Source organism: Streptomyces sp. NPDC006487 (genome assembly GCF_042870555.1).
Lineage (GTDB): Bacteria > Actinomycetota > Actinomycetes > Streptomycetales > Streptomycetaceae > Streptomyces.
The window spans coordinates 1-57,075 of record NZ_JBIAHN010000023.1 but is presented as its reverse complement, the minus strand read 5'-3'; the positions used below and the strand labels follow the sequence as shown (position 1 = coordinate 57,075).

The following is a 57,075-nucleotide window of genomic DNA, read 5'->3' as shown; positions in this document are numbered from 1 at the left end:
CACCAGGTCCGCCCCGAAGCGGCGGCGCAGTTCGTGCGCCCTGGATCCGAGATCCGGGTCCAGGGGGTTCTCCAGCTTTACGCGCATCAACTCCGCGTTGTTGTCGCCCTGGTAGTTCGTGTTGTACGTGCCCAGGACGTCGACGCTGGCGGGGACGTTGCTGTCGGCGAGGGCCTCGTTCATCTTCCGCTCGGCCCAGTAGATCCTGTTGATGACCTGCTGCTGGCCGCCTGCCGCGATGACGGCCTTCGGGGTGTAGCCGGCGATGACGTCGATGACCACCGGCTTGTCCGCCGTGGCCTCGGTCCCGCCCTGGAGGGACCTTCGCATGGCCGACGCGGCGGCCGGGTCGATGCCCGGCCTGTCGGGCGCCCTCAGCGGGCGGAGGAAGGGGTCCTCCTCGGTGACGTGCAGCTGGGTCGGCCGGCCCGTGACGGTTCGCGCGTGGTAGACGCGCTCGCCGAGGTCCGCGTGGACCTCAACGACGACGGGGCCCTGTGACGTGCGGTCGGCCCCGGTCTTGCACAGGCCGCGCAGGGCGACGACGACGCTGGTGTCGGGCTGGTCCTTGACGTGCCCGCTCCAGACGACCGTTCCGTGGTCGTCGTCGATCCCGTCCTCGACCGCGGTGACGCGCACGTCCTCGAAGAACTCGAAGGTGTGCTCGCGCGGCACGCCGACCGGACCCGGGGTGCACAAGGCGCGGAACAGTTCCGCGTCGAGGGGGAAGGTGCGCTCGCGCACCACCGCTCTGTCCTCGCCGGACGGGGAGGGGGCGCGGGCGGCCAGGGGGGCAGCGGAGACACCGGCGGCCGCAGCCAACGGCAGGGCGGTGAGAGCGGCGACACACACCGCCAGCAGACGGGCACGCCGAGGACGGCGAAGTGAGGTCATGCTGCACAGAAAACTAGAGCCCCTGTCGTACAGACGCGCGACATGCGTTGCCCTCGGATAGATCACCCGCCCGCCACAGCACGGCCACCCCTATGCCGCACACGCGAGATGGCCCCGAACCTCAGCCGTCACAGCCGGGTGATCGTTGTCCGGGTGGGTGGCGAACACAAGCATTCACAGGTCGCGTTGCAGGTCCGTCCAGCGAGGGGGGAATCCCCAGTGGGCCAACTGCTCCCGATGGATGCCGACCTCGGCGGGCAGCGGTGACAGCCGCCCGGCGGCGAGCCGGGGGTGGCGTCTCCGTGTTGCCCAGGCAGGCCGACCGTGCCGACACGGCCGGCGACCTGCGTGCGTTGCAGCGGATCTCCGACGCCGGGTCTACCGGCCTGAGCGCTAGCCGCCGATGTCCCGGCTGCGGAAGTCCTCCAGCGTCTCGCGGCGGACGAGGAGGCGGGCCGTCCCCTCGTGGACCGCGACGACCGCCGGGCGGCCGACGAGGTTGTAGCCGGAGGCCATGGACAGCTGGTAGGCGCCTGCCACCGGTACGGCGAGCAGATCGCCGGGGTGGATGTCGCCGGGCAGTTCCACGGCTTCCGCGAGGATGTCCCCGGCCTCGCAGTGCCGGCCGACGACGGTCGTCGTCCGCGGGTCGGCCGTCGAGTGCCGGCCGATGAGGCGGGGCGCGTAGCGCACCCCGTACAGGGCGGGGCGCGGGTTGTCGCTCATGCCTCCGTCGACGGCCACGAAGACCTTCTCGCCGGTGTGCTTCACGGCGAGCACCCGGTACAGGGCGACCCCGGCCGGCCCGACGACGGCCCGCCCGGGCTCGATGAGCAGCCGGGGCACCGTCAGGTTGGCGGCGGCGCAGCCTTCGGCGAGCTCCGCACGCAGCCGCCTGGCCAGCGCCGTGAGGTCGAGGGCGGCTTCGCCGGGCCGGTAGGCGATGCCGTGGCCGCCGCCCATGTCCAGCTCCGGCAGTTCGGTGCCGTGCACGTCACGGACGCGGGCCATCAGCCCGACCATGCGGCGCAGGGCCACCAGGTAGGGCTTCACCTCGGTGATCTGCGAGCCGATGTGGCAGTGCAGGCCGGTCAGTTCGAGCTGCGGCTGGCCCAGGACCCGCGCAATGGCGTGCTGCGCGCCCCCATCGGTGAGGGAGAGGCCGAACTTCTGGCCGTCCGTGCCGGTGCGGATCTTGTCGTGGCCGCCGGCCGAGACGCCCGGCACCACTCGCACCATGACCTTCTGGCGGCCTTCAAGCCCCACGGCGGCCGCGATCCGGGCGATCTCGGAGGGGCTGTCGATGACGATCCGCCCCACACCGAGCCGCAGCGCGGCCTCGATGTCCCGGGGCGACTTGGCGTTGCCGTGCAGCACGATGCGCTCGGGAGGGAACCCGGCGGTGACGGCGAGCTCCAACTCGCCCGCCGAGCAGACGTCGAGCCCGAGGCCCTCCTCGGCGACCCAGCGCACCATGGCACGCGACAGGAAGGCCTTGGCCGCGTACAGCACACCGGACTCGGGGAAGGCGTCCCGGTAGGTCCGGCACCGTCCGCGGACCTCGCCCTCGTCCAGGACGTAGGCCGGGGTCTCGAAGCGCTCGGCGATCTCGGCGAGGGACACTCCGCCGACGGCCAGGCCGCCGTGCGGGAGGGGGACCGTGGACGCGGGCCAGATGGACAGTTCGCCGGTGCCGGCCGGTATGGCGGGGAGAACGGTGATGGTCATGCGGGGCTCCCCTTCACACGGTCCGGGCGGTGGTCTCGGGCGCCTGCGGGAGCGGTGGCCCGACCGGGCAGGTGGCGGCTTTCGCAGCCACCGGGGGTGCGGTGAGGGTCGGGTCGACGGTCAGCAAGGAGACTCCGAGGGGCTCGGCCATCGCGCGGAGCGCGGCCTCGGAGAGCCGGATCCAGGGCTGCTCCGCCCCCAGCGTGGCGGCCAGCCGGTCCCGGCTGGTGAAGCCGACAGCCGTGCGCGCTCCCAGCGGGGTGCGGAACAGCCGCACCACCCGGTGCGCTCCTCCCGGCCGGGCGGGCACGTACAGGGGCCCGGCCGGGATCCGTTCTTCAGGCTCGGCGTCATCGGCGTACTGGAACAAACACATGGGGCCCTCCCTGAGGAACCACGAGTGGCAGGTGGCGCCCCGGTCGCGGGGAAGCAGTCCGGGGACGCGTCATCGAACGTATCCCCGCACCCGCGCACCTGTGATCACCCCGTAACGGGTCCCATACGGCGCCCGGCCGACTCCTTACGGATCGTTGACGGGGGAACCGGGCTTCCGGGCATGCGACCGACGCGCTCGGCCTGGGTGCTCCCCATGGACCGGCGCCACGTCCGAAGCCCCGCATCTGCGGCTTGGGCCAACTGGCGGGTGGTCGTCGGGAAGGCCCCGCCACGCACTCGGTCGGTGAGTGCGTGGTGCCAGGCGGCGAACCCCTGCCGAAGGCGCAAAGGGCGCGCTCCGGCAGCGCCGGACAAACGAACGTCATGGCACTGGGCAGCCCTTCGGAACGCCTTGATGATGGGTCTTCGGTAGAGCGCGAGTGACGGGGGCGGCTCATGGAATCCGTTGTGGTGGGCGGCGTACGCATCGCCTACGAGCAGGTCGGCTCAGGACGGCCGGTGGTTCTTTCCGGAGGCACGGGGATGCCGCCGGTGGCCTGGGAACTGTGCGGACTGCGGGATGCGCTGGTGACCCGCGGGCACCAGGTGGTGACGTATGCGGCACGTGGGGTCGCGCCGTCGGACGCGCCGCCCGCCCCGTACACGATGGCCGGCCTGGCGGGTGATCTGGCAGGACTGATGGACCACTTGGGTATCCGGGGCGCGGCGGTGGTCGGCTATTCGCTCGGCAGCTTCACGGCGGAGCTTCTCGCGCGTAGGCGTCCCGACCTGGTCGGTGCACTGGTGCTGATGGCGGGGGCCGGCCCCCTGACGGGCGTGGTGGACGCGGTGATCGACGCGGAGGCGGAGCTGGTCGGCCTGTTGGGGCACCTACCGCCCGCGTTCGCGACGCTGCAGACGTTGCTGAGCACGCTGCCGCCGCTGGTGCTGCGCGACGACGCCGGGGAGGTCGCCGCCTGGCGGGAGCTGCTGGGCGGGCAGGAAGCGGTGTGGACGTCGCCGGCCGGAGAAGCAGGGCAGGCCGCGGCTTCCCACGCCTGGCTCCGCGACGCGGAGCGCATGGCTGCCCTTACGGGGATCCGAGCCCGCACGCTGGCGGTGGCGTTCGAGCACGACCTGTACTTCCCGCCCTGGACGGGCGCCGAAGCCGTCCGGCTGCTGCCGCGCGGGGAACTGGCGGTCGTCGAGGGGGCGGCGCACGGCGGCGTGCTGACTCACTCGGGGGCGACCGCCGAGGTCCTACTGCAGTTCCTGGAGAGGGCCTGATACCTGGGGCCCGCCGGCCGGGGCAGTTGCCTCGACGCTTCTCCGACTGCTCAACAGCGCCTTCTCCGATGACCTGTTCACTGCACGTTCGGCTCCGCTTCAGCTCCTGCCGGTAGCCGCCGGCTCGACGGATGCCGCATCACATGGGCATCGGACGATGACTCCACCACCGCGGCGGCCGCCTCACCTTCCGGGGTGCCTCCAGCGCCCGGGGCACACCGCAGGCAGGGGCCGATCAGTGCACCATTGTCACTACCTCCGACGCCTATGTCCCGTTCGACTCGCGTGAGCGGCGGTGCGGATGCCAAGCTGCCGGCGGTCAGCCCGCTCGTGCGTTTCCGCAGGTCAGAAATGGCTTCAAGTGTTCCGATTGCCACCCCTGTGGATCAGTGCCGTACTGGAAGTGACCAGGACACTCGCAGGAGAGGCGTCATGGGATAGCCGCCCCCTCGCCGAGGGCGCGAGCCATCGACACAGCGTCTCGGCTCGGCGTCCACCGTGCGCGGGTCGTCGGAGCCTAGCCGTTCGGGGGCGGAGGTGCCGCGGGCGGCCGGGTGGTGTCCGCTTCCGGTTCGCCGGACGGGCCGATGCGGATTTCGAAGTCGCCGCCGTACTCCTCGTGGCCGGCGGCCACGGCGACGGCCACGGCTTCCTCGCCCTGTTCGCCCTGGATGATGAGCGGGTCCTGGCGCAAGTCCCGTACGAGTGCCACGCACATCCCGATCATGACCAGGGTGAACGGCGCCGCCACGAGGATCGTCAGGTTCTGCAGTCCGGCGAGCGCATCGCCCTTGCCGTTGCCGATGAGCAGCATGACGGCCGCGACGGCGCCGGTGACCACGCCCCAGAAGACGACCACCAGCCGGGCCGGTTCCAGGACGCCCCTCTGCGAGAGCGTGCCCATCACGATGGAGGCGGCGTCCGCGCCGGAGACGAAGAAGATGGCCACCAGGACCATGACCAGCAGGCTCATGGCGGTGGCGATGGGGAACTGCTGGAGCAGCCCGAAGAGCTCTCCTTCGGGGGTGCTCTCCTTGCCGAGGGCGCCGCTCTCCCGGAGCTTCATGGCCGTGCCGCCGAAGACGGCGAACCAGAGCAGGCTGACCGTGCTCGGGACGAGGATGACGCCGCCGATGAACTGCCGGATGGTGCGTCCGCGGCTGATCCGGGCGATGAACATGCCGACGAACGGGGTCCAGGAGATCCACCAGGCCCAGTAGAAGACCGTCCAGCTGCCCAGCCATTCGGCCACCTCGCCGGCGCCGGTGGCCTCGGTGCGACCGATGAGCTGGGGGAGGTCGCCGAGGTAGGCGCCGAGGGAGGTGGGCAGGAGGTCGAGCACGATGATGGTGGGCCCGGCGATGAACACGAACACGACGAGCAGGAGGGCGAGCACCATGTTGATGTTCGACAGCCACTGAATGCCGCGTTCCACGCCCGAGACCGCCGAGGCGACGAAGGCGACGGTCAGGACGGCGATGACGGCGACGAGGAGCGCGGTGCTGACCGAATCCATCCAGCCCAGCTCACGGAAGCCGCTGCCGATCTGGAGGGCGCCGAGGCCCAGCGAGGCCGCGGAACCGAAGAGGGTGGCGAAGATCGCCACGATGTCGATGACACGGCCGATACCGCCGTGCGCGTGCCGGGCGCCGATCAGCGGCTCGAACACCGCACTGATCGTCTGGCGGCGGTCGCGACGGAACGTGCTGTAGGCGATGGCGAGGCCGACGACCGCGTAGATCGCCCAGGGGTGGAGCGTCCAGTGGAACAGGGTGGTGGCCATCGAGGTCTGCATGCGCTCGGCGGAGTCGGCGGGGTGGGTGCCGGGCGGCGGCTTCTCGTAGTGCGCCAGGGGTTCGCTCACGCCGTAGAACATGAGCCCGATGCCCATGCCGGCACTGAACATCATGGCGACCCAGGAGACGGTGCGGAACTCCGGCGGCTCGTCCGCGCGGCCCAGGGGGATACGCCCGTAGCGGCTGATCGCCAACCAGAGGGCGAAGACGACGAAGGCGCTGGCCGCGAGCATGAAGGCCCAGCCGCCGTTGTGGATGAGCCCTTCGAGCAGGCTGCTCGACACGCTCTCCAGCGAGTCCGTCGCCACTGCGCCCCACAGAACGAAGGCGAGCGTCAGGGCCGCGGTGACCCCGAAGACCACCCTGTCCGTGCGGGAACGTCGGTCGGCCGGCAACGAAGTATCCCTTCGCCAAAGGAACAGGACCACATGTCGTGATGGAACGTCACATAGGTTCTATTTAAGCCCATATCGGACCACGATGCCCGTAGGGCGCCCGCGCGCGGCTCACTGGGTACGACGGCCGCCACGTCAGGGGGGGGCGCTGGGCGTGAGGCCGGTGGGGAAGACCCCTCACAAGGACATCGTGCCCAGCTCGCGGGCGATGGCGACGAACGACCGGACCATCGGGTTGTCGTTGTCCGAGCGCCAGACCAGGCCCCAGCGCATCATGGGGGCGTCGTGGAGGTGCAGGTAGGTGATGTCGGGGCGGACGTGGAAGCGGGTGACCTGGGCGGCGAAGGAGTGAATGGCTTCACCCGAGGAAATGATCATGAATAGCGAGTCGAGCTCGGCGGCGAAGCAGCTGATCCGCTCGATCGCCCGGCCACTGGGGGCGTGGAAGGGCATGAACGCGTCCTCCCAGTAGTCGGGCTGCAGCGACTCCCCGCCGATCACGCCGTGGTCGGCGAACACCTCCAGCGACACCGACGGCCGGACCGCCAGTCGGTGGTCGGAGGCCACGGCTGCGACCCGGGGTTCCTCGAACAGCACCGGGCCCACGGTGAGATCCGGTTCCTCGACGGGGAGCCAGGCGAGCAGCAGGTCCGCTTCGCCCCTGCGCAGCGGCCCGAACGGATCGACGTAGCCGTTGTAGCGGAATCGGAGCCCGCACGTCGGATTCCGGGAGCGGAAGGCGTCCCAGAAGGGCCGCAGTTCGTGCGCGTTGGAGACCAGCAGGTTGATTCGCAGGACGTCCGTCTTGCCCTGGGCCGTGAGTCGCGCCCGGTCCATGCTCGCCTTCAACCCCTGGTAGACGGGGCGCAGGTCATCGCGGAGCTGCTCGCCCACCGGCGTGAGCCGTACCTGGCGGCTGGTCCGCTCGAAGAGCTCCGCCCCGATCGACCGTTCCTGCTTCTTGATCGCCTGACTGATCCGAGCCGCCGACACGTGCAGCCGCTCGGCCGTCCTGCCGAAGTGCAGCTCTTCCGACAACGTCAGGAAGATCTCGATGTCACGCAGCTCCACGCGCCCCCACGCCCCCGCACGTTCGTTAACTCCAGGCTTAACCGACGTTGCATGATCAATCGTTGATGATCAGCTTGTCCACACCGGATGCTCAGTGCATGAACGTCGTCACTGTCAAGGTCTCGTTGACGGTGGAGGACATGGGCGCCTCCAGCCGCTTCTTCACCACCCATCTGGACTTTCGCGAGGTCGAGTCCGCCGAGGGTTACGTCTGCCTCCGCCGGGACGACACCGCCGCCGAGATCGCGCTGTCCGAGCGCGACCTCGAGCTTCCGCCGCGGGCCTGGCGGGGCCAGGGGCTGGCCGATCTGGCCGTGACCCTGACCGTCACGGATGTGGCGGCCGCGTACGAACGGCTGCGCCGCGAGGGAGTCGTCGTCAACGGCGGGATCCGGCGAGAGCCGTGGGGTGAGCGGGTGATCCAGCTCGCCGATCCGAACGGTGTCGTGGTCCGACTCACCGAATGGGTGCCGCCGGCCGGAGCCCACTGACCGCTGCGCCTCCCGGCCGCCACTGGCCGGAGCCATGACCGTTCACCTTCATCCCATTGCAACGATGGGATATCTGTCGTTGCGTTAACTTTGAAGGTCGTTGCAATGATTTTTCGGCCACGGCCTGCACTGATGGTGATTTGCGGCGGCGGCAGTGTTGATGGATATGTGAACGCAACGTAGTTTTTCCCGCATCGGAAACAACGACCCGGAGGAATGAACCATGCAGAAGTTCGACACCACCGCGCCGATCGCCGCCGTCCTCGACATCCCCGCGGGACGCATCCGGTTCATCGCCGCCGAGCGCGCCGACACCACCGTCGAGGTCCTGCCCGCGGACGCCGCGAAGCGCCGCGACGTGCAGGCGGCGCAGGGGATCACGGTCGAGTACGGCGACGGCGTTCTGCGGATCGCGGCCCCGGAGGCGAAGAACCAGACCCTCGGCAACTCCGGATCCGTAGAGGTGACCGTCCGGCTCCCTGCGGGGTCCGGCATTGAGGCGAGGACGGCCGCCGCCGAGTTCCAGGGCCTCGGACGGCTCGGGGATGTCGTCTTCGAGGGCGCGCAGGGCACGGTCGAGCTCGACGAGGCCGCGAGCGCCCGCCTGACCCTCCAGGCCGGCGACGTCTCGGTCGGCCGCCTGGGTGGCCCCGCCCGGATCAGCACGCGGAAGGGTGACATCCGCATCACCGAAGCCATGACCGGCACGGTCACCCTGAGCACCGAGCACGGCGCGATCTCCGTCGGCGCCGCCCGCGGGGCCTTCGCCTCCCTGGACGCCGGCACCGGTTACGGCCGGATCCACAACTCGCTCACCAACGCCGACGGTGCCGCCGCCGTCCTGAACATCCACGCGACCACCGCCTACGGCGACATCACTGCCCGCAGCCTCTGACGTCCGCAGCTCCGAACGGGCCCCCATGGGAGGGCGCTCTCGATTCGGACCCCCCCCAGGCCACATCACCCCCGCCGTCATGGCGCCGCCGTGGCATCGCGATGCCCGGACCGACACCGAAGAAGGACACGAAGAATGAGCACCACTCAGAACTACCAGGCCGCCGAGCAGCTCCTGCGCCGGCCCGCCCGCCCCGGCGAGCTCGTCGTCGGCGACAAGGTCAGGCCGCAGTGGATCGACGCGGGCGCCCGCTTCTGGTACGCGGTGAGCAACGGTTCCGGCAGGCGGTTCGTACTGGCCGACCCGGCGGCCGGAACCCGTGAGCCGGCCTTCGACCACGCCCGGCTCGCCGCCGCGCTGGCCGCCGTCTCCGGGCAACAGGTCGACCCCGAGTTCCTGCCTGCCTCTGCGATCGACCTGGGCCCGAACACCGTCGAGTTCGATGCGTTCGGGGAGTACTGGCGCTGCCGACTGGACGACTACACCTGCGAGCGCGCCGAGTTCACGCCGCCGGGTCATCCCCTCGAAGTGCCGTCACCCGACGGGAAGACCGTGGTGTCCCGGCGCGGGCACGACCTGTGGGCGCGCTCGCTGTCCGACGGCCGCGAGTGGGCGCTGACCACCGACGGCGCGCCCGGCCACCAGTACGGCACCGTCCCGGAGTGCACGGCGAACAGCACCCTGCTGCGCAAGATCGGCCTGCCGCACCTGCCGCCCGCGGTGGCCTGGTCACCCGACTCGACGAAGGTGCTGGCACACCGGACCGACGAGCGCGAGGTCCGGCGGACCCACCTGCTGGAGGCCGGGCCCGCCGACGGCGGCGCCCCGGCGCTGCACACCCAGCGGTTCGCCTACCCCGGGGACGAACGCGTACCGATGGCCGAGCTGGTCGTACTGGACGTCGCCGAGGGCGCGGTGGTCCGCGCGCGGTCCGAGCCGCTGCTCATGCCGACACTGTCGCCGATCACGATCAAGTGGGCCTGGTGGGCCCCGGACAGCTCGGCGGTGTACTACCTCGGCCGGCCCCGCGACCTGCGCACGCTCACCCTGTACCGGCTGGACGCGGCCACCGGCGAGGTCACCGCCGTCCTCGGCGAGACCGGGGCCACCCGCGTGGAGCCCAACCAGTTCGCGTACGAGCCGCCGATCGTGCGGGTGCTGGCCGACGAGGTGCTCTGGTACTCCCAGCGGGACGGCTGGGGCCACCTGTACCGGTACGACCTGCACACCGGCGAGCTGCTCGGGCAGGTCACCTCCGGACCGTGGGCGGTGCGGCAGATCCTGCGCGTCGACGAGGCCGAGCGGGTGGTGTACTTCACCGCCTCCGGGCTGGTCGACGAGGACCCGTACCGCCGCTCGGTCTGCCGGGTCGGCCTGGACGGCTCCGGCTTCGCGAGACTCACGGACGACGACCAGGATCACACCGTCACCACCCCCGACCACCCGGACTACTTCATAGACTCCGCGTCCACGGTCGACACCCCGCCGGTGACGACGGTCCGCGACTGGTCCGGGCGGGTGCTGATGGAACTGGAGCGCGCGGACATCGGCAAGCTCGCCGCCACCGGCTGGACGGCGCCGGAACGGTTCCGGGTCAAGGCGGCCGACGGCGCTACGGACATCTACGGAGTGCTGTACAGGCCGCGGGAGTTCGACCCCGCCCGCTCCTACCCGGTGGTCGACAACGTCTACCCCGGCCCGCAGGTCAGCCGCGTCACCCCGTGCTTCGACCCCGGCGGCATGGGCCTCGACGCGGAACCCCTCGCAGCACTGGGCTTCGTGGTGGTGGCGCTGGACGGACGCGGCACCCCGGGCCGGGACAAGTCCTTCCACGACGCCTCCTACGGCCACTTGGCCGACGCGGGCAACCTGGCCGACCACGTCGCGGCCCTGCGTCAACTGGCGCAGACCCGGCCGTGGATGGACCTGGACCGGGTGGGCGTGTACGGCCACTCCGGCGGCGGGTTCGCCGCGGCCCGCGCGATGCTGGACTTCCCCGAGACGTACAAGGCGGGAGCCGCACTCTCCGGCTCGCACGACGCCCGCCATTTCAACGCCGGCTTCGTGGAGGCCTACGACGGCGCGGACAACCCCGAGGCCTGGGGCCGCACTTCCAACATCGACCTTGCCGACCGCCTGGCGGGAAAGCTGCTCCTGATCCACGGCGAGATGGACGACCAGGTCCACCCGGACCAGACGCTCCGCCTGGCCGACCGGCTCATCGCCGCGGGCAAGGACTTCGAGCTGCTCATCGTGCCCGGCGCCGAGCACACGTTCATCGACCACCTGGCCTATGTCCGCACACGCTGCTGGGACTTCCTGGTCCGCGAGCTGCTGGGCACTCAGCCCCCTGCCTACCGCCCCGCTCCCATCGCCGTCGGCCCCGAGCTGCTCGCCGAGCTGTTCGCCTGAGCCTGTGTGACGTACGGGTCCTCCGGCGGATGGGTCAGTAGCCGATGGTGAAGCGGCGTTGGACGAAGCGCGGCAGCTCCGCCTCGTCGACGAGGGCGACGGCGGCGTCCTCCATGGAGATGTGGCTGCGCCCGTCCGCGTCGAGGACCGGCTGGTCGCCGCCGATCCGGAACCGGCCCGTACGTTCGCCGGGCGCGATGTCCTCGGCGGGGCTGAAGTAGGTCCAGAGCCGGTTGGAGGTGCGCAGGACGTTCAGGGCGTCGCGGTGGCCGCGCACCGCGGCGGAGTACTCCCTCGGCAGGCCGATCGCGTCGAGTGTCTCGTGCAGGAGTTCGTCGGAGTCGGCCCGCGTGACTCCGGGCGCGATCTCCAGGCTGCCGGCGCCGCCGATGACGATGAGCCGGATCCGCGGATGACTCTCCAGCGCCTTCAGGAGTGCCCGCGCGGCCGTCGCGTACACCGTGGGGTCGGCGATCGAGCGGGCCACGGTGTCCGCGATGTCCCTGGCGGCGTTCCCGGGCTGGAATCCGCTGATCAGTACGTCGAGGCCGGGTATGACGGCGGCGATGCCCTCGGCGTCGAGGACGTCGACGCTCTTCCAGGCGACGTTCTTCCGGTTCTCGTCGATCCGTGCGGCATCGCGGCTGAACGCCGTGACGTGATGCCCCCGGTCGATGGCTTCGGCGACGACGCGACTGCCGATGCCGCCCGTGGCCCCGATGACTCCGATGTGCATGCCTCTCCCTGGGTAGTCGTGTGCACCGCCACCGCTCTTCACGGCATGTGGAGACTATACGCCGTGCAGTTTGGATATGAGGCTCAGTATTGTGACGCTGTAGAGTCGGTGGCCATGGGAACCGTGGGAAACACCAAGGGGCGCCGTGAGCGGCTGAGGGCCGAGACGACCGCCGAGATCAAGAAGGTCGCACTGGGGCTGATGGCCTCGGGGGGGCCGGACGCGATCACGCTGCGGGCCATCGCGCGCGAGATGGGCATGACGGCCAATGCCATCTACGGCTACTTCGCCACGCGCGACGACCTGGTCACCACCCTGATCGGCAATGTCTACACCTCACTGGCCGATACCGTGGACGCCGCCTGGGACGCCGCCCCTGCCCAGGACCCGGCCGCCCGGATCCAGGCATGGGCCTGCGCCTTCAGGAACTGGGCGCTGGCCAACCCCGAGGGTTTCCGCCTCGTCTACGGCGACCCCGTCCCCGGCTACCTGCCCCCCGAGGGGGGCGCCGCCCCGGAAGCCGCCCGCCGAGTCTGCACCGGCATCACCGCACTCGCCGCCGCGGCCTGGCCGCACGCCGGGCTCCTTTACCCGGACAGTGACTTCGAGTGGTCCGACTTCGACCCCGGTCTGCTGGACAAAGTCCGCCCGGCCTTCCCTGACCTGCCCCCGGCCGGCGTGGCCCTTGCCCTGCGTATCTGGAGCCACCTGCACGGCCTGGTGTCACTGGAGACTTACGGCCATTTGCAGAGTCAGACCCTTCGTCCGGAAAAACTCTTCCGTGAAGAACTCGCCCAGCTCATCCGGTCCTTGGGCATCACGCCGTAGACCTGACGGAAGAGACCTGGGCTATGCGCAGGGCCAGCTGGAGTTCGAGGGCCCGGTCGGGACGTTGCCAGTCGCGGCCGAGGAGTTGTCCGACGCGTTCGAGGCGCTGCACCACGGTGTTGACGTGGACGTGGAGGGCTTCGCGGGTCCTGGTCTGGTTCATGCCGGCGGCGAAGTAGGTCTGGAGGGTGTGTCTGAGGTCGGTTCCGCGCTTGGCGTCGTACTCGAGGACGGGGCCCAGGGTGCGGAGTACGTATCCGTGCAGGTCCGTCCGGTCTCCGAGGAGCACGCCGACGAACCCCAGGTCGGCCAGTGCCGCCCCCTTCCCGTCGAGCCCGAGTGCGCGGAGGGCGGCCAGGCAGCGCCGGGCTTCCAGGTAGGCGTCCGCGAAGCGCCCGGGGCCGGTCGCGGGCCCTGCGGCTCCGACGGTGACGGGCGAGGCGACGGCGTGGCTCAGCTCGTCGGCGATTTCCGAGGCGCAGGAAGAGGGGGTGCCGGAGGGGCACACCAGGACGACTTCTTCGCGGTGCAGTCCGGCCAGTCCATGGCGTGTTCGTGCGCTGCGGGTGGCGGCTGCCAGCAGGCGTTGCCGGGTGGCGCCGCGGGCGTGGAGGACGAATACGGTGTGGGGGTCGTTCAGGTTCACCTTGAGGCGGCGGGCCCTGGCGGCAAGGGTGCCGAGGTCGGCGGCCCGGCTGAGGAGATCGCCCAGCAGTTCGCCGCGGATGCGGTCTTCGGTTTCCGCGACGGAGCGGCGAAGCAGGAGCAGGAGGGCTGTGACGACGCTGGCGCGCTCGAAGAGACGGCGGTCCGCTTCGCCGAGGTCGGGGCGGCCGGTGAGGGCGATGCTGCCGAGGAGTTCGTGTCCGGCGAGGACGGCGCAGACCCAGGTTCCGTCGACGGGTACGGCGCGGCCGCCTGTCCGGGAGGCTGTCACGGCCTGTGCGGCCGGGGGCTGGGCGTCGGCCCCCACGCGTGCGAGTTCGCCGCCGTCCGCGTCGTGGATGAGGGTGCCGCCGTTGAGAATGGCGCCTATGGCGGTGGCGACGTCGGTGATGTCACCACCGCGGAGCACGAGATCGGTGAGTCTGTCGTGTGCTTCCTCGGCCCGGCGCACGGCGTCGCTGTGCGCCTCGATGGTCTGTGAGGCTTGGTTGAGGTCGACGAGGGCCGTGCGGGTCTCGTCCATGAGGCGGGCGCTGTCGATGGCGATCGCGGCGTGGTCGGCGAGGGACGACAGGAGTGCGACTTCGTCGGGGCTGAAGGCGCGGGCCGAGCGGTCGGCGGCGTAGAGGACGCCGATCACCCGGGTACCCAGGCGCAGCGGGACACCGAGGATGGCGCACAGGCCCTCTTCGGTGACGGCGCCGTCGATGGTGGCGGTGTGCTTGAAGCGCGGGTCGTCGCGGTAGTCGCCGGTGGTGTAGGGGCGAGCGGATTCGGCGACCAGTCCGCCCAGGCCCTCTCCCATGCCCAGTCGCACCTGTTGGAAGGCGGCGGAGACGCAGCCGTCGGTGACCCGCATGTAGGTGTCGCCGGCTTCTTCGTCGTTGAGGGAGAGGTAGGTGACGTCGGTGCCGAGGAGGAGCTTGGCCCGGCGGGTGATCGCTCGCAGGACGGCGTCGAGGTCTCTGAGCGCGGCGAGGTCTCCGGCGGTGTCGAAGAGGGCGGCGAGTTCGGCCTCGCGGCGGCGGTGCTGGCTGAGCGTGTCCCGGATGCGCAGTGCCACCCGGGTGGCGTCCGTGATCGCCGCGAGTTCGGACTCGGGGGCGTTCGCCTTCTTCGCCGCCTCCGCGGGCTGCGTGAAGTGTTCGAGCGGCGCGCCCTCGGCCAGGAGATCCAGCAGGTGCCTTTGGGCGGCCTCGGGCAGCCCGGTGCCGGGGTTCTTCACTGGGTCGGGCATGACGGTCTCCGTGGTTGTGCGCGCGGCTGTGGAATTGCACCGGAAGCCCCTCGGGTGGGGCCGGGGCCACGTGGCGCCCGCCGCGTCCCGCTGTGGTGTGCGGGCCGCGGCGGGCGGCGGGGTCAGCCGTCGGCGTTGACCGCGTGCTCGGGCTCGCGGGGGGCGGGAACCGTGCCGGTGGCGGCAGTGCGGTCGTGGGCCAGGCTGCGCCCGCGGGTTTCCTTGGCCACCAGGACGGTCAGGGTCGTTATCAGCACGGCGGTGGCGAGGTACAGGGAAATCGGCAGGGACGACCCGTAGTCCTTGAGCAGTTCGACGGCGATGATCGGGGCGAGGGCGCCGCCGACGATGGAGGCCAGCTGTGAGCCCATGGAGGCGCCGGAGTAGCGGACCTTGGTGTCGAACATCTCGGAGATGAAGGCGGCCTGGGGGCCGTACATCGCTCCGTGGAAGAGGAGTCCGATGGTGACGGCCCCGGCGATCGCGGGGAAGGACTTGGTGTCGAGCATCGCGAAGAAGGCGAACGCCCAGCCGGTCATGCCGAGCGAGCCGATCAGGGTGACCGGGCGGCGGCCGATCCGGTCGGACAGAGCGCCCCAGGCCGGGATCGTCACGAAGTGGACCGCGGAGCCGATCAGGACGGCGTTGAGGCCGTTGCTCTTGGACAGGCCCAGGTGGGTGGTGACGTAGACGAGGAGGAACGCGGTGAGGATGTAGTAGGAGATGTTCTCGCCGAGGCGGGTGCCGATGGCGGTGAGGACTCCGCGCCAGTTGGTACGGAACACTTCGGCGACGGGGAGCTCTTCCTTGATGCCTGCGTCGGCCCGCTCGGCGGCCTTGGCCTGGGCTTCGAGGAAGACGGGGGACTCCGAGACGGACACCCGGATCCACAGGCCGATGACGACCAGCAATCCGGAGAGCAGGAACGGGATCCGCCACCCCCAGGCAAGGAAGGCTTCATCGGACTGGACGGCGGCCAGGAGGGCGAGGACGCCGGTGGCCAGGAGGTTGCCGCCGGGCGCGCCGGCCTGGGGCCAGGAGGCCCAGAAGCCGCGGTTCTTGTCGTCGCCGTGTTCGGAGACGAGCAGAACCGCTCCGCCCCATTCGCCGCCGAGGGCGAAGCCCTGGATCAGGCGGAGCACGGTGAGCAGGACGGGCGCTCCGACGCCGATGCTGGCGTGGGTGGGCAGCAGGCCCATGGCGAAGGTGGCGCCGCCCATCATCAGGAGGCTGAGGACCAGGAGCTTCTTGCGGCCGATCCTGTCGCCGTAGTGGCCGAAGACCATGCCGCCCAGCGGCCGGGCGGCGAATCCGATGGCGTAGGTGAGGAAGGCGAGGAGGGTGCCGACCAGCGGTTCGCTGCTGGGGAAGAACAGCTTGTTGAAGACGAGGGCGGCGGCGGAGCCGTAGAGGAAGAAGTCGTACCACTCGATGGTGGTGCCGATGAGGCTGGCGCTGATGATGCGGCCGATGCCGGCTCTGGACTGCTGGGTTGCCATGGGCGGGTACCACTTTTCGGCTGGGGACGGTCTGCGGGGGCTGTGCGAACGGTGAGATGACGGTCAGGCGGCGCTCCAGCCTCCGTCGACGGGAAGGGAGGCGCCGGTGATGTATCCGGTGTGCGGGCCGCAGAGCCATACGGCGATGGCGGCGACCTCCTGCGGTTCGATCAGTCGCTTGATGGCGGAGCGATTGAGCAGCACCTCGTCTATCACCTGGTCGGGGCCGATGCCGTGGGCGGCGGCCTGCGCGGCGATCTGCTGTTCGACCAACGGGGTGCGCACGTAGCCGGGGTTGACGCAGTTGCTGGTGATGCCGTGCGGGGCGCCTTCGAGAGCCGCGACCTTGCTCAGGCCCTCGAGGGCGTGTTTGGCGGTGACGTATCCGGCCTTGAAGGCGCTGGCGCGCAGGCCGTGCACGCTGGAAATGTTGACGATGCGGCCCCAGCCCCGTGCGGACATGTGCGGCAGGACTTGGCGCAGGAGGAGGAACGGGGCGTGGACCATGACCTTCTGGAGGAGTTCGAACCGCTCCGGGGGAAACGCGGTCAAGGGGGCCACGTGCTGGAGGCCGGCGTTGTTGACGAGGATGTCGATGTCGGCCGGAAGGCCTTCGATGAGTTCGCTCCGGGACAGGTCCACGACGTGCGGGTGACCACCGATCTCCTCGGCCACGGATTTGGCGGCTTCGGCGTCGAGGTCGACCACGTGGACCTGTGCGCCCGCGGAGGCGAGTGCCTGGGCGCAGGCCCGTCCGATGCCGCTGCCCGCGCCGGTCACCATGGCGGTCCGGCCCGCCAGATCGATGCCGGCGGTTCCGTCGGACTGGGGTGTGATTCCGCTTGTCATGGCGGGAATCATGCGGGACATCGGGGTGCCGCTCCCATGGGGCTGCCCTCCATAGTCGTGACCGGCGATGTGGTGGGGACCACCATCACCAGGCCCTCAGGTGGTCAGGGGGCACTTCGTCAGCAGGTCTTCGGGGGTGGCGGCGGCCGGGCGGGGCACGGTGTGGCCGGGCGGCGGCTGTACTCCGCGGCCGATCCATTCCTCCAGCCTCGTGAAGGCCGCACGGTGGCACGGGAGGAGCGGGCGGAGCCTGTCGGGGAACACGTCGAACAGCGAGTCGACGTGGGTGCCTCCTTCGACCCGGAAATAGCGGAAGAGGCGGCCTCGGCCGGCGTCGGACACCATGCGGGCGTAGACGTCGGAGTCCCGGCTGATGGGAAGGAGCACGTCGAGGGTTCCGTGCACCGTGATCAGAGGTTTGCCGATCCGGCCGGTCAGGGCGATCTTCGACACCGCGTCGCGGACGCCCTGGGGCCGGGCGCCGTACTCGTAGTCGCTGTCGCACGAGGGTGTCCCCGGAGCACAGAACGGGGTTCCCGCTTCCTGCGGGCCGTCGTAGTCCGGGTCGAGCTCCTCGCGGTAGATGCGCTGGGTGAGGTCCCAGTAGTACTGGTGGTGGAACGCCCACAGGAATTCGGATCCGGCCGGGAAGCCGGCGGCCGTCAGCTGCCGGTGGGCCTCCTCGGAGCCCTCGCCGCCCTTCGCGTAGACCGGGTACGCGGCGAGTGCCGGAGGCAGGAACGTGAGCAGGTTCGGACCTTCCTCGCGCCAAAGGGTGCCTTCCCAGTCGACTCCGCCGTCGTAGAGCTCCGGATGGTTCTCCAGTTGCCAGCGCACGAGGTAGCCGCCGTTGGACATGCCGGTGGCCAGGGTGCGGGCCGGGGGTCGCAGGTAGCGTTGCACGATGACGGCGCGGGCGGCGCGGGTGAGTTGGGTGACGCGCGTGTTCCATTCGGCGATCGCGTCGCCCGGGGCGTGTCCGCCACGGTGGAAGCCCGCCCCGGTGTTGCCCTTGTCTGTCGCGGCGAAGGCGTAGCCGCGGGCCAGTACCCAGTCTCCGATGGCCCGGTCGTTGGCGTACTGCTCGCGCACTCCCGGCGAGCCCGCGACGACCAGCCCGCCGTTCCAGCGGTCAGGAAGGCGGATGACGAACTGGGCGTCGTGATTCCAGCCGTGGTTGGTGTTGGTGGACGAGGTGTCCGGGAAGTATCCGTCGATCTGGATGCCCGGTACGCCGCTCGGCACGGCGAGGGCGGCCGGGGTCAGGCCCGCCCAGTCGGCCGTGTCGGTGTGGCCGGAGGCGACCGTCCCGGCGGTGGTGAGCTCGCCCAGGCAGGCGGTGTCCTGGCGTTCGGCACCCGGCACCTTCAGCCTGGACATCGCCGCGCAGTGGGCGGTGATCCCTTCGCCGTTCTTCCCCCGGTCGTCGGCGGCCGCGGGGACCGCGGCCAGGGTCACGAGCGCCGCTGCCACCGCCACCGCCCGTCGCAGGACGGTGACGCGCGAACGCGGACCTCGCGGCGGTGATGCTGATCTGAGCAGGGGGAACACGGCTACCTCCGGTGAGTGGCCTCTGCGGGCAAGCGGGACGCTATGGCGCATCACGGCGCCCGGGGCAGGGGCACGGCCCCCACAGCTCGGGCGGGAAGAGTGGGGATGTCCGCCACGCCCGCGGGAGGAGAGCCGCCGCTCCCGCCCCGCGGCCGGATCCTCGTCGAAGGGGTCAGGGGCAGTTACCGTCGGCGATCACGTAGTAGCCGGCCGGGGCCTCCTTGAGGGTGTGGGTGGCGAAGGTGTTGTAGAGGCCCATGTTCTGGTTCGAGCCCTTGGCGTAGGCGTGGCTGCCGTCGGTGGTGGCTCGCCCGGCAAGAACCTGCTGGTAGTTGTTCGCGGTCCAGCACTTCGGTGCCGCACCGGTGGTGGTGGCGCCGACGTCCGCCGAGCGCAGGCCCTCGGCGCCGGCGCCGTCCAGGGCGGCCACGGCATAGGTGTGGCTGCTGCCCGGGCTCAGGCCCGTGTCCGTGAAGGGGGGTCCGGCCGGGGTGGCGATCCGGCTGCCGTCCCGGTACACGGCGTAGGAGGCGGCCCCGCTCACGCCGTTCCAGTTCAGGGTGATCGCGGTGTCGGTCGCGTTGCCCGCGGCCAGGCCTGTCGGGGCGGGCAGCCCGCCGGGCTGCGGGGCGGAGCCGTCCAGGCCGAAGAATGCGGTGATCCAGTAGCTGGAGCAGATCGAGCGGATGAAGTTGCCCGTCCCGGTGGCACCGCACTGCTGGGCTCCGGTGCCCGGGTCCACGGGGGTTCCGTGGGCGAGGGAAGGCACCCGGTCCACCTCGACCGCGACACTTCCGTCACCGGCCAGGTACTGCTCCCTGCGCGTGTTGTCGGGCCCGATCGTGGAGGTGCGGTCCGCGCTCTGGTCCAGGCGGTGGACGGCCGTCCACTGGTCCCGCAGCTCATCCGCGTTCTTGGGCACGACCTTGGTGTCGCTGTCCCCGTGCCAGATGGCCACCCGCGGCCACGGGCCGCTGTAGCCGGGGTTGGCGTCACGGACGCTCTGTGCCCAGGCCGACGGAGTGCGGTCCACTCCGGGACTCATGCACGAGTAGGCGGTGACCACCGAGTTCGCGCAGGCGTAGGGGATCCCGGCGATGACCGCACCCGCCCGGAACACCTCCGGGTAGGTGGACAGCATCACGGATGTCATCGCACCGCCGGCCGACAGTCCCGTGACGTGAACGCGCTCGGAGTCGGTGTCGTAGGCGGAGGCTGCGTAGGCGACCATCTGGCGGATGGAGGCCGCTTCGCCCTGACCGCGCCGGTTGTCGCCGGGCTCGAAGAAGTTGAAGCACTGGCTGGCGTTGTTCGCGGACGTCGTTTCCGCGAAGACCACCAGGAAACCGTACCGGTCGGCGAATTTCGTCAGGCCGGAGTTGTCGGCGTAGATCTGGGCGCTCTGCGTGCAGCCGTGCAGGGCGACGACCACGGCCGGGCCGGAGGGTAGGCCGGCAGGCCGGTGGACGTACATGTTCAGAGCGCCCGGGTTCGCGCCGAAGCTGCTGATCTTCTGCAGCGGGACCGCCGCCTCGGCGGCCTGTACGGGGGCGGGCGGGAGCAGCGCCGCCCCCACCACCAGGGCCACCACCGCGGTCATCCGCCCGAGGGCACGGCGCCATTGCCCCTTCCGCTCCCCAGGGCGGCGCGGACGGGCGGACAGCAGTGGGGTGGGACGTGTTTCACACGACGGCATGGCGGCTCCCTGTCCGGGCGGCACGCGATCGACTCGATCACGCGACCCAGTCCGGCCGTCTCGTCCGGATGGCCGGATGGCCGGATGGCCGGATACTGAGGTGCCGGCAACCGTAAGGTCCGGGACGGCCGGGTCAGAACGGTTCCGCACCCCACAACCGGCTGAAAACCGTGTGGACTGCACCCCGTTGCCCGATCGGCGTCGCCCTGCTATCCCGTGCGGATCCAGGTCACCGACCGACCACGAGGTCGCCCGAGACGGCCAGTTCCGCTCCGGTGGCAGCGCGCACATCGTCCACACTCACACCGGAAGCGACCTCGCGCAGCAGGAGACCCGAAGCGGAAACGTCCATCACCGCCAGGTCGGTGATGATTTTGTTCACCACACCCCGGCCGGTCAGCGGCAGCGTGCACTCCTCGACCAGCTTGTGCGAGCCGTCCCGGGCCGTGTGCTCCATGAGCACGATCACCCTCCGGGCTCCGTGGACCAGGTCCATGGCTCCCCCCATGCCTTTGACCATCTTCCCCGGGATCATCCAGTTCGCCAGGTCCCCGAAGGCGGAGACCTGCATGGCCCCCAGCACGGCGACATCGATGTGGCCGCCGCGGATCATCCCGAAGGAGAGCGCGGAATCGAAGGAGGAGGCGCCCGCAACGGCGCTCACCGTCTCCTTTCCCGCGTTGATCAGATCAGGGTGGACGTCCTCCTCGTACGGGTAGGGGCCGACACCGAGGATGCCGTTCTCCGAGTGGAGGACCACCTCGATGCCGTCGGGCAGGTGGTTGGGTATCAGCGTGGGGAGCCCGATGCCCAGGTTGACGTACGAGCCGTCCGTCAGTTCCCGGGCGGCTCTGGCCGCCAACTGCTCGCGTGTCAGGGCCATATCAGGCACTCTCCTCGTGGCGCGGATCGTGGCGCGGATCGTGGCGCGGACGCGTCGTGCGCCGCTCGATGCGCTTGGCCGCCGCAGGATCGTCCGCCGCGACGCCGACCACCCGCTGGACGAAGATGCCGGGCAGATGGACCTGGTCCGGGGAAATCTCGCCCGGCTCGACGAGCTCCTCCACCTCGGCCACGGTGATACGGCCGGCCATGGCCACGAGCGGGTTGAAGTTGCGGGCGGAAGCGTGGAAGACGAGGTTGCCGTGCCGGTCACCGACGGCTGCCCGGACCAGGGCGAAGTCGGTGGTGATGCCCTCTTCGAGAAGGTACTCGCGGTCCTTGAAGGTCTTCGTCTCCTTCGGCGGCGAGGCCACGGCGACGGTCCCGTCCTGGCGGTAGCGCCACGGCAGACCGCCGTCGGCGATCTGCGTGCCCACGCCGGCAGGGGTGTAGAAACCGGGTATGCCGGCCCCGCCGGCCCGCAGCCGTTCGGCCAGGGTCCCCTGCGGCACCAGTTCCACCTCCAGTTCACCACTGAGGTACTGGCGGGCGAACTCCTTGTTCTCGCCGACGTACGAGCTCGTCATGCGGGCGATCAGGCCTTCGCGCAACAGCAGCCCGAGCCCCCAGTCGTCGACACCGCAATTGTTCGACACCACCCGCAGGCCGCCCGCGCCACGTTCTCGCAACGCCTCGATGAGCACTCCGGGGATGCCGCACAGTCCGAAGCCGCCGACCGCGACGGACGCTCCCTCGCCCACATCCGCGACCGCTTCCGAGGAGTCGGCGACCACCTTGTCCAACCCCGTCCGCAACCCCGTCCGCAATCCCATCCGCGATCCCTTCGCCGGTGTACGCCTCGCCTGCCCGGTCGGCAGCCGAGGCTCATCACCCGCCCGAGCCTAGGAACGCGTCGTGCGCCGCACGATGGTGACAGCACCCACAACCAGGCGCGGCGCCATGGGGAAGAGTCCCGGTGTGCCCGCGCTGATCGCCGCGTGCGGGCACCACCTCGCCGTGCCGCGGCCGCCGGAGGCGCAAGGAGACGACCTAGTCGGCCCGTCGGGCCGTGACCAGGAGGTACTCCCAGTCCATTGCTCCGTCGACGAGGTGCCGCGCGACCAGGTCGTCGAGGGCCGCGTCGAGGGCGGACACCCGCTCGGGGTCCTCGGACACGAAGCGGTACGTGGCGATGGTCGGCCCGTAGCAGGCCTTGAAGTACTCCCGGAACTCCTCGGGCCGCGCGAACCGGTCCACGCGCAGCGGCTGCCGCCGGGCGTCGAAGCCGGTCACCCGGTCCCCGAGCAGGGTGCGCACGTGCTCCGGGTCGCCCCACAGGGGCGGCGGCTGGACACCCGGCGGCGGCGGTGGGGCGTAGGGACGCATCGTGGCGAACATCTGCCCGATGAATCCCTCCGGGGTCCAGTTGATCAGCCCGATGGTGCCGCCCGGCCGGCAGACCCGGACCAGTTCGTCGGCCGTCTCCTGGTGGTGCGGGGCGAACATGACGCCGACGCAGGACATCACCGTGTCGAACTCGCCGTCCGCGAAGGGCAGGGCTTCCGCGTCCGCTTCCCGCCAGTCCAGCCGTGCGCCGTGCGTCTGCGCGAGCAAACGGCCGGCCTCGAGGAGCTCGGGCGTGAGATCGGAGGCGATGACCTCGGCGCCGAGGAGGGCCGCGGGGATGGACGCGTTCCCGGAGCCCGCCGCGACATCGAGGACGCGGTCACCCCGCCTGATGCCGCACGCCCGCACCAGCTCGCCGCCCAGCTCGTTGACGACGTTCGACGCCACGGCGGGGTAATCACCCAGCGCCCACATCGCACGGTGCTTCGCCTTCAGGGCATCGGGGGGTGCGTTCTCATCGCTCATGTCCCCATGACTAGCGTCTGCACGGGTTCAGGACAGGACGACGCCGCGGACAAGTACCCCGCATGGGCGCTCTGTCGGCGCACGACTGGACGGGTACACAATCAAAAAATATGCTTCGGGCAGATCCTTCAGAGCAGATGTCTGAGCGGCCCGGGGGAGGGACGTCGGGTCGCTCGACGACAACAGCGCGGAGCGGTGGCGCCGTTCCGGCGGGAGGGGTCCCTGATGCTCACCGGTCGGTCGCACAGACGCCTGTGGCGGAGGGTTCGCGCCCTCTCGGAAGGGCTGGAACTGCCGGACCCCTTCGACGCCGAGACCTTCCTGGGTCTCCTGGCCGAACGGCGTGGCCGCCCGATCGAGGTCCTGCCGGTCGCGGTGGACGCGGCGGTCCCGTGCGGTCTGCTGGTGACGACCGACCACGCCGACTACATCCTGTGCACCCCGGGGACCAGCGCACTGCACCGGCAGCACATCCTCGTACACGAGGCGGCCCACCTGCTCTGCGGGCACGATCGGTTACCCACCCCCGAGACACCGGGCTTACGCGCGCTGCTGCCCGGACTCTCCCCCGACCTGGTGCGCAGGGTCCTGGGCCGCACCGTGTACGCCGAGCCCGCCGAGCAGGAAGCGGAACTGCTCGCCTCTCTCATCCTGCACCGCGTGCTCAGGGAAGGTCCCGTGCCGGAAGGGGACCACGGTCGGGCCGGGACCCTCGTAGGGGCCCCCTCCCGCCGCCCCGAGCGGCCACGTGTCTGACCTGCTCGCGTACCTCCCGGCCGTCGCCGCGCTGTGGCTGGGCTGCTACGAACTGCGCCTGCTTCGGGGCGGAAGCGACTCGCCCTTCGCGGTCCGCCACCTGTGCCGCTTCGGCTTCTGCATGGCCGCGGCGATGGCCCTGCTGGCCGCTCCGACGATGTACCTGGAGCGGCTGTGGCCGTGGCTCCCGCAGTCGACCCACCTCCTGGGCCGCGAGATGGAGATGGCCGGCCTCGCTTTCCTCCCGCTGACCGTGATCGAGATCGGCCTGCCCCGGTCCCGGCTGCCGACCGTACGGCTGCACATCGGTGTCACCCTCTCGGCCGTCGTGCTGTGCGCGGCGCTGTTCCTCTGCTCCGGCGTACGCACCCGGCACGGCTCGCTTCTCGCGGAGGGGACCGGAGCGGTGCTCCTCGCCTCCAGCGACGCGGTCTTCACCGGCTACAGCCTGTGGTGCCTGGCCGTGTTCCTGGTCCCGGTGCACCGGTTCGCCCGGGGGCGGGGTCCGGGCGCGCTGCGCACGGGCCTGCGGCTGATCACGGCCAGTGTCACGGTGGGCCTCGTCTGGGCCCTGTGGGGCGTGTCGTCGATCGTCACCGTGGCCGTGGACAACCGGCAGAGCGCCGGGCTGGACCCGGTGGGCCGGACGCTCGGTCTGTGCTGTCTGGTGCTGGGCGTCCTGGGCGGCACCGCCGGGGCCTGGATCCGCGTCGCCACCGCGGTCCGGCGGTGGGTACGGACCTACCGCACCTACCGTGCCCTGGAGCCGCTGTGGTCGGCGTTACGGGCCGTCTCGCCCGGGGCGGCCCTGGAGCTGGGTTGGCCGTCGGCGCGGCTGTTCTCCCTGCGCCGGTCCGAGTTCGCCCTCTACCGCCGGGTGATCGAAATCCGGGACGGCTACCTGGAACTGCGTGCGTTCGTTCCCCCCGACGCCCGTGCACTGGCGGACTCGGCGCTGGCCCGGTTCCCCGTGCCCCCCGCGGGCCGCGCGGCGATGGCCGAGGCCGCGGTCATCGCCGCGGCGCTGGAGTCCGCCAGGATCGGCCCCGGCGTCTGCGGGGACCGCGGCGTCGCGCTCGCCTACCCGGTCGATTGTTCGGTGGCGGAGGAGGCGGCGTGGCTGGTCCAGGTGGCCGAGGCGTTCAGCGTGGCCGGGCTCGTGGAGCACATGCGCCACCGGGTGGGGTGCTCGGCGGGCGACCGCTCCGCGATCACCGACGGAGCACTAGGACGGGATGAGCGTCGGTCCGGACAGGGCGGGGGCCGACGGAGGAAAGGCCGTGCGGACGAACAGGGGCGGTTCCGGTGACGGGCGCAGGCCGGAGCGGTGCATCCAGCTCGCTATCTCCACTCGGGAGGAACAGCCCAGCTTCTTCATCGTGTCCCGGATGTGGTTGACCACGGTCCACTCCGAGATGGCGAGCCGGTGGGCGATCTGCCGGTTGCTCAGACCGGCCGCCACCAGACGCGAAACCTCGGTCTGGCGCGGCGTCAGTGGCTCGATCCGGGTTCGGGTGTCCGGGGGTAAGGGATCCGCGGGCGCGGCGGCGGGAGGGGCGGGGGCCGGGACCAGGGAGGCCAGAAGGTCCGGGAGCGACACCTTGGAACCCTCGACCAGCGCGCGGGAGAAGGCGGCCTCGCCCAACAGCTCGCGCACCGGCTCCTCCAGCCGGGCCATGGCGAAGTCGGGCGTGCCCGCCTCCTCCGGGAAGGCGCCGCGCCAGGTGTGGAAGGCGCCCAGGCCGCGGGCGGTGCCGATGGCGCGCTCGACGACGTCGGGCAGGGCGGGACTGCCCAGGGTGGTGGCTATGGCGCCCAGGACGGCCGGCGGCCCCAGGGCGCGCAAGGACGACAGGGCCCGCTCGCAGTAGTGCGCCGTGGCCTGCGCGCGTCCCTCCGCGGCAGCGAAGACGGCCAGGTGGAGCAGGGCGGTACCGGCGGCGAGCGTGTCGCGCCCCTGCTGGGCCGCGGCCAGCACCTCCAGTGCGGTGGCCGCCGCGGCCGCCGTGTCGCCGAGACGGAATCCCGCGAGTGCGGCCTCCAGCGATACGTAGCGGGCCTCGTGGCGGTCGCCGTCGGACCGGTGCCGGTCGGCCGCCTCGCCGAGCAGGGCGGCGCCGCGGTACGGGTCGGCGTCCAGGACGCACAGGGCCCGCAGTCGTGTCACCCGCGCGGACAGCCCCGCGGCGTGGGCGGCGTCCGCCGTGATCCGGTCCAGCAGGTCAGTGGCGGCCTCGGGCTGGCCCGCCAGGATGCCCGCCTCGCCGAGCAGCAGGTCGACGCGGATCCGGTCACGGTGGCCGGTCGCGGTCCACGACTGGTCGGGGCGGGGGCGGCCTTCGGCCCAGGTGCTCCAGCCGCCCGTCGCCCGCCAGTGGACGCGGATGCCGTCGACGAGGTCGAGCGCCTCGCCGGTCAGGCCGTGGCGGAGCAGCGTCTCCAGTGCCGTACGGAGGTTGCGTTCCTCGCTCCAGAAGGCGATCAGGCCCGAGCGTTGCTGCCCCGAGATGATCCGGTCGGCGGCGGCGCGGGCCAGGGCCGCGTAGTAGCGGGCGTGCGCCAGCCGGGCCGCGGTGTCCTCGGGCGGCGGGAGCCGGCGCGCGGGCCCGTCCGGGGGCAGCCGCAGCCGGAACCGGGCCGTCCCGTCCAGGCGGCCGGACGGCAGGGTGGAGGCGGTGAGCAGATGGCCGCGCAGCAGGGTCTCCAGCGCCGAGGAGAACTCCTCCGGCGCGACGGCCGTGATGTGGCGCAGCGCCTCGGGACCGAAGCCGCCGCTGAACACCTGGCAGTGGGCCAGCAGCCGGACCGGCGTCCCGCCGGAGGCCCGGGGAGCGGCGCCGCGCGGATCGCCGCCCGGCGCCGCGGCGGGGTCGCGGCCCTCGGCGTGGAACGGGTACGGGACGGTCCGGTCGCCGAGCGAGGCCCACGCCACCTCGGGGCTCTCCAGTGCGGCGACCCGCGCGGTGCGGCAGAGCGCGCCGGGGTTGCCGCCCACCTCGACGCAGGTGCGGGCGATGACCTGCTGATTGTGCAGTTGGAGGGAGAACGCGGGGTTGATCGTGCGCAGGCAGGCGAGGTACACCTGCACGGAGGGAACGCGCGCCAGTGCGGCGAGATCCAGCGCCGAGCAGTCGAGCGGCACGGGCAGCGGGTCCACCGGGAAGGGGACGAGGCCGTGGGCCGCGGGGGGCTGTCGGGCCGTGCCGAGAACCACGACGGACGCGACCGCGCAGGCCCGCAGCAGCCGGTGGTGGTCCGAGCGGTCGAGGTCGTCGACGAGCAGGAGGGGCCGGGCCCCTCCCGGGTCCCGGCCGGCGATGAGGCCGGCGAGAAGGTCGAGCGCGCTGTCCGTGCCGTCCGTGGATGGCTCGGCCGCGGTCTCCACGTACACGGTGGTGGCGCCGGTCGACGCGCGGTACGCGGCCGCCGCCTCGGCCGCGAGCCGCGTCTTGCCCGCGCCCGGGACACCGGTCAGGAGCACTCCGGGGGTCGACGGATCCGTCAGCAGCGCCGACAGCGCGGAGATCTCGGCGTCCCGTCCGACCATGTCGGCGGGGAACGCGGTGGGTGGGCATGCGGCGGCCGGGCGGGCGTTCTTCACAGATGAGGGCGCGGGGATCGTCAAGGACGGCTCCGGGAGGTGGACCCAGGCGGACGGGGACAGCCAGGCGGTTTCATCTGAGATGAACAACCATTTCGCAGTTTTCATATCCGTATACCACTTCAGCATGGCTGCCGACTTCGGGGGTGTCAACTACAGTGAAAATCAACGTAGTTGCATTCGCCTGAGCGGGTAGGCGTACTGGAGGCCGCGGCAGAAGGGGGCAGGCAGTGGCCGAAACGGAACCCACGCCTTCGTCACTGAGTCGGAAGATCGACGGACTTTTCCGGCTCGCCCGCAGGCCCGACGGCCTGCCGTTCAGCAATGAGGAGGTCGCCACCGCGTGCCGGGAGGCCACCGGGGTGTCCTTCTCGACCACGTACCTGTGGCAGTTGCGCACCGGGCGCAGGAACAACCCCACCAAGCGCCATCTGGAGGCCCTGGCCGACCACTTCGAGGTCCCGGTCGCCTACTTCTTCGACGACGAGCACGGTGCGAAGATCGCCGCGGAGATCGAACTCCTCGGCGCCCTGCGGGACGCCGGGGTGCGCAGTGTGGCACTGCGCGCGGTGGGGCTCTCCTCCGAGGCGCTCGGCACCGTCAGCGACCTCATCGACGTGATCGCAGTCCGTGAGGCGGCCCGCCGGCGTGCCCGGGGCGCGGGGGAGGCCCCGCCCGCGGCGGAACCCGGCGACGACCGGGTCTGAGGGCCGACCGCACCGTGCGAAGAGGCCCGTCCAGGCGGCGGGCGGGTGCCGGGGCGGCCCCGGTCACTGCGGCCGATCGGCGGGTCGGCGCAGGAAGAAGCCCGCCACGGAGCCCCGTACCCGGTCTCCGGCGTGCGGCTCCACCTTCTTGATCATGTGCGGTACGCCCGACCGCAGGACGACCAGGCGGTTGGGGTGCGGGGCGACGTAGTGTCCGACCCGGGAGGTGAGATGGGCGTTCTGGTCGGCGGACCGCGCCCCGGGCGTTCCGCTGGAGACGAGCAGTTCGGCGCCCCAGGAGGCCTGCCACTCGGGGTGCACGTAGAGCACGAACGAGGCGGCCCGGTCGCCGGAGTCGTCGTGCCAGGCCAGTCCGGAGCCCTGCGGGTAGAGGAAGGGGCGGCAGGTGAAGGCGTGCCAGTCCGTTCCGAACCGCCCGGTCCACGGCTCGATGCGGGGTGCCTCCTCGGCCAGTTGCTTCACCACGGCGTCGGTCGCCCCGCCCGACGGGTGCGGAGCGTGGTCGGCGAAGAGTCCCGTGAAGTGGCCTTCCGGGTCGTTCAGCGTGCCTGGCCCGCTGAGGGGGCTGCCGTCCAGCAGCCCGTAGACCTTGTTCCACGCCCCGTCCCGGCGTCCGTGTACGAAGTGGTAGTCCTCGGTGCGCAGTTGCTCCCACAGCGTGGCCGCGGCCTCTGGGGCGAGGAAGTCGTCGAAGACGGCGAAGTCATCCGTGCTCCAGGTCAGTTCCATGGGTGTCCTCCGTAGACGGGGAAGGCGGTACGGCAGGGGAGGGGGAGGTGTGCGCAGGCGGGGCGGGCGCGGTCAGGCGCCGGCGGTCTGGAGGCCCCCGGCGCCCACCGGGACGGGTGGCCGTGCGGCCGCCTCCCGGAGCAGTCGCTGCGTCATGCCCGCCGCCCGCGCGTCGCCCGAGCCCAGCACCAGCCGCAGCATCTCGGCCGCGGGCCGCGAACGCCCGTGCGCGAGGTGCACGGTGGCCACGTTGAGGGGGCGCAGCCAGTCCGGCTGCCGGGCCTCCTTCACCGGCCCCTCGTCGATGAAGGTCACTCCGGGGCAGTCGGACAGCCGGTCGGACAGGTGGGCCGCCAGCTCCCGGGGCGGCATCGGCTCGCAGTACACCAGCGGTGTCAGCAGGTCGGCCGCGGAGACGGTACGGGGGCCGGCGCCACCGGTCGGGGAGAGCGGCCCCCGCGCCCGGTACAGGTGCCGGGGGTCGAGAGGGGTGCGGGCCAGCGGGGTGTGCGGGTAGACCCGGAGCCCGCAGGAGTAGCCCACCGACACGCCCCGGTCGGCCAGCCGGCGGATGTGGCGGATCGCGTTCTCCAGGGTGGCGGCCGTCTCGCCGGGCTGGCCGAACAGCACCCCGATCTGAACGTCCATCCACTCCGGCCGACGCCGCAGCAACAGACCGAAGGTGTCCTCGACGTCGGACATCCGGTAGTTCTTGTGGTGCCCGCGCAGCATCCGGTCGTCGAAGGCGTCCACCGAGAAGCTCGGACGCACGCAGCGGGACCGGACCAAGGCGTCCATCAGCCGCTCGGAGAACGGCTTGACGTTGAAGTAGCCGTGCCAGCTGATCACTTCGCCGTGGCGGCTTCCGGCCAGTGCCTCGCACACCTCGGTCAGCGCACCTTCGTAGGGGAGATTGACCTCGGGGGCGGCCAGATGGAAATGGGTCAGCCCGTACTGCTCGACGTAGTGCTCCGCCTCGGCGGCGACGGCGTGGGCGGGGCGTGCGTCCACCCTGCCGACGTTCAGCGGATCGACGCAGTACGAGCAGCGCAGCGGGCAGCCCGCGTGGCTGCGCAGCGCGGTGGGGATGCCCCGGGCCTTGGCGAAGAGCACGTACTCCGGTGCGATCCGAGGCAGCGCGGTGGTGGGCCGGGACACCACGTCGGGCCGCGACCGCGGGCCGGGCCCCAGGGCTCCGTCGGCGGTGCGCACCAGCCCGCCGGGGAGCGTGGACAGCGTCTCGGCGACCACCTGCCGCACGCCCCGTGTGGCGCCGTCGGCGACCACGCGCGCCAGCAGGGCGGTGAACGCGGTCTCACCGGGACCGGTGAGACCGAAGTCCAGTCCGAGCCGGTCCATCACCTCCACCGGGCAGGAGGTGAACGCCGCGCCGCCCGCCACCACCGGCAGTCCGGGGTCCCAGGCGCGCAGCGTCGCGGTCAGCTCGGCGATGGGCGCCAGGTAGTCCACCACGTCGATCCACCGCCCGTCCGGGCCGGCCGCCGTGTCGCAGGCGACCACGGCGTTGTCGATGTTGCGGATGGACAGTGCGACGAGGTCGGGCCGGGCCCGGTCGAGCACCTCGGTCAACAGCCCGGTGTGGTCGAGCGATTCGAGGAACGGGTTGCACACGGACACCTCGACCGGCAGTCCGCTTTCGGTGATCGCGGCCCGCAGGATCTCCAGTCCGTACGGGCCGACCGGCAGGACCTGGTGGGGGTTGGCGTAGAGCAGGAGGACGCGCACGGGCGGCTGCTTTCTCGGAGTTCCCCCGGAGGGGACGGGTCGTGCGGTGGGGCGGTGCGTACCGCTATGCCTGCGGGGCGCGCACGCCCAGGTCCTGTTTGGCGTCGATGGCCCGCTGGAGCGCGGTCAGCGCACGCCCGGCCACCGGGAGGCCGGTACGGCGGGCGAGGACGGCGCTGAAGAGCAGCGGTGTGATCACCGCGCCGCTGCCGCGCACCTTGCCCAGGTGGCGGACCACGGCGTCCAGGTGCGTCGCGGCCGGCTCCGGGTCGCCGGCCCGCAACGCCCGTACGGCGCGGGCCTGCAGGGCGACGGTGTACTCGGCCCAGGCCTCGGGGGGTGGAACGGTCACCTCGTCGAGCCCGGGCCCGCCCCGCGCACTGCCGGACCGCCCTTCACCCGAGGCCTCCCGGGCCAGCTCGGCCTGGAGGCGGGACAGCGACGCCTGGCGGACCATGCCGAGGGCGGCGCAGCGATCGCCCTGTGCGGTCCACCAGCCGGCCGCGGTACCCCAGTCGCCGGACCGGGCCGCCAGGACGGCACGCCAGCCCGCGATGGTCGCGGCCCCGGTGCCCTGGCCCAGATCGCGCAGCACCTCCTCGGCCTCGTCCATCGTGGAGTCGGCCGCGGCACGGTCGCCGGACATGTGGTGCACCAGCGACAGCGCGACGCCGGTGGCCGAGCTGAGCAGCCGGGAACCGGCGACCTCCTGATGCAGTCGCTCGCAGTCGGCGAGTGCGGCGGGGACCGGGGTGTCGCCGTTGACCAGGGCCATCGCCAGGTTGGCGTATACCTCGGTCAGGCCCAGGCAGGTCCCGGCGCCGTCGGCCGAACGCAGTGCGGAGCGCAGCGCCCGCTCGGCGGCGGGGTGGTCGCCTGCCCGCAGCGACTGGAGCCCGGCGTACAGGTGTGCCCCGACCCGGGCCTCCGGCTCCGGGGAGGCGACCGCGGCGAGGTAGTGCGGATCGTCCGGTACGGCGGGCGCGTCGCCGGTCAGGTAGGTGCGGGAGTACAGCGAGTTGAGGCGGGCGTGGATCCGGGCGGCCGGTGCGGCCCGGTCCGGGTCCGACAGCACGCGCTCGACGCGTTCGAGGGCGGCCTGCGGCATTCCCTGGGTGCCGAGGGCATACGCCTCCAGGACATCCAGGTCGTGGCCCTGCGCGCGGTCCGCCTCTGCCAGTGCGCGGGCGCGTCCGGTGAGCGTCAGCACCAGTTCGGGGCGCCCACGGGAGAGGGCGAAGCGGGCGGCGACGCCGAACGCGGTCACGGCGGACTCCGCGGCCCGGGCCGTCCGGTCGGAGCCGGGCTCCACCCCGCGCAGCGCGGTGTGCGCCGCCTCCCAGTGCCGGGCCAGCAACTCGGCGACAGCGGGGCGCCGTTCGGCCAACGGTTCCAGGGAGCTCGCGAGCCTGGCGTGCACGTCGGCGGTCTCGGAGAGCGTCAGTCGCCGCAGTGCCACCTCGGCGACGACCGGAAAGGCCGGGGCCAGACGGCCCTTGTGGGCGTCGGCGGACTCCACCAGCCCGGCCTCGAGGAGGCAGGCGGCGGCCGCGGCGACCCTGTCGGGGTCCATCAGGGCGCCCAGGTCTTCCAGGGACAGGTCCCGGCCGGCGGCGGCGAGCAGCACCAGGAGTTCCCGTGAGTCGGTGTCCAGCTGGTCCAGCAGGGCACCGAGCGCGGCGTGCGCGCTGGGTGGCGCCCAGTCGTCGCCGGGCTGGGCGAAGCGGCTCAGGACGACCATCTGTTCGATGTACCGGGGGATGCCGCCGGCCCGGGAGGCGATCTCCTCCGCGGCGGAGCCGGCGGTGAGGAGGGCGGCGGCGGCCGGGTCGTGTCCGGGGGCCCCGGTGCCGGTGGACCGGGCGCGGTCGGCGGCGGCCGGGTCGTGCTGCGCGGTGAGCAGCCGGTGGGCGAGGCGCCGCGCGTCGGGCCGTCCGAGTGGTGGCACGGTGAGCCGGTGGTCCTCCCGGCCGGCGAGCGCCTCGGGGGCCGAGACTCCGACCAGCAGCACCACGACCGGCCGCCCCGGCGCGGAGGTCAGCTCGTCGAGCAGATCGGCCAGTGCCCCGGGGGTCCACTCGCTGTGCTCGACCACCAGAAGCAGGGGCCGCGCGCCCCGCAGGCGGTCCAATGCCGCGGTGAGCGCACGGCCCAGCTCGCCGCGGTCCTGGGCCGGGGCCTGCTCGGCGCGGGTGGAGGCGCCGGTCAGCTGCACCGTCACGTCCACCCTGTCGTGTCCCTGACGGGCGGCGTTCTCGATCTCCTCCAGGAACAGGCAGCAGGCCAGCAGGCCGAGTCCGGTCCCGGCGGGCGGGCAGCGCAGGACGGCTGTGGCCAGGCCGGTGCAGTGGTCGAGGGCCTCGGTGACCAGCCGGGACTTGCCCACCCCGGAAGGGCCCCCGACCAGGATCAGGGTCGGGCCGGTGGCAGTGGCGGCCGCGTCGATGCGGGCGGCCAGCTCGCCGACCAGGCCGGTCCTTCCGACGGTGCCCGGGCCGGGGGCCTGGGTGTCGGCCGGACCGACGATCCAGGCCGGGACGGACCGGGCGAAGCCCTTGGCCGCCACCGGTTCGATCGCCCGCAGCGGGAAGTGGTCCTGCAGTTGGAGCCGGGTGGCCAGGTCCACGATCACCCCGTCGTCGGGGGCGTACTGCTGGAGTCGGGCGGCCCGGTTGAGCACCGAGCCGATGACGAAGCTCGACGTCCGGCCGCTGACCGCGACATGGCCGGAAGCGACCGCGGACCGCACCGGGAAGTCGCCCAGCAGCAGCTCGCCCAGGCCCCGTGCGTACTCGCCGGTGCGGTGCCCGATGGCGGTGGCGGCGGAGACGGCGGCGGCGGCGGCCGACTCGCCGTGCCCCTCGACGCCGAACACGGCGACGACCGCGTCGCCGATGAACTTCTCCACCTTGCCGCCGTAACCCTCCACCAGCGAGCCGACCAGGGAGAAGTAGCCGTCCAGGACGGCCGCCCACCGGTCTGGTTCGAGGGAGGTGGCCAGCCCGGTGGAGCCGACCACGTCGCAGAAGACGACGGAGACGAAGCGCAGGCCGCTGGCGGGAGTGGCGGGCTGGCCGATCTCCGTCCCGCAGGCCATGCAGAAACGGGCCGCCGACGGGTTGTCCACACCACAGCCGGCGCACTGGCTCGCGGTGGATACGATGGGACCGGTGGGCTTGGTCATGCTGTCCTCCCCGTTCACTGAGCGACCACCGGGTGGTTCACGACGCTTGCCTCGTCGTGAACCACCCGGTCTGTGCTACGGCCCAGACGTCACCGGTCCGGGGCCGATCCCCTGACGAGGGTCGGCACTACCAGAGGTAGCCACCGCTGGGGTCGGAGACCGAGTGGCCCTCGACGTCCGAACCCGCGGCCTCGACCCGGGACTTGACGCTCAGCAGGACGTCGATCTCGTCCTCGGTGAGGGACTTGAGCACCGCCTGCTGGGCGTCGTTGGCGTCGGTCATGGAGAATCCGGCTTCGGCCAGCTTGTCGATCTTGTCTGCCATGGTGATCTCCTCGGTTGGCGAACCCGCGCGTTTCACGTGCGGGGCTCTGGTTTCCCGGTGCGGTGCACCGGAGTTCAGGGGGGCCGGGCGGGGCGTCGGCCCATCGGCCCGGCCGGCGCCGTCGTCCGCGCCGGACTTCTGAGCGCCGGACGTCGGAGCGGTGGGCGGCGGAGCGGTCGCCGGTGGAGCGGTGGGCGGTACGCGGCCGAGGCGGACGGCGACCACGGCGGCGGTGAGCAGCAGGGCGGCACCCGCCAGCAGCAGCAGGCTTCCGAGCCCGATCCACACGACCAGGGCCGCCGCCAGCATGGGGGCCAGCACGTTCAGTACGGCCGGCACGGAATTCATGAGCGCCCATACCCGGCCGGTCAGTTCCACCGGCGTCTCGGAATGTACGACGCTGGGAAAAGTGACGAGGATTCCGGCGCTTGCTATTCCCAGAAGGAAAATAACACACAGCCATATGGTGGAGTCAATGCGTAGTTCGTGGAAAATGGCGAATCCGATGACGACGATGATGCAGCCGATCACCAGGATCGACCCCGCCATGGTGAGGAAAGGCCGAAGGCGTGCTGCGAAACGGCCCATGAGCAGCGAACCCGCGACCCCGCCCAATCCGACGGCGGACACCATGTAGCCGATGTAGGACGTGCCCATTCCCAGGGCCGGCACGATCAGGGCGGCCATGGAGTCATAAAGGAAGACGACGAACATCAGGCTGCACATGACGAACAGAAGGGAACGCAGCAGGCGTGATCCGAAAACGTGCTGGAATCCTTCCCCCAGTTCTTTGAAATAGTGCAGATCCGTACTCCGGGAAGGTGACGACGTGGTGCGCAGGGCGCGGGCGGCGATCACCCCGACGAGAAACGTGCACGCGTTGGCAGCGAACACCGCCCGCGGCGACATGAAGGCGACCAGCAGGCCACCGAGCGCCGGCCCGAGGATCTTGACCGATTGCATCGCCGTCTGGAGCAGCACGGTGGCGGCCTGGACGCCCTCGGGCGGCACCGAGACCCGCAGCTGGATCTGGCCCGCGAGCCCGCCGACCGAGCCCAGAGCCGAACGGACCAGCACCAGCCCGGCCGCCCAGTACACCCCGGGGGCGACCACCAGGCCCAGGGTGAGCCCTGCCTGCACGAGGTCCGTGAGGATCAGTACCCGGCGCGACGGCCGACGGTCCACCAGCACCGCCAGGAACGGGGTCGCCAGCAGCGGCAGCATGCTCGCGGCCACCACCAGCGCCAGCTCGCCCGCGCCGCCGTGCCAGACCGTGGTGACCAGCACCAGCAGTGCCACCTGGTCCAGCCAGTCGCCCAGACCGGAGACCACCGTGCTGGTGTACAGCAGCCGGAAGTCGCGGCCCGCCAGCGGGCCCGGAACCCGCGCGCGGCTCATCCGGCCAGGGCCACCGGGGAGCGCCGGTGGACCCGGCCGAGCACGTCCTCCATCACCTCGATCAGCCCCCTCATGGAGTGCAGCGCGCTCACACCGAGCAGTTCCTCCTGCGCCGGGTCGAGCGGCAGCCGGTCGATCAGCCGGTGCACGTCGTCGCGGTGCTGCACGTCCAGCTGGGCGTGCCGGGCGATGGTGCGGAACGCCGCCTCCGGCAGCCCGGTCCGGGCCGCCAGGTCACCGGCCAGCCCGGGACCGGGCGGGTTGCCCTCCAGCACCGCGATGTGCCCCACGAGTGCCACCGGATGCGCATGGCGCAGCCAGTAGTACTGCGAGCCGACCAGCGAGGCGATGGCCGCCCCCGGCAGTGCCGTGCGCAGGGTCTCGGGATCGCCCCCGGCCACCACGTAGTCCTCGGCCACCCACTGGTCGTGCCCGTACTCCTCACGGATGTGCTTGGCCAGGTAGCGGCCCACCAGATCGGCCACCGGGTCGTCCTGACGGACGGTGCACTGCTCGACGGCCGCCAGCATCAGCGGCACCGTGGCCCGGATCGTCCCGTGCAGCGTCTTGAGCCACTCCAGGTACACCTGGTCGGCCCGCGGATGGGTCCACATCTGCCGGGACGCGGCGTCCACCGCGGGCATCAGCAGCCCGATCTTGCGGCGCAGGGCTTGCGACCTCGTCTGCTCCTCCACCGTCAACCGCCTTCCCTCAGGGCCACGCCCAGCGCCGTCACGGAGTCCGCGGCCGGCCCCGGTCGGCCGGCGATGTCGTACGCCTTCCAGCAACCGCCGCAGACGTTCTCGAAGCGTTCCTCGCGCAAGGCCTCGAAGCCGGGCAGGTCGGCCGCCGCCCCCGGGCCGAGGCGCCCCACCACCTTCAGCAGCGGATCGTTCCGGAACCCGGTCAGCGCCTGTGCCACGCCCTCGGGCCGCCGGGTCCGGGCGCGCAGCGCGGACGGGCCGTGACCGGTGATCAACCCCTCGTTGCAGCAGGGGATCACCACCCCGTCGTAGCGAACCGTGGGCGAGCCGAGCAGGGTGCACGCCGCGAACGTCCCCACCTCGTGCCGGCTCTGGAGGGCGAAGACCCCCTCGCCCCGCCCGTACCGCAGGGGGGTGATCACGTTCGTCTCCGCCGCGTCGGCCCACCGCGGGCCGAGGGCCTCCGACAGCAGCTCCTCGGCCACCCGCGCGCCGTCGCCCGTGTCCAGTTCCTGGACGACGATGCGGCAGCCCGCCCGGTGGGCCGCGCGCAGCGCGCCGACGAACCGCCGGCTCGACACACCGCCCTGGTGGAAGCCGTCCGTGCTCAGGAAGAGCGTGGAGATCCGCGGCAGCAGCCTCTGTACCCAGCCGGGCGCGGAACCGTTCTCGCGCGCCCAGTACCCGCTGGTGAAGACGATGGTTTCCAGCCCGGCGTCGGCGAACGCCCCGATCGCGTACGGCAGCGCCCGCTGCTCGGCGAAGGGCTCGCCGCCGGAGACCGCCACCGACCGCAGGCCGGGCAGCGCGACGATGCCGGCGACGACGTCGTGGAACACCTCCCAGTCGGCGACCCTGTCGCTGTCCGCGCGGGCGTCCACCGAGCAGTGTGCACAGCCGACCGGGCACTGGTCGGTGATGTACAGCAGGACCGACTCACCGCGACGGTGGCGCATCGCCTCGGTGTCCGCCAGCGTGGGGCGGCTGCGGAGCGCCTCGGTGTCAGCTCGTGTAGGACGGCTGTTCACGGTCCGCCTCCCATCCCAGGGACACCAGGCCGCCGTAGCGGCCAGAGCGCCGGTCCGAGAAGGCGGTCCCGTCCACCTGCTCGACCATGCGACGGGCGGCGGCCTCCACCTGCCGACCGGAGTCGCTGCGCAGGTACTCCGTCACCTTCCGCTCGGCCTCGGCGTCGCCGGACAGCGTGAGGCAGTTGCCGCACATGCCCTTGTCGCACGGTCCGTCCGAGAACCGGGCGGCCACGAAGCTGGGTCCGAGCACGCGCAGCGCCCGGTACAGCTCGCGGCGCAGGAACTTCTCGCGCAGCTCGGGCCACGACTGGTGGGACGCGTGGCCGAGGATCAGGTGCTCCGGCATGCTCCGCTCCACCAGGTCCTGGTTGCAGCAGGCGTAGACGGTGCCGTCGTAGGTGACCAGCGGCCAGGTGATCCGGTCGCACGGGTCGACGGGCGCGACCGGGACGCCGGAGGAGGGCGTGGGAGTCAGCCCGCCGAGCTGGCGGCCCCGGCCGATCGGACTCAAGGTGCCGACCAAGATGGGCACTTGGTCGTCGAACTCGCGCCGCACATCGTCGATCAGGCCCTGGAGGTAGGGATCGTCGTCCCCCCGCCCGGTGAGCTGGAAGCTCACCTGCGGCACCAGTTCGCGGATCCGGTGCATCGCCCGGAAGACGTCGGCCCGGCCCACCTCGCGTTCGTGGAACTCGTCGAGGCTGGCGGCGAAGTGGTCCACCTCGCGGATCGCCGCGGACACCGGGGCGGGCAGCCGCCGGCTCTCCCGGGCGAACCACATGCCCGACAGCACGTACGAACGGGAGCCCACGGACCGGGCGGTGCGCGCGAGGTCGGCGACGAGCGCGGCCCGCAGCAGCGCCTCGCCTCCGGACATCAGCAGCAGGTCCGGTCGGGTCTCCTGGTCGAAGGACTCCACGAGCCGGCGGAACGGCGTCTCGGGATGCTGTTCGCTGGTACTGGAGGAGTCGGTGGAGCAGTGGGCGCACGACAGCGGGCAGCGGCGGGTCAGGGCCAGGTAGAGGCCGGCGGCGGGCTTGTTGCGGATGGCGCCGATTTCCAGCAGGTGCACGGGATCACCCCCTTCTCGATGACAGGGCGCTGGCGATCTCCTCGAGCGAGGCGAGCGTCCGCGCGGCATTCGGGTCGTCGGTCCTGGCCAGGTCGGCCACCAGCGTGGTCAGCCGTTCGGCGGCCGCCGCATGCCGTCCGGCGGGGCCGGGCGGCGGGCCCGCCAGTGCCAGGGCCGCCGCGCACTGGCGCGCCAGCTCCGAGACCAACTCCAGGACGGAGGTCGCGCTGCGCGCGCCCAGCACCGGGTCGAGCACCTCCAGAACGCCGAAGACGGACCCGTCGGTGTCCAGCGGCGCGGCGATGATGGCCTTCGGTACCCGGCCGGTGGAGGCCGCGAAGTCCCGGTTGAACTGTGGGTGGTTGTCGAGGTTGTCGGCGATCACCGCCTCCCCGCTCTGGAAGACCCACCCGGCGATGCCGCTGTAGTCGGGGATGGTCCAGCCCACCAGACTGTCCTCCCGGGGGTCGGAGATCGCCTCCAGAACGAGTGCCTCGCCCGCCGCGTCGTGCAGGAAGACCGACGAGGCGGGAGCGCCGAAGACGAGCCGGGCCAGCCGGACCGTCGAGCGCAACACCTCGTCGCGCCGGGACAGCGGAGGGCCGCTGAGAGGGGCGTCATGCGCGGGATTCGTCATGGCCGGCTCCTTCGGCGGATGGGGTGGATACGGCGGATGCGGCGGATGAGACGGGTACGGCGGATGAGGAAGGTACGGCGGATGAGGAAGGTGTGGCGGAAGCGGTGACAGGGGTGGGGGTGCGGGGTGGGTCGGACGCGTCGGTGAAGTTGTCCGAGAGCGAGGCGAGAACGTGCTTGACCTCGCTCACCGGAAGATGCGGATGCTTTCCGAGGATGCGGGCCACGAAGCCGGTGACGTGCGGGGTCGCGAAGCTGTTCCCGGAGAGGAACGAGCGGCCGCCGCCCGTCCAGGGGACCTCGATTCCGACACCGGCCGCGAAGAATTCGACCGGAGGCTGCGGACTGACCTCGATGCGCTCCGCGTCGGCAACCTCGTGCGACCCGACGGAAATCACCGAGGGGAAGATCCAGGGATAGCTGCGGACCGGGCTGTTGTGCGCCGAGGCCACGATCGCCACCCGGTTGAAGTACGCCTCGTCCGCGATGTCGTGCAGTGAGGCCTTGAAGTCGCCCTTGCGCGAGGAGAGGCTGAGGTTGACGACATGGAAGCGCTCTGCCACCGCCCAACGCAGGGCAGCCAGCAGCATGTTGCCGTCGCCCGCGAGTCGCGGTCCCAGGATGCGTACGCTGGTGAGGCTCACGTCCGGTGCGATCCGCCGGATGATCGCAGCGCACGCGGTGCCGTGACCGGCGGCGTCGCCCTCCTCGTCCGGGACGATCCGGTAGCCCGGCAGGCCGTCGCCCGCGGCATCCTGCTCGATGCGTTCCACCGCGTACGCCCCCTCCAGGGGCCCGATCTCGGGATGGTCCGGTGTGACTCCGCTGTCGATGACGCAGACCCGGATTCCCGCACCGCGCGACCCGCCCCAGGCCCATTCCCGGTCCACCGCCGTGGAGGCCGCGACCGATGACCGGTCGACGAGTTCCCCGGCATTCATATGGGCGAACCGGATCGTTGCCCGACGAAACGCTGTAGTGGTCAATGGAGCCTTCCGGTCACTCGTGGCTCTCCCGTACGGCGCGATACCGAACCGTCGAACGTGCCGGACCGTCCCGCTGTCGAACAGCTGAGCGGCGCCCGCGGACCGATTCTGTACGAGGCCCCAGGCCCTCGGACATCCCAGTTGTCTGGGGTGCCTTCCGGCCCGTCCTGCCCCTCGGGGCGCGGAAACTGACAGTTTTCTGTGTTGTCGGTCGGCTTGCGCAGCCGTTCGATGTCAGCTGTCGACGGCCTGGTAGAGCGTGGTCCAGAAGTCGTGGATCAGGCGGGCGGAGTCCGGGGTGGACATGCCGACCTGGGTCAGCAGGATTCCCGTGAGCCGGTTGTCCGGGTCGGCGTAGGCGGTGGTGCCGGTACCGCCGTCCCAGCCGAACTGGCCGAGGGGCGCGTAGTCGCCACGACGGGTGCGCACCGCCATTCCGAAGCCCCAGCCGCCCTGCTGGCCTTGGCCGACCGTGAGGTGCGCGATGTTCCTGTACATCGAGTCCCGGGCGGCTTGTTGCCCGGGCGCGAGGCGGTTGGTCGTCATGAGTTCGACGGCGGGCCGGGACAGGATCCGTTCGCTGCCGTGCATGCCGTGGTTCAGGAGCATCCGGAAGTAGGCGTGGTAGTCGTCGGCGGTGGAGACCAGGCCGCCGCCACCGCCCTGGAACGCCGGAGGGCGGCTGCTCCTTCCGCCTTCCGCCTCGTCCCATACGAGGAACTCGCCGGTCTGCGGGTCGGGTCCGTAGAGGGGCGGCAGCCGGTCGATCTTTTCGGCGGGTACGTGGAAGGCGGTGTCCCTCATCCCCAGCGGATCGAGGATGCGTTCGCGCAGGAACGTCTCCAGCGTCCGGCCCGTGACCCTGGAGACGAGCACGCCGAGCACTTCGTTGGCGAGGTCGTACTGCCACCGTTCACCGGGCTGGTACGACAGGGGCAGTTCGCCGAGGCGGCGCATCCACTCGTCCGGATCGGGCGCCGGACCGGAGGCCACGCTGTAGTCGAGGCGCTCGAAGGTGGCCGCCCCGATCGGGGAGACCGGCAGATCGAAGTCCAGCCCGAGCCCGAAGGTGGAGGTCAACAGGTCCCGTACGGTGATCGGGCGCCGGGCCGGCACGGTGTCGTCGAGCGGGCCGTCGGGCCGCTTCAGCACGCGGCGGTCGGCGAGTTCGGGCAGCCACGGGTCCACCGGCTCGTCCAGCCGCAGCCTGCACTCGTCGAGCAGGACCATCACCGCCGCCGTGGTGACCGGCTTGGACACGGACGCCATCCGGAAGATCGTGTCCCGGCGCATCGGCTCGCCACCGTCATGACGCATCGTCCCGATCGTCTCGACGTGCGTCCGGCCCCCGCGGCTGACCAGGGCGACCAGCCCGGGAATCTTCTTGGACTCGACGTGCCGTGCCAACACCTCGTGCAGTCGGCGAAGCCCGGCCTCCGAGAAGTCGTTGTCGTGCTTGTCCATGACGGGTCTCCTTGTCCACCGGACCCCCTTCGGGCCGGTCATGCGATGAGCTTTCACCCTGACCCAAGGTCAAGGTCAACTCCCATCGCGGCCACGGGTCGACCCCGGCGCGGATCACAGGCAGGGCGAGGAGCGGGAACAGGCGCGCGTTACCCTCGCCCGTGTGATCATCCGCAACTCGTCCCCGTCCCCGTCCCCGTCCCCGTCTCCGTCCCGGTTCCGGTCGCCGATGCGGATCGTGCACCGCGGGCGCCCACGATCCGAAGGTGCGTCGAGCCGATGACAGAAGGACTGACGATCGGTCAGGCGGCGGCGTTCGTCGGCGTCACGATCAAGACGGTGCGGCACTATCACCGGCTCGGCCTGGTCGCCGAGCCGGATCGAGACGGCTCCGGCTATCGGCGTTACGCGTCGGCCGACCTCCTGCGACTGGTCCAGGTCCGGACCCTGGCCGGGGCCGGCGTGCCACTGGCCGAGATCGGCGAGTTGCTCGACGCCGATCCCGAGCGGTTCGCCGCCGCCCTGGACGATGTCCACCGTCGGCTCACCGAACAGGTCGAGGACCTGCTCGCACGACGCGACACGCTGCACCGGCTCGCCCACGGCGACCGTGCCCTGCTGCCCGACCGGGCCTGCGCGGTCCTGGACCGACTCGCAGCTCTCGGCTTCGGTCCCGATTACGTGGCCGCTCAACGGGAGGCCCTGGTCCTGGCCCGGGCATTGGTCCCGGAGGTCTTCGAGGCCTTCCTCGCCAGGCTTGAACACGGGCTTGAGGACCCAGAGTTCGTCGCGTTGACACAGCGCAGCCTGGAGGTGATGTCCTGGGATCCGGGCGACCCGCGGATCGAGGAACTGGCGTCCGCGCTGGCCGCCAAACTGCTGGCAGACCGCTCGCTGCTGGAGATTCCGACCGGGCCTCGGCGCCCTTCCGATACCTCGGCCCGGTACGGAGTGGTCAACCACCACCGGGAAGACGGGGAGTCGTCCATCGCCCGGCTGAACACGCTGGTCGAGGGGCACCTGCGCGCGGCCGGCATCGGCATCCCGCGTCAGTGACGGCCACCCGCCGGAGGGTCTCCGGCCCGGTCCGGTGCCTTCCCGGGACCGAACGTCATCATCAAAAGATCATGCACGTGGTGGTGGCGTGGGCGATCAGTTTGCCCTGTTCGTCGATCACCTTGCCCTCGGCGGTGGCGGTGCGGCGTCCGGCGTGGATGACCTTGCCCTCGGCGGTGAGCACCTGACCGTCGGTACGGGCGGCCCGGATGTAGTTGACCTTGAGTTCGAGGGTCGTGTAGCCGGTGCCGGCGGGGAGGGTGGTGTGGACGGCGCAGCCCATGGCGGAGTCGAGGAGAGTGGCGGCGATGCCTCCGTGGACGGTGCCGAGCGGGTTGGCGAAGTCGGGGCGGGTGTCGAGGGAGACGACGATGCGGCCGTGCTCGACCTCGTCGAAGCGCATGCCGAGCAGTCGGCCGATGGAGGGGATGTCGGACGGGCGTTCGGTCTGGACCCAGCGCATCAGTTCCAGGCCGGACAGGCCGGACAGGGCGGTGAGGTCGGTGGTGGTCACGTTCGTTCTCCTTGGGTGAGGTGCTCGTGCCGGGCCCGAGCGGGGTCAGGCCTCGCGGCGCTCGCGCAGGGCGTACACGAGCAGGTCGTGGATCTCGGCGGCGGCCGCCTCGATCGGAGCGGCACTCCGTTCGGCCCGGCACATGATCACCGCACCTTCGACCGCGGCGATGACGAAGGACCCCAGCCTCCGGCTGCGCTCCTCGGTCAGGCCGTGCCGCTCGAACAGGGCCGCGAAGGCCTCCTGCCAGCGGGCGAAGACCGCGGCGGCGGAGCGGGTGAGCTGAGGGGCCCCGTCGTTGGCCTCCACGGCCACCGCCACGATCGGGCAGCCGGCCCGGAAGCCGCTCTCCACGAGCCGGTCGCGCCACAGCACGAAGAACGCGTCGATGGCGTCCACCGGATCGCCGGTCCGCATCATGGTGTCGATCAGACCCGAGATGTAGTCCCCGGCCAGCGCCACGGCCTCGTCGATGAGCTGCGTCCGCCCGCCGGGGAAGTGGTGATACACCGAGCCCCGAGGGGCTCCGCTGTGGGCGAGGACCCGGTCGACGCTGGTCCCGCTCGCACCGTACTCGGGCAGAAGGGCAACCGTGCTGAGGACCATCCGATCGCGGCTGTCACTCCTGCGCGGACTCACCCGCTCCACCACCTTCGCGACGACGACGCGGCCCGCCGAGCGGGCTACCTGTCGGTAACCTATGGGGTATGGCATAGAACATGCAAGAGGTGTCCGGAGGGTCCTTCACGGTGAGGTGACGAGGCGCGACCACCCGGGCCGGCGTCCGTGATCCTTTTGGCGCAGTCCTGCGCGACCGGACCGTCCAGGGAGTCTTGACTGACGGGATGGACTCCACGCCGACATCGCGGCCCTCGTCCGCCGGGTACCGCAATCTGATCCTGGCGACGCTCGGGTTCACGCTCACCTTCTGGGCGTGGGACCTGATCGCGCCGCTGGCCGGCGACTACAAGGACCGGCTCCACCTCTCCTCGTTCCAGCAGTCGCTGCTCGTCGCGGTGCCGGTGCTGGTCGGATCACTGGGGCGGATCCCGGTGGGCGCGCTGACCGACCGCTACGGCGCGAGGCTGATGTTCCCGGTGGTGTCCGCGCTCACCATCGTGCCCGTACTGCTGCTGATCCCGGCCCGCGAGAGCTACGGCCTGACGCTCGCGGCCGGCTTCCTGCTGGGTCTGGGCGGCACGACGTTCGCGATCGGCATCCCCCTGGTCAACTCCTGGTTCCCGCCCGACCGGCGGGGCTTCGCCCTGGGGGTCTTCGGGATGGGCATGGGCGGTGTCGCGCTGTCCGGGTACGTCACACCGCGCATCGCCGAGCACGACCCAGACCTGCCCTTCCTCGTGGTGGCCCTGGCGCTCGCCGCGTACGCCGTCCTGGCTGCCCTGCTGCTCCGGGACCGGCCCGGCCGACCCGTGCCGACGGCCCCGCTCGCCTCGCGGCTGCGCGACGCCGGGCGCCTGCGGGTGACGTGGGAGCTGGCCGCGCTCTACGCGATCGGCTTCGGGGGGATCGTCGCGTTCGGGGTGTACCTGCCGACGTACCTGAAGACCTGGTACGGGCTGTCGGCGACCGACGCCGGCACCAAGGCGGCGGGCTTCGCCCTGGTCACGGTGGTGTTCCGGCCGATCGGCGGCTGGCTGTCGGACCGGATCCACCCGGCACAGGTCACGGCCGGGGCTCTGGGCGTGGTGGCCCTCCTCGCGATCGTGCAGGCCTTCGACCCGGCGATGAACCCCGTCGGCACGTGCGCCCTGCTCCTGATGGCGGCCGGACTCGGGACGGCCAGCGGCAGTGTCTTCGCGCTGGTCTCGCAGGTGACGCCGCAGCCGCAGGTGGGCAGCGTGACGGGCATCGTCGGAGCGATGGGCGGCCTCGGCGGCTTCGTGCCCCCGCTCGTGATGGGCGCGATCTACAGCGCGAAGGACTCGTACTCGATCGGCTTCATGCTGCTGTCGGACCTCGCGCTCGCGGGGTGCGTGTACGCCTACGGGCGGATGCGGACCGTGCGGTCCGCGTCCTGAGCACCGGGGTCCGGGCCGCCTCGGCGGGGCTTCCCGGACCCGCGGGGGGCCTTCGTCACTCGAAGGCCGCTGCCGCCTCCCGCAGCGCCCGTGCCACGAGCGCCGGGTCGTAGGGCGCCTGCGTGCCGGGGGTGTAGGTCACCGAGCGCAGGCCGCCGGTGTAGCGGAAGCTGCGGTGGCGTTCGTAGACCGGCCAGGAGACCGGGGACTTGCGGTCCACGCCCACACTGATGCCCTGGAGCGGGGCCATGCCGATGAGTTGGTGCACGCCGGCCTGCCGGCCGGTCTCCACGCCGTCGAGCAGGATGCGGAACTCCCAGCGCAGGCCCTCCACCGCCTCGGCCGAGAGCGTGATCGTCCGGCGGCCCGCCGGCAGCGGGCCGGCGTCGGTTTCGTGGAGTTCTCCGTACTCGTTGTAGGCGAACCACAGCCGCCCGTCCTCCACGTACAGGCTGTAGCCGCCGCCCTGGTCGCCGTGCGAGACCAGCACGCCCTGGTCCGGGGCGGCGTGTTCGTCGAGTTCGACGGTGACGTCGAAGGAGCGGAAGGAGATGAGCCGGGAGGAGCGGTAGCGCTCCAGCTCGGGCGTGCCGGCCAGGAGGGTCAGGGGCCGGTGGAAGCGCTCCTCGGCGGGGTTGCGCCGGGCGAGTGCGCCGCTGCCGTCGGTGAGGGGGAAGACGCCGTTGCGCCAGGCCGCCGACTCCCAGGCCGCCGCCAGCTCCTTCACCACCTCCGGGTGGTCCCGGGCGACGTCCAGGGTTTCGGTCGGGTCGCCGCGCAGGTCGTACAGCGCCCACTCGCCGTCGTCGTACGGTGCCCCGGGGCGGTGCAGGGTGACCAGCTTCCAGCCGTCGCGGTAGTAGCTGCGGTTGCCCGACATCTCGCAGTACTGCTCGGTATGGGCGCTGGGGGCCCGCCCGTCGTGCAGCACGGGGGCGAAGCTGACGCCGTCCGGTTCCTGGGCGGGCCGCGAGCGCCACAGCTCCGGGCGCCGTACGCCGGCGAGTTCCAGGAGGGTGGGGGTGATGTCGGTGACGTACTGGTACTGCTGCCGGACCCCGGAATCGCCGTCGGTCCGGCGCAGGCCCTGGGGCCAGGAGATGACGAACGGCACCCGCACGCCGCCCGCGTAGGTCTGGCCCTTGTAGAGCCGGAAGGGGGTGTTGGAGGCCATGCCCCATCCGCGCGGGTAGTGCACGAGGCTCTGCGGGCCGCCGATGAGGTCGGTGTCCCGGTCCACGTCCCCGTTCCAGTCGTCGGGGACGGGCTGGTGGACGAAGCGGCTGAAGTAGCTGCGCGTGCCCTCGGCTCCGCCTTCTCCCGTTCCGCCGTTGTCGGAGGTGAAGACGATGATGGTGTTGTCGAGTTCGCCGAGCGCGCGCAGGGTCTCGGTGAGCCGGCCGAGGTTCTGGTCGATGTTGTCGATCATCGCCGCGTACACCTCCATGTAGCGTGCGTAGCGGCGTTGTTGAGTAGGCGTCAGCTCGTCCCAGGGACCTACGTCGAAGCCCGCCTCGGAGTTGCGGTCCGGCAGGGCGGTCCCCTCGGGGAAGAGCCCGTCGGCGATCTGGCGGGCGAAGCGGGTCCGGCGAAGGGCGTCCCAGCCGCCGTCGTAGCGCCCGCGCTGACGTGCGATGTCCGCGGGCTTGGCCTGGAGGGGGCCGTGGACGGCGTTGTGTGCCACATAGAGGAAGAACGGCTTGTCGGGGTCGTGTGCGCGGAGCGACTTCACCATCGAGATGGCCTGGTCGGTGATGTCGTCGGTGTAGTAATAGCCGTCGGGCAGCTCGTCGATGTCCAGCGGGCTGTTGTCGCGGACCAGTTGGTGCGGGTGAAAGAGGCTGGTCAGTCCCTCCAGCACGCCGTAGTACTGGTCGAAGCCCTTCTGCAGGGGCCAGTTGCGCCGGTCGTCGGCGGCGTTGGAGACCGAGTCGCGGGTCAGGTGCCACTTGCCGACGGCGTACGTGGCGTAGCCCGCGTCGTGCAGGAGCTCGGCCAGGGTGGGGACGTCCTCCCCGACCTCCATGCCGTAACCGGGGAAACCGGGGTCGAAGTTGGCGACCGTCGAGTACCCGACGCGGTGCGGGTTCAGACCCGTGAGCAGAGCGGCGCGGGCGGGAGAACAGAGCGGCATGGTGTGGTAGTTGGCCAGGCGGACGCCGCCCTCGGCCAGTTCGTCGAGTACGGGGGTGGGCACCTCCGAGCCGAAGGGGCCGATGTCGCTGTAGCCCATGTCGTCGACGAGGACCACGACGACGTTCGGGGCGCGGCCGCCCGCGGGCCGGCGAGGCGGCTGCCAGGACGGCGATGACTCGGCGAAGGTACGGCCGACCCGTCCGGCGAAGCCTCCGTAGGGATCACGACGGTTCGGGGTGGCGGGGGTGTTCGGGGTGGTCACCGGTGGAGCTCCTTCGCTGCGGAGGGCGCGGGGGAACGGAAACGAGCAGGGCGCGGGTGTGTGGGTGTGGGGGAGTGCGGGACGGGTGCGGACCCCGTCGGCGGGGTTGGTCCCGGCCTCCCGCCCGCGGTGCGTCACGGCGTCCGGGCCCGGCCGGATCCTGCGCACGGCTCCAGGAGCGGGTGGGGCAGGGGGAGCGGCTTCGCGGGTCCGGTCAGGAGCGCGAAGCGCGGGGCGAGGGCGTGGCGGCCGCGCCACACCGGGAGGACCCGTCGGTCGGGGCCGTGCTCGGCACCGCGTCCGAGGCTTCGTCCGGGACCGCGTCCGGGGTCAGGCTGACGCCGAAATCAGCGAGGACAGCCCGGCGAAGGAACGGCACAGATCGCGCCGGCCTGCCGACAAAGGTCGACATGCCTGCGGGAAACGAGCCGTGCGGTCGGGGTCATGCGCGCAGATTGTCAGAGACCCGATGCTCGGTCAAACGCCGACGTTCGTGGCGGATCGTCGTGGATGTCGGCCGGGACGCGCCGCACCGGCCGCGCTTTCGCGGGCTGTCCGGCCCCCCGAAGCACGTGCCATGCTGCCGCCACGCTGTGGCAACAACCGGAGGCGAGAATCGGCCCGGGGCCAGGGGGCCGCACCCCCGCACCCCGCCCTTCCACCCCTGGAGCATTCCGTGACGCTACTGACGACCTGGCCGCAGAGCGGCCCCGAGACCGTCGTCCGCCGAACCTCGGCGCCCGCCGAGATCGCCGCCGCACTGGCACCGCTCGGGGTCCGCTACGAGCAGTGGCCGGTACGCGACGACGTTCCGGCGGACGCCGACAGCGAAGCCGTCCTCGCCGCCTACCGGGCCGAGATAGACCGGCTGACCGCCGAGGAGGGATTCGCCACCGTCGACGTGGTCGCCCTGCACCCCGACGACGACCCCGGATTCGCCGAGAAGGCGAAGGCCGCTCGGGAGAAGTTCCTCGAGGAACACACGCACGATGACGACGACGAGGTGCGCTTCTTCGTCGCGGGTTCCGGCATCTTCTACCTGCACGCGGGCGGTGAGGTCCACGCGGTGCTCTGCGAGCGCGGAGACCTCCTCGGCGTGCCGAAGGGCACCACGCACTGGTTCGACATGGGCACCCGGCCGGCCTTCACCGCGATCCGCTTCTTCCACGAGGAGGACGGCTGGATCGGCACCTTCACCGGCAGCGGGATCGCCCGGCGCTTCCCCGACTTCGACACGATCACGGCGCAGGACGCGGCGTGAGCCAGGCCCGGGCAGTGGACGCCGTCGTCCTGGACATCGAGGGCACCACGAGCGCCACCGGCTTCGTCGTCGACGTCCTCTATCCGTACGCCCGCGCGCGGTTCGGCGCGCTGATCGCCGAGCGGTCCGGGGAGCCGGAGGTGGCCCGCGCCCTCTCCGCGGTACGGACCGAGCTGGGCGAGCCGGATGCGGGACCGGCACGGATCGAGCAGGCGCTGAACGCCTGGCTCGACCAGGACCGGAAGCTGACACCGCTGAAGACCCTGCAAGGCGTGCTGTGGGCCGAGGGGTTCGCGCGCGGTGAGCTCGTCTCGCACTTCTACGCGGACGTGGTGCCCGCGCTGAGACGCTGGCACGCGGCGGGCACACGCCTGTACGTGTACTCGTCCGGATCGGTCGCGGCGCAGCGGGCGTGGTTCGGGCACAGTCCCGAGGGGGACCTGCGGGGGCTGGTGAGCGACTGGTACGACACGCAGAACGCGGGCCCCAAGCAAGAGGCCGGGTCCTACCGCACGATCGCGGCGGACACCGGGATCGTCCCGGACCGGCTGCTGTTCCTCTCCGACCGGCCGGGCGAACTGGACGCCGCCCGGGTGGCGGGATGGCGGGCCGTGGGCGTGCGCCGGCCCGGGGAGCCGTACTACGAGCAGGGCCTGCGGGGCCATGCGGAGGCCCGGACCTTCGAAGAGATCGACGTAGTGGGGAGCGGAGCGTGACCACGGTGACCGACCTGGACCAGGCGGGGGCGGTACTGGCCGCGGAGGCGGCACGCTTCGCCTCCTTCGGCTGGATGCGCGGCACCTCCGGCAACCTCTCGGTGCTCCTCTCCCGCGACCCGTTCCGGCTTGCCGTCACGGCGAGCGGTCACGACAAGGGGGAACTCGCCCACGAAGACGTGGTGTTGGTGGACGAACAGGGAGCCGCGGTGAGCGGCGGCAAACCGTCCGCCGAAGCGGAGCTGCACGCGCGCGTGGCCCGCCTGACGGGTGCGAACGCGGTCGTACACGTGCACACGGTGGCCTCCGTCCTCATGGGGCGCAAGCAGCCGGGCGGCATCGTGCTGAAGGACCTGGAGATGCTCAAGGGCGTCGGCCATCCGGCGGAGGGGGAGGAGATCACCCTGCCCGTGATCGCCAACAGCCAGGACATGCGGGTGCTCGGAGACAGGCTGGAGGCCGCCCGCGACCCGCGGATGCCGGCGGTGGTCGTGGCGGGGCACGGGCTGTACGCGTGGGGCGACTCGCCCCGCCAGGCCCGCCATCACACCGAGATAGTGGAATGGCTCCTGGAACTGGAGCTGGCGACGGGCTGATGCGTCGCGTGGTCCGCCGCGGCGAGGGCGCTCCCGGTCAGGGGAGCGCCCTCGAGGTCGTGCCCCTCAGCCCAGGTGGTCCGAGGGGAGCTCGCCCGCCGACACCTCCAGGACCCCGCGCTCGGTGACCAGCGCCGTCACCAGGGTGCCCGGGGTCACGTCGAAGGCAGGGTTGTGTCCGCGGGAGCCTGCCGGTGCGGTGCGGACGCCTCCCCATTCCAACACCTCCTCCTCACCTCGGAGTTCTATGGTGATGTCCTCGCCGCTCACGGTCGCCAGGTCCACCGTCGTGGTGGGCGCCGCGACGACGAACGGGATGCCCGCGTGCGCGCACGCCAGGGCGATCCCGACCGTGCCGACCTTGTTCGCGGTGTCGCCGTTCGCGGCGATCCGGTCCGCGCCCACCACCGCGAAGTCCACCTCTCCCCGCAGGATGGTCCCCGCGGCCGCACCGTCGGCCTGGACGTAGTGCGCTATGCCCTCCTCGGCCAGCTCCCAGGCGGTCAGCCGGGCTCCCTGCAAGAGCGGCCGGGTCTCGTCGGCGTACACCGTCTCGAGCAGCCCACGGGCGTGCAGTTCACGGATCACACCGAGCGCGGTGCCCCAGCCGGCCGTGGCGAGCGCCCCGGTGTTGCAGTGCGTCAGGACGCGCAGGGGACGGTCCTTGTCGAGCCGCTTCAGCAGCCAGTCCGCGCCGTGCGCGCCCAAAGCGTGATTGGCCTCCACGTCCTCGCGCTGTACGGCGGCGGCTTCGGCCAGGACGGCCGGCACGCCCTCGTCCAGCTTCACCAGCACCCGGTCCACGGACACGGCCAGGTTGACCGCGGTCGGCCGGGCCGCCCGGATCCGGGCGACCTCCTCCCGTATCCGCGTACGGTCCCAGCCATCGCGCTCGCCCTGCAACAGCGCGATGGCCACCCCGTACGCCCCGGCCGCGCCGATCGCCGGGGCCCCGCGCACCACGAGGCGGCGGATCGCGTCCACCAGAGCGTCCACGTCGGTGACGCGCAGCACCTCCTTGCGGTGCGGCAGAGCGGTCTGGTCGATCAGAGCGAGACCGTCTCCGGCCCACTCGACGGCGCGCAGTTCCCTGGTCATGACAGTGCTCTCCAAAAGCTCGGGGGAGGAAGGGGGGGAGGGGTGCGCGTCACCGTACAGGAGCTGCGGGAACCAGAGTTCGAGACGGAGGACCGGTCACACGCACCCCGGTGCTACTCTCCTGGCCTCAACGATCTGTTGCACGGTAGTCCGAGGGGAGAGCGCACATGCTGTTGACGCTGCGGCGCTACCTCGACTACGGCCGGTGCGCCAGCGACGCCTGTCGCGGCTGAGCGCTCCTCCGCCCGCCACCTGACGAGCCCTTTTCCGAACTCGTCTGATTTCACATTGATTTCATAGATCTCGCGCGCCGTTCACATACGAGCGGTCGCCTGCCTGGTGCACCCCGTGCCCGTCTGTCCGTGCACCGGTCCACCCCGTACCGTCCTGGAAGGTCACCTCCATGTCCCGGAGATCCCGTACCCATGCCCTTCGACTCGCCGCCACCGTGGCGGGCGGGGTCCTGCTCGCCACCGGCTGCAACGCCGCCGCGGCGAAGAAGGAGGAGGGCGGCAAGAGCGCCGGCCCGCAGTTCACACTCGTCACCCCGGACGCCGTGGGACAGAACGAGTTCCTCAAGCTCTCCGTCGACGGCGTGAAGGCGGCGGCCACGGCGCGCTCGGGCAGCTCCAAGGTCTACGAGTCCACCGACGTGGCCTCCCGGCAGCAGAACGTCCAGGCCGCCGTGGACGCCAAGCCGAAGGTGATCGTCCTGGTCGGCTTCGAGTTCGCCGACTTGGTCGCCCAGCAGGCCGAGGCCCATCCGGACCAGCAGTTTCTCGTGGTCGATGCCTGCACCAAGCAGACCTATCCCAACGTCAGTTGCGCCGTGTTCCGGGAGCACGAAGGGGTCTTCCTGGCCGGAGCCGAGGCCGGCCTGCTCACCAAGAGCGGCAAGGTCGGGGCGGTGGACGTGCTCGACACGCCCCAGTTCCGGCGCTACAGCGATCCGTTCGCCGCCGGGGCCGAGGCGACAGCGCCCGCGAGTGAGGCGACCACCCGCTTCGTCGGCGGCCAGTCGCCCTTCAACGACTCGGCCCGCGCCAAGGAACAGGCCGGTTCGCTGATCGCGGCCGGCACCGACCAGTTGATGGCGGCCGCCGCCGCGGGCAACTACGGAGTCTTCGAGGCGGCCAAGGCCAAGGGCGTCTTCGCCTACGGCGTGGACGTCAACCAGTGCGTCACGGCTCCCGGCACCGTCGTGGACAACGTGATCAAGAAGACCGACGTCGCCGTGGAGAAGGGCATCGAGCAGGTGCTCGGCGGCAAGGGCGGCCAGACCGTCTCGTACGGACTCAAGGAGGGCGGCATCAGCCTGACCGGCCTGGAGCAGGGCGTCGCCGAGTCCCAGTGCGTCATAGCCCGGCACGCCCCGGTCCTCGACCAGGTGAAGCGGCTGCGTGACCAGATCGTCTCCGGAGAGCTGAAGGTCGATGACCCCGCAGCCAAGTAGATCAGCCGAGCCGGTCGTCGAACTCGCGGGAATCACCAAGCGGTTCACCGGAACGCTCGCGAACGACGCCGTCGGCCTCCGGGTCCGGCGCGGCGAGATCCATGCCCTCATGGGGGAGAACGGCGCCGGAAAGTCCACCCTGATGTCGATCCTGTACGGAATGCTGCGACCGGACGCCGGCACGATCCGCGTCCACGGCCGCGAGGTGAACTTCTCCGACCCGGCCGACGCGATCGCCGCCGGGCTCGGCATGGTCCACCAGAGCTTCCGGCTCTTCGACTCGCTGACCGTCGCCGAGAACGTCGTCTTCCGGGCCGAGCCGCGCCGGTTCGGCCTCCTCGACCGTGCGGCCGCACGCCGCCGGGTCCGTGAACTCGCCGAGGATCACGGGCTGCCGGTCGACCCCGACGCCCGGGTCGGCACCCTTCCCGTCGGTGTGCGGCAGCGGGTGGAGATCCTCAAGCTGCTGCACCGCGGGGCCCGCGTCCTGATCCTCGACGAGCCGACGGCCGTGCTCACGCCCGACGAGGCCGGCCGGTTGTTTGCCGTCCTCAAGTCCCTTGCCAAGCAAGGGCATTCAGTGGTCCTCGTCACCCACAAGCTGAACGAGGTGCTTTCGGTGAGTGACAACGTCACGGTGCTGCGCGACGGACGGGTCACGGCCCGGCTGCGTACCGCCGACACCACGGCGGCGGAGATCGCCGAGGCGATGACCGGCCGCCGGGTGGAGCTGGACCGGATCCACCCGCCGGGGAGCCCCGGAGAGGTGGTGCTGTCCGTTTCGGGCGTGCGCGGAGTGGACCTCACGGTCCGGGCCGGGGAGATCGTCGGCATCGCCGGCGTCGCGGGCAACGGGCAGAGCGAGCTGATCGAAGCGCTGGCCGGGCTGCGCCCCGTGACCGCCGGCCGGGTCGAGCTGGCGGGGCGCGACATCACCCACGCGTCACCGGCCGGACGCCGGACTGCGGGCCTGGCCTACGTGCCGGAGGACCGTGCGGCGGTGGGCACCGCACCCGCCGCCTCCGTCGCGGAGAACCTGGCGATGGGGCACCACCGGAAATCGCTCGCCACCAGGCACGGACTGCTGCGTCCCGCGGCCCTGCGCGCCCATGCCCGGTCCCTGGTCGAACGCTTCGGCATCAAGGCGCCCTCACCCGGTACCCCGGCGGGCGCCCTGTCCGGCGGCAACCTCCAAAAACTCCTCGTCGGCCGTGAACTGGCTCACGAAGCACCGCTGTTGCTGGTGGAACAACCCACACGCGGCGTGGACATCGGTGCGATCCAGCAGATCCACGAACAGCTCGTCGCCTACCGGGACGCGGGTCACGCCGTACTCCTGGTGTCGGCCGAACTCAGCGAGATCCGGGGTCTGTCGGACCGGATCCTGGTGATGTACGAGGGCCGGATCTCGGCTTCCTACACCCGGGACGACGCGGACGAACACACGCTGGGCCTGGCCCTGGCCGGAGCGGAGGCCTGACATGAGAACTTTGCCCACCGGTTCCACCGGCTCCGTCCGCTCCATCCGCTCCGTCCTCGCGTCCGCTCTGCGCTCACCCGTCCTGTTCTCCGTGGCCGCCACCCTCTTGGCCGGGGTGCTCCTCCTCGCCGGCACGGGGGCCGACCCGTTCACCGCGTACGGGGCCGTGCTGAGCGGCTCCCTCGGCCCCGACGGGATCGGAGCCACGCTGACCACCGGCACCAGCGTCCTGGGCATGGCCCTCGCGCTGGCCGTCCCGCTCCGTGCCGGACTGATCAACCTGGGCGGCGACGGGCAGTTGGTGCTCGGCGGCCTCGCGGCCACCGTCACGGCCCTCTACACGCCCCTGCCCGCGCCGCTCACCGTCGCGGTGTCCCTCCTCGCCGGGATGGCGGCCGGAGCGGCGTACGCCGTGCTCGCCGCCGTGTGCGAGATCCGCCTCGGGGTTCCGCTCCTGGTGAGCAGCCTGCTCCTGTCCTATCCGGCCGTCTCCTTCGCCTCCTACATGGCGCGGTATCCGCTGAAGGAGCCCGGCTCCGGCCTGCCGCAGACACGGCGGCTGCCCGAAGGTGTGGAACTGCCCGCGCTCGGGTCGACCACGGTGACCGTCGGCCTGCTCCTCGTCGTCGCCGCGGCCGGCGTCCACTTCTTCGTGGACTCGCGCACCAGCGCCGGGTACGAAGTCCGGATGACCGGCCTGGGTCCGCGCTTCGCGGCGTACGCGGGAGTCGACCGGGGGCGGCTGACACGGCGGCTGATGGGCGCTTCCGGGGCCGTCTCCGGTCTGGTGGGGGCGATCGGGGTGTTGAGCTTCCCGCACCGGTTCATCGACGGCGCGCTCACCGCCCCCGGCTACACGTGGACCGGACTCACGGCGGCCCTGCTCGCCGCCGCGGCACCGGTCGGCACCGCGCTCGCGGCCCTCTTCTTCACGGTCCTGCAGGTCGGAGGCCTGAGCATGGAGCGGGCCACCGAGGTGCCGCGCGAGCTGACGCAGGTGCTCCAGGCCCTGGTCATCGTCCTGCTCGCCTCCAGGTCGGGGATGACCCGGCGCGCCGGGCGACGCAAGGGCGAGACCGAGACGTATGACGAGAGCAACGACGTGAACGCGAACGAGAACGAGAACGAGAACGTGAAGGCCGCCTGATGTCCCTCGAAACCGACCTCTTCCTCTCGGTGCTGCGCGCGCTCACCCCGATCCTGCTCGCCGCGCTCGGCGGGGCGATCTGCGAGCGGGCCGGCGTCTTCAACATCGGCCTTGAGGGCATGATGCTGATCGGCTGCTTCAGCGCGGTCACCACGAGCTGGTTCACCGGCAGTCCGTGGCTCGGAGTGCTCGCCGCAGCGCTCGCCGCCGCCGCGTACTCCCTGATCCTGGCCGTGGGCGCGGTGACCCTGCGCGGTGACGCCGTGGTGCTGGGCGTGGCCATGAACCTCCTCGCCCTCGGACTCACCGGCTTTCTGCTGCGTACGGTTTTCGGGGTGCGGGGCACCTTCGATGACCCCGCCCTGTCCGGACTCCCCCTGATCGGCGGGCAGTCACCGCTCGCCTACCTCTCCTGGGCCGCTGTCGCGCTCACCGCCTTCGCGCTGTCCCGCCACGTGTGGGGGCTGAGGCTGCGCGGGGTCGGCGAAGCGCCCGAGGCCGCGGCGGCCCTGGGGGTGAGTCCCGCGAAGTACCGCTACGGCGCGGTCCTGGCCGCCGGGACGCTGTGCGGTCTGGCCGGTGCCCAACTGGCCCTCGGCAACGTCACCTTGTTCTCCGAGAACATGACCGCGGGCCGCGGCTGGATCGCGGTCGTGGCGGTCATGCTCGGCCGCGCCGCACCCGTCGGCGTACTGCTGTCGGCCCTGCTGTTCGCCGTCGCCGAAGCGGTCGGCTTCCGCCTGCAAGGCCTCGGCCTCCCGCAGCAGGCCACGGACGCGGCGCCGTACGCCGTCACGCTCGCGGCCCTCTTCCTGACGACGGCGGCCCGCCGCCGTGCCACCCGTACGAGAACCGGAGCTGTCGCATGACCCAGGACCTGCTGCCCCTCACCCGCATCCCCCGCACCGGCCTGCCGGCCTCCGCGCTGGTCGTCGGCGACCCCGCGCGGGCCCAAGCCGTCGCGGGACTGCTCGAGGACCCGAAGGAGGTCTCCCACCATCGCGAGTACCGTGTGTTCAGCGGTGGTTGGCGAGGGCTCCCGGTGACGGTGGCCTCCCACGGGGTCGGCGGACCCGGCGCGATCCTGCTCTTCCAGGAGCTGGCCGACGCGGGCGTGCGCACCCTGATCAGATTCGGCACGGCGGGGGCGATCCGTCCCGGGATCGCCGACGGGGACCTGGTGATCGCCGAGGCGGCGGTACGCGATGACGGGGTGACCGGGCTGCTGCTGCCGCCGGAGTATCCCGCGGTGTCCGCGCCCGAGGCGGTACTGGCGCTGCAGCGGGCGGCCCGCGAGGCGGGAGCGCCCCACCACCGGGGCATCATCTGGACGCGCGCGGCCTTCCAGCCGGGGCTCGTTCCCCTCCCGGCGTACGAGAAGGCCGGTATCGCCGCGATCGAGATGGAGCTCTCCGCGCTGCTGGTGACGGCTTCGCTCCGCGGACTGACCGCGGGCGGAGTGCTGGTGGTGGACGGGGCGAACGCCGACGACCTCGTCGACGAGGAGGCGACCGGCGGATACGACCCGCACCGTGAGGTGGTCGCGGACGGGGTCGCGAGGGGCAGCGCCGTGGCCCTGGAGGCGCTGCGGCTGCTCGCCGAGGACGAGGTGAGCGCGGGTTCGGCGGCCAAGTGAGGCGGGGGCCGACGCCGATGCGACGGCGGTCCGGGAGGACCGCCGTCGCATCGGCAGAGCGTGTGCTACTTGGCGCCGAGGCCGGCGTCGGAGACTTCGGGCTGGCCGGCGGTCTTGAGGACCTTGTTGAGGAGCTTGAGGTCGTAGATGCCGGTGAGGTC

Annotated in this window: 48 protein-coding genes (1 of these 48 only partly in view); 18 read left to right on the top strand and 30 right to left on the bottom strand. The window is 71.6% G+C overall.

Annotated elements, in window-relative coordinates; all coding sequences use genetic code 11:
* From ACFYM0_RS33675 to ACFYM0_RS33665, 3 genes are all read right to left on the bottom strand, one after another.
* A protein-coding gene (locus ACFYM0_RS33675; protein ID WP_388508247.1) for a zinc-dependent metalloprotease family protein crosses the window boundary here: on the bottom strand, nt 1-894 show its 5' portion. 663 nt of this gene lie to the left of the window's left edge; the window shows 894 of its 1,557 coding nt (coding positions 1-894); its start codon is at nt 892-894; the stop codon falls past the left edge of the window.
* Nucleotides 895-1,287: 393 nt separating this feature from the next.
* Nucleotides 1,288-2,622, bottom strand: coding sequence for a diaminopimelate decarboxylase (lysA, locus tag ACFYM0_RS33670; protein WP_388508244.1), 1,335 nt, complete (start codon nt 2,620-2,622; stop codon nt 1,288-1,290).
* A 13-nt stretch (nt 2,623-2,635) separates the two neighbouring features.
* Nucleotides 2,636-2,998 (bottom strand): SAV_915 family protein, encoded by a 363-nt coding sequence (locus ACFYM0_RS33665; protein ID WP_388508241.1) that lies wholly within the window; start codon nt 2,996-2,998, stop codon nt 2,636-2,638.
* A gap of 455 nt (nt 2,999-3,453) precedes the next feature.
* Between ACFYM0_RS33665 and ACFYM0_RS33660 the strand changes: the two genes are divergently transcribed.
* Nucleotides 3,454-4,284 (top strand): alpha/beta fold hydrolase, encoded by an 831-nt coding sequence (locus ACFYM0_RS33660; RefSeq protein WP_388508238.1) that lies wholly within the window; start codon nt 3,454-3,456, stop codon nt 4,282-4,284.
* Between the two features lie 517 nt (nt 4,285-4,801).
* Here ACFYM0_RS33660 and ACFYM0_RS33655 read toward each other — a convergent pair.
* Both ACFYM0_RS33655 and ACFYM0_RS33650 read right to left on the bottom strand, forming a co-directional pair.
* Nucleotides 4,802-6,475, bottom strand: a complete 1,674-nt coding sequence (locus ACFYM0_RS33655; RefSeq protein ID WP_388508236.1) for a BCCT family transporter — start codon at nt 6,473-6,475, stop codon at nt 4,802-4,804.
* A 177-nt stretch (nt 6,476-6,652) separates the two neighbouring features.
* Nucleotides 6,653-7,546 carry a LysR family transcriptional regulator gene (locus ACFYM0_RS33650; RefSeq protein WP_388508233.1) on the bottom strand — a complete coding sequence of 298 codons (894 nt, stop codon included), beginning with the start codon at nt 7,544-7,546 and terminating at the stop codon, nt 6,653-6,655.
* A gap of 98 nt (nt 7,547-7,644) precedes the next feature.
* Here ACFYM0_RS33650 and ACFYM0_RS33645 point away from each other — a divergent pair, with 98 nt between their 5' ends.
* The 3 genes from ACFYM0_RS33645 to ACFYM0_RS33635 all read left to right on the top strand — a co-directional run bounded on the left by ACFYM0_RS33645 (nt 7,645) and on the right by ACFYM0_RS33635 (nt 11,344).
* A complete protein-coding gene (locus ACFYM0_RS33645) occupies nt 7,645-8,037 on the top strand; it encodes a VOC family protein (protein WP_388508230.1) in 393 nt (130 codons plus the stop codon).
* Between the two features lie 223 nt (nt 8,038-8,260).
* Nucleotides 8,261-8,932 (top strand): DUF4097 family beta strand repeat-containing protein, encoded by a 672-nt coding sequence (locus ACFYM0_RS33640; protein WP_388508227.1) that lies wholly within the window; start codon nt 8,261-8,263, stop codon nt 8,930-8,932.
* A 135-nt stretch (nt 8,933-9,067) separates the two neighbouring features.
* On the top strand, nt 9,068-11,344 hold the full coding sequence (locus tag ACFYM0_RS33635) for a DPP IV N-terminal domain-containing protein (protein ID WP_388508225.1): 2,277 nt from the start codon (nt 9,068-9,070) through the stop codon (nt 11,342-11,344).
* Nucleotides 11,345-11,378: 34 nt separating this feature from the next.
* On the opposite strand, the gene ACFYM0_RS33630 is transcribed toward ACFYM0_RS33635, so the two are convergent.
* Nucleotides 11,379-12,080 (bottom strand): NAD(P)-dependent oxidoreductase, encoded by a 702-nt coding sequence (locus ACFYM0_RS33630; RefSeq protein WP_388508223.1) that lies wholly within the window; start codon nt 12,078-12,080, stop codon nt 11,379-11,381.
* A 114-nt stretch (nt 12,081-12,194) separates the two neighbouring features.
* Between ACFYM0_RS33630 and ACFYM0_RS33625 the strand changes: the two genes are divergently transcribed.
* Nucleotides 12,195-12,908, top strand: coding sequence for a TetR/AcrR family transcriptional regulator (locus ACFYM0_RS33625; RefSeq protein ID WP_388508220.1), 714 nt, complete (start codon nt 12,195-12,197; stop codon nt 12,906-12,908).
* Here the strand turns inward: ACFYM0_RS33625 and ACFYM0_RS33620 are convergent.
* The 8 genes from ACFYM0_RS33620 to ACFYM0_RS33585 all read right to left on the bottom strand — a co-directional run bounded on the left by ACFYM0_RS33620 (nt 12,898) and on the right by ACFYM0_RS33585 (nt 23,160).
* Entirely contained in the window at nt 12,898-14,811 is a 1,914-nt protein-coding gene (locus ACFYM0_RS33620) for a helix-turn-helix domain-containing protein (RefSeq protein ID WP_388508217.1), read from the bottom strand. The genes ACFYM0_RS33625 and ACFYM0_RS33620 overlap by 11 nt on opposite strands.
* Before the next feature lie 122 nt (nt 14,812-14,933).
* Nucleotides 14,934-16,310, bottom strand: coding sequence for an MFS transporter (locus tag ACFYM0_RS33615; RefSeq protein WP_388508214.1), 1,377 nt, complete (start codon nt 16,308-16,310; stop codon nt 14,934-14,936).
* A 63-nt stretch (nt 16,311-16,373) separates the two neighbouring features.
* Nucleotides 16,374-17,159 carry a 3-hydroxybutyrate dehydrogenase gene (locus ACFYM0_RS33610; RefSeq protein WP_388508211.1) on the bottom strand — a complete coding sequence of 262 codons (786 nt, stop codon included), beginning with the start codon at nt 17,157-17,159 and terminating at the stop codon, nt 16,374-16,376.
* Nucleotides 17,160-17,255: 96 nt separating this feature from the next.
* The gene (locus ACFYM0_RS33605; RefSeq protein ID WP_388508378.1) at nt 17,256-18,701 is read right to left on the bottom strand and encodes a 3-hydroxybutyrate oligomer hydrolase family protein; all 1,446 of its coding nucleotides are present in this window, start codon (nt 18,699-18,701) and stop codon (nt 17,256-17,258) included.
* A 181-nt stretch (nt 18,702-18,882) separates the two neighbouring features.
* Nucleotides 18,883-20,406 (bottom strand): PHB depolymerase family esterase, encoded by a 1,524-nt coding sequence (locus ACFYM0_RS33600; protein ID WP_388508208.1) that lies wholly within the window; start codon nt 20,404-20,406, stop codon nt 18,883-18,885.
* Between the two features lie 229 nt (nt 20,407-20,635).
* Nucleotides 20,636-21,289 (bottom strand): CoA transferase subunit B, encoded by a 654-nt coding sequence (locus ACFYM0_RS33595; protein WP_388508205.1) that lies wholly within the window; start codon nt 21,287-21,289, stop codon nt 20,636-20,638.
* Nucleotide 21,290: 1 nt separating this feature from the next.
* A complete protein-coding gene (locus tag ACFYM0_RS33590) occupies nt 21,291-22,121 on the bottom strand; it encodes a CoA transferase subunit A (RefSeq protein ID WP_388508202.1) in 831 nt (276 codons plus the stop codon).
* Nucleotides 22,122-22,338: 217 nt separating this feature from the next.
* Nucleotides 22,339-23,160 (bottom strand): class I SAM-dependent methyltransferase, encoded by an 822-nt coding sequence (locus tag ACFYM0_RS33585; RefSeq protein WP_388508199.1) that lies wholly within the window; start codon nt 23,158-23,160, stop codon nt 22,339-22,341.
* 225 nt (nt 23,161-23,385) lie between these two features.
* On the opposite strand from ACFYM0_RS33585, the gene ACFYM0_RS33580 reads away from it, so the two are divergent.
* Both ACFYM0_RS33580 and ACFYM0_RS33575 read left to right on the top strand, forming a co-directional pair.
* Nucleotides 23,386-23,916 carry a ParH-like protein gene (locus ACFYM0_RS33580; RefSeq protein WP_388508196.1) on the top strand — a complete coding sequence of 177 codons (531 nt, stop codon included), beginning with the start codon at nt 23,386-23,388 and terminating at the stop codon, nt 23,914-23,916.
* Nucleotides 23,909-25,225: an MAB_1171c family putative transporter gene (locus tag ACFYM0_RS33575; protein ID WP_388508194.1), complete on the top strand. Its 1,317-nt coding sequence runs from the start codon at nt 23,909-23,911 to the stop codon at nt 25,223-25,225. The genes ACFYM0_RS33580 and ACFYM0_RS33575 overlap by 8 nt, the downstream gene beginning before the upstream one ends.
* Here ACFYM0_RS33575 and ACFYM0_RS33570 read toward each other — a convergent pair.
* On the bottom strand, nt 25,142-27,541 hold the full coding sequence (locus tag ACFYM0_RS33570; protein ID WP_388508192.1) for a LuxR C-terminal-related transcriptional regulator: 2,400 nt from the start codon (nt 27,539-27,541) through the stop codon (nt 25,142-25,144). The genes ACFYM0_RS33575 and ACFYM0_RS33570 overlap by 84 nt on opposite strands.
* 206 nt (nt 27,542-27,747) lie before the next feature.
* Between ACFYM0_RS33570 and ACFYM0_RS33565 the strand changes: the two genes are divergently transcribed.
* Entirely contained in the window at nt 27,748-28,224 is a 477-nt protein-coding gene (locus tag ACFYM0_RS33565; protein WP_388508189.1) for a helix-turn-helix domain-containing protein, read from the top strand.
* A gap of 63 nt (nt 28,225-28,287) precedes the next feature.
* Here ACFYM0_RS33565 and ACFYM0_RS33560 read toward each other — a convergent pair whose 3' ends face one another.
* From ACFYM0_RS33560 to ACFYM0_RS33515, 10 genes are all read right to left on the bottom strand, one after another.
* Complete coding sequence (locus ACFYM0_RS33560) at nt 28,288-28,974, bottom strand: 2OG-Fe(II) oxygenase family protein (protein ID WP_388508186.1); 687 nt, start codon at nt 28,972-28,974, stop codon at nt 28,288-28,290.
* Nucleotides 28,975-29,046: 72 nt separating this feature from the next.
* The gene (locus tag ACFYM0_RS33555) at nt 29,047-30,720 is read right to left on the bottom strand and encodes a B12-binding domain-containing radical SAM protein (protein WP_388508183.1); all 1,674 of its coding nucleotides are present in this window, start codon (nt 30,718-30,720) and stop codon (nt 29,047-29,049) included.
* A 64-nt stretch (nt 30,721-30,784) separates the two neighbouring features.
* Nucleotides 30,785-33,904, bottom strand: a complete 3,120-nt coding sequence (locus ACFYM0_RS33550) for an AAA family ATPase (protein WP_388508180.1) — start codon at nt 33,902-33,904, stop codon at nt 30,785-30,787.
* A 127-nt stretch (nt 33,905-34,031) separates the two neighbouring features.
* On the bottom strand, nt 34,032-35,627 hold the full coding sequence (locus ACFYM0_RS33545) for an MFS transporter (RefSeq protein WP_388508177.1): 1,596 nt from the start codon (nt 35,625-35,627) through the stop codon (nt 34,032-34,034).
* Entirely contained in the window at nt 35,624-36,322 is a 699-nt protein-coding gene (locus ACFYM0_RS33540; RefSeq protein WP_388508174.1) for an iron-containing redox enzyme family protein, read from the bottom strand. The genes ACFYM0_RS33545 and ACFYM0_RS33540 overlap by 4 nt, the downstream gene beginning before the upstream one ends.
* A gap of 2 nt (nt 36,323-36,324) precedes the next feature.
* Nucleotides 36,325-37,359 carry a hypothetical protein gene (locus tag ACFYM0_RS33535; protein WP_388508172.1) on the bottom strand — a complete coding sequence of 345 codons (1,035 nt, stop codon included), beginning with the start codon at nt 37,357-37,359 and terminating at the stop codon, nt 36,325-36,327.
* Nucleotides 37,334-38,434 (bottom strand): radical SAM/SPASM domain-containing protein, encoded by a 1,101-nt coding sequence (locus ACFYM0_RS33530; RefSeq protein WP_388508170.1) that lies wholly within the window; start codon nt 38,432-38,434, stop codon nt 37,334-37,336. Before ACFYM0_RS33530 ends, ACFYM0_RS33535 begins: the two co-directional genes overlap by 26 nt.
* Nucleotides 38,435-38,438: 4 nt before the next feature.
* The gene (locus ACFYM0_RS33525; RefSeq protein ID WP_388508167.1) at nt 38,439-39,071 is read right to left on the bottom strand and encodes a GAF domain-containing protein; all 633 of its coding nucleotides are present in this window, start codon (nt 39,069-39,071) and stop codon (nt 38,439-38,441) included.
* Nucleotides 39,052-40,011, bottom strand: coding sequence for a S8 family serine peptidase (locus tag ACFYM0_RS33520; RefSeq protein ID WP_388508164.1), 960 nt, complete (start codon nt 40,009-40,011; stop codon nt 39,052-39,054). The genes ACFYM0_RS33525 and ACFYM0_RS33520 overlap by 20 nt, the downstream gene beginning before the upstream one ends.
* A 279-nt stretch (nt 40,012-40,290) precedes the next feature.
* Complete coding sequence (locus ACFYM0_RS33515; protein WP_388508162.1) at nt 40,291-41,520, bottom strand: serine hydrolase domain-containing protein; 1,230 nt, start codon at nt 41,518-41,520, stop codon at nt 40,291-40,293.
* Nucleotides 41,521-41,799: 279 nt separating this feature from the next.
* Here ACFYM0_RS33515 and ACFYM0_RS33510 point away from each other — a divergent pair, with 279 nt between their 5' ends.
* Nucleotides 41,800-42,576 (top strand): MerR family transcriptional regulator, encoded by a 777-nt coding sequence (locus ACFYM0_RS33510; protein WP_388508159.1) that lies wholly within the window; start codon nt 41,800-41,802, stop codon nt 42,574-42,576.
* Nucleotides 42,577-42,637: 61 nt separating this feature from the next.
* Here the strand turns inward: ACFYM0_RS33510 and ACFYM0_RS33505 are convergent, their stop codons facing one another.
* Nucleotides 42,638-43,090 (bottom strand): PaaI family thioesterase, encoded by a 453-nt coding sequence (locus ACFYM0_RS33505; RefSeq protein WP_388508157.1) that lies wholly within the window; start codon nt 43,088-43,090, stop codon nt 42,638-42,640.
* Between the two features lie 45 nt (nt 43,091-43,135).
* The gene (locus ACFYM0_RS33500) at nt 43,136-43,804 is read right to left on the bottom strand and encodes a TetR/AcrR family transcriptional regulator (protein WP_388508154.1); all 669 of its coding nucleotides are present in this window, start codon (nt 43,802-43,804) and stop codon (nt 43,136-43,138) included.
* A gap of 131 nt (nt 43,805-43,935) precedes the next feature.
* Here ACFYM0_RS33500 and ACFYM0_RS33495 point away from each other — a divergent pair, with 131 nt between their 5' ends.
* The gene (locus tag ACFYM0_RS33495; protein ID WP_388508151.1) at nt 43,936-45,129 is read left to right on the top strand and encodes a nitrate/nitrite transporter; all 1,194 of its coding nucleotides are present in this window, start codon (nt 43,936-43,938) and stop codon (nt 45,127-45,129) included.
* A 55-nt stretch (nt 45,130-45,184) separates the two neighbouring features.
* Here the strand turns inward: ACFYM0_RS33495 and ACFYM0_RS33490 are convergent, their stop codons facing one another.
* Together ACFYM0_RS33490 and ACFYM0_RS33485 are read right to left on the bottom strand one after the other, a co-directional pair.
* Entirely contained in the window at nt 45,185-47,527 is a 2,343-nt protein-coding gene (locus tag ACFYM0_RS33490) for an arylsulfatase (RefSeq protein WP_388508148.1), read from the bottom strand.
* 347 nt (nt 47,528-47,874) lie between these two features.
* Entirely contained in the window at nt 47,875-47,973 is a 99-nt protein-coding gene (locus tag ACFYM0_RS33485) for a putative leader peptide (protein ID WP_388508145.1), read from the bottom strand.
* 230 nt (nt 47,974-48,203) lie between these two features.
* Between ACFYM0_RS33485 and ACFYM0_RS33480 the strand changes: the two genes are divergently transcribed.
* From ACFYM0_RS33480 to mtnB, 3 genes are read left to right on the top strand one after another with little or no spacing between them, the layout of a single operon-like run.
* Entirely contained in the window at nt 48,204-48,788 is a 585-nt protein-coding gene (locus ACFYM0_RS33480) for an acireductone dioxygenase (RefSeq protein WP_388508143.1), read from the top strand.
* Nucleotides 48,785-49,504, top strand: a complete 720-nt coding sequence (gene mtnC / locus ACFYM0_RS33475) for an acireductone synthase (RefSeq protein WP_388508141.1) — start codon at nt 48,785-48,787, stop codon at nt 49,502-49,504. The genes ACFYM0_RS33480 and mtnC overlap by 4 nt, the downstream gene beginning before the upstream one ends.
* The gene (gene mtnB / locus ACFYM0_RS33470) at nt 49,501-50,100 is read left to right on the top strand and encodes a methylthioribulose 1-phosphate dehydratase (RefSeq protein WP_388508140.1); all 600 of its coding nucleotides are present in this window, start codon (nt 49,501-49,503) and stop codon (nt 50,098-50,100) included. The genes mtnC and mtnB overlap by 4 nt, the downstream gene beginning before the upstream one ends.
* Before the next feature lie 66 nt (nt 50,101-50,166).
* Here mtnB and mtnA read toward each other — a convergent pair whose 3' ends face one another.
* Entirely contained in the window at nt 50,167-51,198 is a 1,032-nt protein-coding gene (mtnA, locus tag ACFYM0_RS33465) for an S-methyl-5-thioribose-1-phosphate isomerase (protein WP_388508137.1), read from the bottom strand.
* Nucleotides 51,199-51,601: 403 nt separating this feature from the next.
* On the opposite strand from mtnA, the gene ACFYM0_RS33460 reads away from it, so the two are divergent.
* Genes ACFYM0_RS33460 through ACFYM0_RS33440 form a run of 5 tightly spaced genes read left to right on the top strand, consistent with a single transcriptional unit; the run spans nt 51,602 to nt 56,914 of the window.
* A complete protein-coding gene (locus ACFYM0_RS33460) occupies nt 51,602-52,651 on the top strand; it encodes a BMP family ABC transporter substrate-binding protein (protein WP_388508136.1) in 1,050 nt (349 codons plus the stop codon).
* On the top strand, nt 52,632-54,131 hold the full coding sequence (locus ACFYM0_RS33455) for an ABC transporter ATP-binding protein (RefSeq protein ID WP_388508133.1): 1,500 nt from the start codon (nt 52,632-52,634) through the stop codon (nt 54,129-54,131). The genes ACFYM0_RS33460 and ACFYM0_RS33455 overlap by 20 nt, the downstream gene beginning before the upstream one ends.
* Before the next feature lies 1 nt (nt 54,132).
* Nucleotides 54,133-55,278, top strand: coding sequence for an ABC transporter permease (locus ACFYM0_RS33450; protein WP_388508131.1), 1,146 nt, complete (start codon nt 54,133-54,135; stop codon nt 55,276-55,278).
* Nucleotides 55,278-56,147 carry an ABC transporter permease gene (locus ACFYM0_RS33445; protein ID WP_388508128.1) on the top strand — a complete coding sequence of 290 codons (870 nt, stop codon included), beginning with the start codon at nt 55,278-55,280 and terminating at the stop codon, nt 56,145-56,147. The genes ACFYM0_RS33450 and ACFYM0_RS33445 overlap by 1 nt, the downstream gene beginning before the upstream one ends.
* Nucleotides 56,144-56,914, top strand: coding sequence for a nucleoside phosphorylase (locus ACFYM0_RS33440; protein WP_388508125.1), 771 nt, complete (start codon nt 56,144-56,146; stop codon nt 56,912-56,914). Before ACFYM0_RS33445 ends, ACFYM0_RS33440 begins: the two co-directional genes overlap by 4 nt.
* Nucleotides 56,915-57,075: the final 161 nt, after the last annotated feature.

Bases quoted from the DNA above. Each gene is read 5' to 3' on its own strand.
- lysA (WP_388508244.1), bottom strand. From the start codon at position 2,622: ATGACCATCACCGTTCTCCCCGCCATACCGGCCGGCACCGGCGAACTG.
- ACFYM0_RS33665 (WP_388508241.1), bottom strand. From the start codon at position 2,998: ATGTGTTTGTTCCAGTACGCCGATGACGCCGAGCCTGAAGAACGGATC.
- ACFYM0_RS33660 (WP_388508238.1), top strand. From the start codon at position 3,454: ATGGAATCCGTTGTGGTGGGCGGCGTACGCATCGCCTACGAGCAGGTC.
- ACFYM0_RS33645 (WP_388508230.1), top strand. From the start codon at position 7,645: ATGAACGTCGTCACTGTCAAGGTCTCGTTGACGGTGGAGGACATGGGC.
- ACFYM0_RS33640 (WP_388508227.1), top strand. From the start codon at position 8,261: ATGCAGAAGTTCGACACCACCGCGCCGATCGCCGCCGTCCTCGACATC.
- ACFYM0_RS33635 (WP_388508225.1), top strand. From the start codon at position 9,068: ATGAGCACCACTCAGAACTACCAGGCCGCCGAGCAGCTCCTGCGCCGG.
- ACFYM0_RS33630 (WP_388508223.1), bottom strand. From the start codon at position 12,080: ATGCACATCGGAGTCATCGGGGCCACGGGCGGCATCGGCAGTCGCGTC.
- ACFYM0_RS33625 (WP_388508220.1), top strand. From the start codon at position 12,195: ATGGGAACCGTGGGAAACACCAAGGGGCGCCGTGAGCGGCTGAGGGCC.
- ACFYM0_RS33620 (WP_388508217.1), bottom strand. From the start codon at position 14,811: ATGCCCGACCCAGTGAAGAACCCCGGCACCGGGCTGCCCGAGGCCGCC.
- ACFYM0_RS33615 (WP_388508214.1), bottom strand. From the start codon at position 16,310: ATGGCAACCCAGCAGTCCAGAGCCGGCATCGGCCGCATCATCAGCGCC.
- ACFYM0_RS33610 (WP_388508211.1), bottom strand. From the start codon at position 17,159: ATGACAAGCGGAATCACACCCCAGTCCGACGGAACCGCCGGCATCGAT.
- ACFYM0_RS33600 (WP_388508208.1), bottom strand. From the start codon at position 20,406: ATGCCGTCGTGTGAAACACGTCCCACCCCACTGCTGTCCGCCCGTCCG.
- ACFYM0_RS33595 (WP_388508205.1), bottom strand. From the start codon at position 21,289: ATGGCCCTGACACGCGAGCAGTTGGCGGCCAGAGCCGCCCGGGAACTG.
- ACFYM0_RS33590 (WP_388508202.1), bottom strand. From the start codon at position 22,121: ATGGGATTGCGGACGGGGTTGCGGACGGGGTTGGACAAGGTGGTCGCC.
- ACFYM0_RS33585 (WP_388508199.1), bottom strand. From the start codon at position 23,160: ATGAGCGATGAGAACGCACCCCCCGATGCCCTGAAGGCGAAGCACCGT.
- ACFYM0_RS33580 (WP_388508196.1), top strand. From the start codon at position 23,386: ATGCTCACCGGTCGGTCGCACAGACGCCTGTGGCGGAGGGTTCGCGCC.
- ACFYM0_RS33560 (WP_388508186.1), bottom strand. From the start codon at position 28,974: ATGGAACTGACCTGGAGCACGGATGACTTCGCCGTCTTCGACGACTTC.
- ACFYM0_RS33550 (WP_388508180.1), bottom strand. From the start codon at position 33,904: ATGACCAAGCCCACCGGTCCCATCGTATCCACCGCGAGCCAGTGCGCC.
- ACFYM0_RS33545 (WP_388508177.1), bottom strand. From the start codon at position 35,627: ATGAGCCGCGCGCGGGTTCCGGGCCCGCTGGCGGGCCGCGACTTCCGG.
- ACFYM0_RS33525 (WP_388508167.1), bottom strand. From the start codon at position 39,071: ATGACGAATCCCGCGCATGACGCCCCTCTCAGCGGCCCTCCGCTGTCC.
- ACFYM0_RS33520 (WP_388508164.1), bottom strand. From the start codon at position 40,011: ATGAATGCCGGGGAACTCGTCGACCGGTCATCGGTCGCGGCCTCCACG.
- ACFYM0_RS33515 (WP_388508162.1), bottom strand. From the start codon at position 41,520: ATGGACAAGCACGACAACGACTTCTCGGAGGCCGGGCTTCGCCGACTG.
- ACFYM0_RS33510 (WP_388508159.1), top strand. From the start codon at position 41,800: ATGACAGAAGGACTGACGATCGGTCAGGCGGCGGCGTTCGTCGGCGTC.
- ACFYM0_RS33500 (WP_388508154.1), bottom strand. From the start codon at position 43,804: ATGCCATACCCCATAGGTTACCGACAGGTAGCCCGCTCGGCGGGCCGC.
- ACFYM0_RS33495 (WP_388508151.1), top strand. From the start codon at position 43,936: ATGGACTCCACGCCGACATCGCGGCCCTCGTCCGCCGGGTACCGCAAT.
- ACFYM0_RS33485 (WP_388508145.1), bottom strand. From the start codon at position 47,973: ATGACCCCGACCGCACGGCTCGTTTCCCGCAGGCATGTCGACCTTTGT.
- mtnA (WP_388508137.1), bottom strand. From the start codon at position 51,198: ATGACCAGGGAACTGCGCGCCGTCGAGTGGGCCGGAGACGGTCTCGCT.
- ACFYM0_RS33460 (WP_388508136.1), top strand. From the start codon at position 51,602: ATGTCCCGGAGATCCCGTACCCATGCCCTTCGACTCGCCGCCACCGTG.
- ACFYM0_RS33455 (WP_388508133.1), top strand. From the start codon at position 52,632: ATGACCCCGCAGCCAAGTAGATCAGCCGAGCCGGTCGTCGAACTCGCG.
- ACFYM0_RS33450 (WP_388508131.1), top strand. From the start codon at position 54,133: ATGAGAACTTTGCCCACCGGTTCCACCGGCTCCGTCCGCTCCATCCGC.
- ACFYM0_RS33445 (WP_388508128.1), top strand. From the start codon at position 55,278: ATGTCCCTCGAAACCGACCTCTTCCTCTCGGTGCTGCGCGCGCTCACC.
- ACFYM0_RS33440 (WP_388508125.1), top strand. From the start codon at position 56,144: ATGACCCAGGACCTGCTGCCCCTCACCCGCATCCCCCGCACCGGCCTG.